Origin of the sequence: Neisseria sp. HMSC056A03 (assembly GCF_001815685.1) — a bacterium.
In the GTDB taxonomy this organism is placed as follows: domain Bacteria; phylum Pseudomonadota; class Gammaproteobacteria; order Burkholderiales; family Neisseriaceae; genus Neisseria; species Neisseria subflava.
The window spans coordinates 14,489-57,446 of sequence record NZ_KV821641.1 but is presented as its reverse complement, the minus strand read 5'-3'; the positions used below and the strand labels follow the sequence as shown (position 1 = coordinate 57,446).

The 42,958-nt window shown below is 48.0% G+C and carries 37 protein-coding genes; 14 read left to right on the top strand and 23 right to left on the bottom strand.

Annotation, left to right across the window (positions count from 1 at the left end; all coding sequences use genetic code 11):
- Positions 1-39: 39 nt before the first annotated feature.
- The 6 genes from dtd to HMPREF3052_RS07175 form a co-directional block, all read right to left on the bottom strand.
- Positions 40-501 (bottom strand): D-aminoacyl-tRNA deacylase, encoded by a 462-nt coding sequence (dtd, locus tag HMPREF3052_RS07200; protein WP_049329571.1) that lies wholly within the window; start codon positions 499-501, stop codon positions 40-42.
- Positions 502-597: 96 nt separating this feature from the next.
- Positions 598-1,362 carry a peptidyl-prolyl cis-trans isomerase gene (locus HMPREF3052_RS07195; RefSeq protein ID WP_070749339.1) on the bottom strand — a complete coding sequence of 255 codons (765 nt, stop codon included), beginning with the start codon at positions 1,360-1,362 and terminating at the stop codon, positions 598-600.
- Positions 1,363-1,406: 44 nt separating this feature from the next.
- On the bottom strand, positions 1,407-2,279 hold the full coding sequence (locus HMPREF3052_RS07190) for a peptidylprolyl isomerase (RefSeq protein ID WP_070749338.1): 873 nt from the start codon (positions 2,277-2,279) through the stop codon (positions 1,407-1,409).
- 69 nt (positions 2,280-2,348) lie between these two features.
- Positions 2,349-2,621 (bottom strand): BolA family protein, encoded by a 273-nt coding sequence (locus HMPREF3052_RS07185; RefSeq protein WP_049329542.1) that lies wholly within the window; start codon positions 2,619-2,621, stop codon positions 2,349-2,351.
- Positions 2,618-2,908, bottom strand: coding sequence for a YciI family protein (locus HMPREF3052_RS07180; RefSeq protein WP_070749337.1), 291 nt, complete (start codon positions 2,906-2,908; stop codon positions 2,618-2,620). Before HMPREF3052_RS07180 ends, HMPREF3052_RS07185 begins: the two co-directional genes overlap by 4 nt.
- Positions 2,908-3,441, bottom strand: coding sequence for a septation protein A (locus HMPREF3052_RS07175; protein ID WP_049350972.1), 534 nt, complete (start codon positions 3,439-3,441; stop codon positions 2,908-2,910). The genes HMPREF3052_RS07180 and HMPREF3052_RS07175 overlap by 1 nt, the downstream gene beginning before the upstream one ends.
- Before the next feature lie 353 nt (positions 3,442-3,794).
- On the opposite strand from HMPREF3052_RS07175, the gene HMPREF3052_RS07170 reads away from it, so the two are divergent.
- The 10 genes from HMPREF3052_RS07170 (at position 3,795) to HMPREF3052_RS07125 (ending at position 18,050) form a co-directional block, all read left to right on the top strand.
- Positions 3,795-5,780, top strand: coding sequence for a motility hub landmark protein FimV (locus HMPREF3052_RS07170; RefSeq protein ID WP_083318804.1), 1,986 nt, complete (start codon positions 3,795-3,797; stop codon positions 5,778-5,780).
- Positions 5,781-6,005: 225 nt separating this feature from the next.
- On the top strand, positions 6,006-6,851 hold the full coding sequence (truA, locus tag HMPREF3052_RS07165; protein WP_070749335.1) for a tRNA pseudouridine(38-40) synthase TruA: 846 nt from the start codon (positions 6,006-6,008) through the stop codon (positions 6,849-6,851).
- 313 nt (positions 6,852-7,164) lie between these two features.
- Positions 7,165-8,238, top strand: coding sequence for a trimeric porin PorB (gene porB / locus HMPREF3052_RS07160; RefSeq protein WP_070749334.1), 1,074 nt, complete (start codon positions 7,165-7,167; stop codon positions 8,236-8,238).
- Positions 8,239-8,653: 415 nt separating this feature from the next.
- The gene (locus HMPREF3052_RS07155; RefSeq protein ID WP_210399512.1) at positions 8,654-11,002 is read left to right on the top strand and encodes a NosR/NirI family protein; all 2,349 of its coding nucleotides are present in this window, start codon (positions 8,654-8,656) and stop codon (positions 11,000-11,002) included.
- A 106-nt stretch (positions 11,003-11,108) separates the two neighbouring features.
- A complete protein-coding gene (gene nosZ, locus HMPREF3052_RS07150; RefSeq protein ID WP_049350970.1) occupies positions 11,109-13,076 on the top strand; it encodes a TAT-dependent nitrous-oxide reductase in 1,968 nt (655 codons plus the stop codon).
- Positions 13,077-13,268: 192 nt separating this feature from the next.
- Positions 13,269-14,636 (top strand): nitrous oxide reductase family maturation protein NosD, encoded by a 1,368-nt coding sequence (locus HMPREF3052_RS07145; protein ID WP_070749333.1) that lies wholly within the window; start codon positions 13,269-13,271, stop codon positions 14,634-14,636.
- A 59-nt stretch (positions 14,637-14,695) separates the two neighbouring features.
- Positions 14,696-15,589 carry an ABC transporter ATP-binding protein gene (locus HMPREF3052_RS07140; protein WP_003684436.1) on the top strand — a complete coding sequence of 298 codons (894 nt, stop codon included), beginning with the start codon at positions 14,696-14,698 and terminating at the stop codon, positions 15,587-15,589.
- The gene (locus tag HMPREF3052_RS07135; protein WP_070749332.1) at positions 15,586-16,416 is read left to right on the top strand and encodes an ABC transporter permease; all 831 of its coding nucleotides are present in this window, start codon (positions 15,586-15,588) and stop codon (positions 16,414-16,416) included. Before HMPREF3052_RS07140 ends, HMPREF3052_RS07135 begins: the two co-directional genes overlap by 4 nt.
- Positions 16,413-16,907 carry a nitrous oxide reductase accessory protein NosL gene (locus HMPREF3052_RS07130; RefSeq protein ID WP_070749331.1) on the top strand — a complete coding sequence of 165 codons (495 nt, stop codon included), beginning with the start codon at positions 16,413-16,415 and terminating at the stop codon, positions 16,905-16,907. The genes HMPREF3052_RS07135 and HMPREF3052_RS07130 overlap by 4 nt, the downstream gene beginning before the upstream one ends.
- Positions 16,908-17,024: 117 nt before the next feature.
- Positions 17,025-18,050, top strand: a complete 1,026-nt coding sequence (locus HMPREF3052_RS07125; RefSeq protein WP_070749330.1) for an FAD:protein FMN transferase — start codon at positions 17,025-17,027, stop codon at positions 18,048-18,050.
- 588 nt (positions 18,051-18,638) lie between these two features.
- Here the strand turns inward: HMPREF3052_RS07125 and HMPREF3052_RS07115 are convergent.
- The 5 genes from HMPREF3052_RS07115 to ybeY form a co-directional block, all read right to left on the bottom strand.
- Positions 18,639-19,550 (bottom strand): MetQ/NlpA family ABC transporter substrate-binding protein, encoded by a 912-nt coding sequence (locus HMPREF3052_RS07115; protein WP_070749328.1) that lies wholly within the window; start codon positions 19,548-19,550, stop codon positions 18,639-18,641.
- Positions 19,551-19,751: 201 nt separating this feature from the next.
- Positions 19,752-20,438 (bottom strand): methionine ABC transporter permease, encoded by a 687-nt coding sequence (locus HMPREF3052_RS07110; RefSeq protein WP_049329551.1) that lies wholly within the window; start codon positions 20,436-20,438, stop codon positions 19,752-19,754.
- Position 20,439: 1 nt separating this feature from the next.
- The gene (locus HMPREF3052_RS07105) at positions 20,440-21,177 is read right to left on the bottom strand and encodes a methionine ABC transporter ATP-binding protein (protein ID WP_049350966.1); all 738 of its coding nucleotides are present in this window, start codon (positions 21,175-21,177) and stop codon (positions 20,440-20,442) included.
- Complete coding sequence (locus HMPREF3052_RS07100; protein WP_049329553.1) at positions 21,174-22,016, bottom strand: HlyC/CorC family transporter; 843 nt, start codon at positions 22,014-22,016, stop codon at positions 21,174-21,176. The genes HMPREF3052_RS07105 and HMPREF3052_RS07100 overlap by 4 nt, the downstream gene beginning before the upstream one ends.
- A gap of 1 nt (position 22,017) precedes the next feature.
- Positions 22,018-22,533 carry an rRNA maturation RNase YbeY gene (ybeY, locus tag HMPREF3052_RS07095; RefSeq protein WP_049350965.1) on the bottom strand — a complete coding sequence of 172 codons (516 nt, stop codon included), beginning with the start codon at positions 22,531-22,533 and terminating at the stop codon, positions 22,018-22,020.
- 78 nt (positions 22,534-22,611) lie between these two features.
- On the opposite strand from ybeY, the gene HMPREF3052_RS11640 reads away from it, so the two are divergent.
- Positions 22,612-22,749: a hypothetical protein gene (locus HMPREF3052_RS11640; RefSeq protein ID WP_210399511.1), complete on the top strand. Its 138-nt coding sequence runs from the start codon at positions 22,612-22,614 to the stop codon at positions 22,747-22,749.
- A gap of 79 nt (positions 22,750-22,828) precedes the next feature.
- Here the strand turns inward: HMPREF3052_RS11640 and HMPREF3052_RS07090 are convergent, their stop codons facing one another.
- A complete protein-coding gene (locus HMPREF3052_RS07090) occupies positions 22,829-24,109 on the bottom strand; it encodes a YadA family autotransporter adhesin (RefSeq protein ID WP_283126966.1) in 1,281 nt (426 codons plus the stop codon).
- 256 nt (positions 24,110-24,365) lie between these two features.
- Between HMPREF3052_RS07090 and hemC the strand changes: the two genes are divergently transcribed.
- Positions 24,366-25,301 carry a hydroxymethylbilane synthase gene (hemC, locus tag HMPREF3052_RS07085; RefSeq protein WP_141756622.1) on the top strand — a complete coding sequence of 312 codons (936 nt, stop codon included), beginning with the start codon at positions 24,366-24,368 and terminating at the stop codon, positions 25,299-25,301.
- A 63-nt stretch (positions 25,302-25,364) separates the two neighbouring features.
- Here the strand turns inward: hemC and yegQ are convergent, their stop codons facing one another.
- Positions 25,365-26,720, bottom strand: coding sequence for a prephenate-dependent tRNA uridine(34) hydroxylase TrhP (yegQ, locus tag HMPREF3052_RS07080; RefSeq protein WP_070749325.1), 1,356 nt, complete (start codon positions 26,718-26,720; stop codon positions 25,365-25,367).
- A 327-nt stretch (positions 26,721-27,047) separates the two neighbouring features.
- Here yegQ and HMPREF3052_RS07075 point away from each other — a divergent pair, with 327 nt between their 5' ends.
- Complete coding sequence (locus HMPREF3052_RS07075) at positions 27,048-27,794, top strand: amino acid ABC transporter permease (protein ID WP_070749324.1); 747 nt, start codon at positions 27,048-27,050, stop codon at positions 27,792-27,794.
- A gap of 77 nt (positions 27,795-27,871) precedes the next feature.
- Here the strand turns inward: HMPREF3052_RS07075 and nagZ are convergent, their stop codons facing one another.
- The 10 genes from nagZ to HMPREF3052_RS07025 form a co-directional block, all read right to left on the bottom strand.
- The gene (gene nagZ / locus HMPREF3052_RS07070; RefSeq protein WP_070749323.1) at positions 27,872-28,957 is read right to left on the bottom strand and encodes a beta-N-acetylhexosaminidase; all 1,086 of its coding nucleotides are present in this window, start codon (positions 28,955-28,957) and stop codon (positions 27,872-27,874) included.
- Positions 28,958-29,054: 97 nt separating this feature from the next.
- Positions 29,055-30,575: a Na+/H+ antiporter NhaC family protein gene (locus HMPREF3052_RS07065; RefSeq protein WP_070749322.1), complete on the bottom strand. Its 1,521-nt coding sequence runs from the start codon at positions 30,573-30,575 to the stop codon at positions 29,055-29,057.
- A gap of 133 nt (positions 30,576-30,708) precedes the next feature.
- Positions 30,709-32,208 (bottom strand): DegQ family serine endoprotease, encoded by a 1,500-nt coding sequence (locus HMPREF3052_RS07060; RefSeq protein ID WP_070749321.1) that lies wholly within the window; start codon positions 32,206-32,208, stop codon positions 30,709-30,711.
- 245 nt (positions 32,209-32,453) lie between these two features.
- The gene (gene hemA, locus HMPREF3052_RS07055; protein ID WP_070749320.1) at positions 32,454-33,707 is read right to left on the bottom strand and encodes a glutamyl-tRNA reductase; all 1,254 of its coding nucleotides are present in this window, start codon (positions 33,705-33,707) and stop codon (positions 32,454-32,456) included.
- 148 nt (positions 33,708-33,855) lie between these two features.
- Positions 33,856-34,719, bottom strand: coding sequence for an RNA polymerase sigma factor RpoH (gene rpoH / locus HMPREF3052_RS07050; RefSeq protein ID WP_004519690.1), 864 nt, complete (start codon positions 34,717-34,719; stop codon positions 33,856-33,858).
- 280 nt (positions 34,720-34,999) lie between these two features.
- Positions 35,000-36,547, bottom strand: coding sequence for an apolipoprotein N-acyltransferase (lnt, locus tag HMPREF3052_RS07045; protein ID WP_070749319.1), 1,548 nt, complete (start codon positions 36,545-36,547; stop codon positions 35,000-35,002).
- A gap of 55 nt (positions 36,548-36,602) precedes the next feature.
- Positions 36,603-37,469, bottom strand: coding sequence for a DUF808 domain-containing protein (locus HMPREF3052_RS07040; RefSeq protein ID WP_070749318.1), 867 nt, complete (start codon positions 37,467-37,469; stop codon positions 36,603-36,605).
- 111 nt (positions 37,470-37,580) lie between these two features.
- Entirely contained in the window at positions 37,581-38,963 is a 1,383-nt protein-coding gene (locus tag HMPREF3052_RS07035; RefSeq protein ID WP_070749317.1) for an efflux transporter outer membrane subunit, read from the bottom strand.
- Between the two features lie 62 nt (positions 38,964-39,025).
- Positions 39,026-40,963 carry a MacB family efflux pump subunit gene (locus HMPREF3052_RS07030; RefSeq protein ID WP_070749316.1) on the bottom strand — a complete coding sequence of 646 codons (1,938 nt, stop codon included), beginning with the start codon at positions 40,961-40,963 and terminating at the stop codon, positions 39,026-39,028.
- A gap of 81 nt (positions 40,964-41,044) precedes the next feature.
- Positions 41,045-42,226: an efflux RND transporter periplasmic adaptor subunit gene (locus HMPREF3052_RS07025; RefSeq protein ID WP_070749315.1), complete on the bottom strand. Its 1,182-nt coding sequence runs from the start codon at positions 42,224-42,226 to the stop codon at positions 41,045-41,047.
- A gap of 288 nt (positions 42,227-42,514) precedes the next feature.
- On the opposite strand from HMPREF3052_RS07025, the gene HMPREF3052_RS07020 reads away from it, so the two are divergent.
- Positions 42,515-42,919 (top strand): type IV pilin protein, encoded by a 405-nt coding sequence (locus tag HMPREF3052_RS07020; protein WP_070749314.1) that lies wholly within the window; start codon positions 42,515-42,517, stop codon positions 42,917-42,919.
- The last annotated feature ends 39 nt before the right edge of the window (positions 42,920-42,958 follow it).

The following is a 42,958-nucleotide window of genomic DNA, read 5'->3' as shown; positions in this document are numbered from 1 at the left end:
GCCGTCTGAAATATTTCAGACGGCCTTTTTCGATGGAATTTAGAATGTTTTTTGCGAATCAAGCAATAAGGTAACCGGCCCATCATTGCAAAGGGAAACCTGCATATGGGTTTGGAATCTGCCGGTTTCGACAGTCAATCCATGTTCGCGTAGAAGTTGTGCGGTGTATTGATAAAGTTTATCCGCTAGTTCTGCGGGTGCGGCATTGGAGAAAGATGGGCGGCGGCCGCTGCGCGCATCGGCGTAAAGGGTAAACTGGGAAACCAGTAATATCGAGCCGCCGACATCTTTGAGCGATAAATTTAATTTTCCGTTTTCGTCTTCAAAGATACGTAGGTTGGCGGTTTTATCCGCAATGTATTTGGCGTCCGCTTCTGTATCGGTGTGGGTAACGCCGAGCAATATCATAAATCCGTTGTTGATTTCGCCGCAGGTTTCACAGGAGTTTTCGGACAAAACGTCAACTTTGGCTTGGGTAACTTTTTGGATAACAGCGCGCATAATCTTGTGTGAATAAAAGGAGTTGTAAAAAAGGGCGTAAGATACGCCCTCTGAGTTCAAATATAGTTTCAGACGGCCTGAAACCATTGAATTAATTTACGGATTAATGCCGTTTTCTTTCAAGATACGTTCGATCTGATTCTCGACTTTTTGTCGTTTGACAGCTTGGGCAATCTGATTGCGTACCAGTTCGAAAGGTTCGGCATTAGGATTACGCTCTACGGCGCTGAGTTTAAACAGATAAAAACGGTTTCCCATCTGAATCGGCTCATGCGTTACATCACCTCGGTTCATGTCGGCAAAAGCGGTAGCCAGTTGAGGCGAAAGCTGCTGCGGAGAGATGAAGCCGTCGAACTCTTGTTCGGGGTTGGGATAGCGTTTCATCAGCTCTTCAAATGACAAGCCTTTGAGCAGCAGTTCTTGCGCTGCGCGGACTTCTTCAGCTGAAGCAAAGCTGACTTGTTGCAGCTTGATGATGCGTGTTTGCTGGTCGTAGAAACGGCGCAATTCGGCATCGTCAACCACAGTTTGGCGTTCTAAATAAGCAGCGTATTGGTTGGCATAAAACTCAGCTTCAACGTTTTTAAACTGATTCTGTACTTCTGCATCTTTATCCAAACCAGCCTTGATGGCTTCATTTTTCAAAATTTCCAAAGTCTGCAAACGTGTAACCACATCTTTGCGGATTGCCTGACCATCGGGTTTGGCAGTCTGGTTGGGATGTTGATCGGCTTGTCTTAATACTTCGGCGACCATGCTGTCGATACGTGCAGGATCGATTTCAGGTGCTTTGGCGGTTGCCAAGCCGACGGTTGATAGGGTGAGGATAGCCAAAACGGCAGTTTTGGGCTTGATGTTCATGTGAGTTCCTTATTGCCCGCCGTTATCACGGCGGGCACGTTATATTATTTGTTGACTTTGATGCTGGCTTTTTTCAGCAATGATTGAATGGCCGCATCAACACGGGCTGCCTGTAAGTCGCTGCCAATCTCGTTTTTAGCGGCTTCGTAAGAAGGTACGGTAACGTTACGACGGTCATTGACATAGAAAACGGCGTACAAATTACCGTTTTGCAGTGGCGTTTTAGTGTGTGCACCTTTTTTCAGGTCTTTGACAGCAGCGTAAAGCGGAGGCGCTGATTCTTGCAAATCTTTAAGCGGGATATAAGCTTTAGGGATGCCGCCGGCTTTTTTGGCCGCTTCGTCAATTGAGTATTGGTTCAATACCGAAACAAAGCTTTTTTTCGCATCCAAATCGGCAATGGCTTTTTGGGCATTGCTGCTGCTGTCGGTCACGATTTCGCCCAGTTGGACTTCCTGAGTACCTTTATAGAAGTTGCTGAAGTCGTTGTAAGCGGCTTTGACATCTTTTTCTTGAACAGGATATTGACGGACGATATGCGCCGCGAAAGCTTGGCCTAGCAAATCATTTTCGAAAACTGCCCATTCGGTTTTGAAGGTGGCTTTTTTATCTGCGCCTTGCTTGGCGGCATCTGCACGCGCTTGCTCCAATGCAGCTTTGAATTCAGCGCTTTGATCCAGTTTTAATTTTTTGGCTTCTTGGGTAACAACAGTGCTGATAATTTGGCGTTCAGTCAGCATTTGACGCAATTCAGGAGTGTCTTGAACGTTCGGGTTGCTGGCGCGTACGGAAGCAACTTGGTCATCGATAACGCTGCTGTCGATGGCTTGACCGTTGACGGTTACCAAAGTTTGGGCAAACAGTGTGCCGGAAGTCAGGGCAAGCATCAAGGCTGAAGCAAAGTAGGTTTTTTTCATCGTATTTCTCTTTTAAATTAATGATTGGAAATAAATTAATGATTAGAAATCAAAGTTTAAGTAGTAATCTTAATGGAAGTATTCGTCCGGCGTGGCCGCTTTGATACTGAGTGCATGAATCAGGCCGTCTGAAAACAAGTCCTGTAAAAGCTGCTTAATCATACGTTGCCGCTGGAGGCGGCCAATGTTTTCAAATGCGTTGCTGACCACCACTATGGCGTAATGCCCGCCGCCTTTATTACCGGCATGGCCGGCATGCAGATGGCTTTCATCTTCAAAATCGAAGAACTCAGGCTCAAGCGTTCGCAGGCGTTCCTCGATAATTTGACGAATATTGCTCATTTGAACACGGCTTTAAAGGGTTTAATCAATACTTCTGCGTATACGCCGGCATCGACGTAAGGGTCTTGTTCTGCCCATTCTTGTGCAGCGTCCAAAGATTCAAATTGAGCCACAATTAGGCTGCCGGAAACACGTTCCGGATTATCTGGTAGAGGATTGGGGCCGGCAGTCAGCAGAAGGCCTTGCGCTTTCAATTCTTCTAAGCGTGCCAAATGAGCAGGGCGGGCCGCCATGCGTGCTTCGTGGACATCTTCGGCATCAGTGGCCAAAAGCATGAAATATTCCATTATTGATCCTCCTTAGGCTGGAAACGCATCAGATACATACCCTGTGCGATGGAAAAAATGATTGTGAAGCCCAATGTGCCGAACAGTTTGTAATTGACCCATTGGTCTGGAAAATACGTAAAGACAAAGAGGTTGGCCGCACCCATAAAAATTAGGAAGCCAATCCATGCATAAGTCAGGCGTGTCCATACAAAATCAGGGAGCTGCATTTCTTTGCCCATGACGGCTTTAAGCCCGTTTTTACCGGCCAGGTGGCTGAACAGCATGACGATCGCGCCGATCCAAAACAGAACGGTTGGTTTCCACATGATAAAGCGGTTGTCTTTCAGCAGAATCGTTGCACCGCCAAAAAAGACAATCAAAATCAGGCTGACCCATTGCATGGTGTCCAGCTTGCGGTGTTTCCAAAAGGTCAGCGCAGCTTGGGCAATACCGACGATAACCGCAACAGTTGTTGCGGCAATCATGTCTTTGGTGATGATGTATGTGATGAAAAATAAGAATACGGCGAATAAGTCGCTCAAAATCTTCATATATTAATGATGAAACTAATTGAGTAAATGCTAATCATACAGGGAGATGTGTTTTTTTGCACGTTTCACCATGACTTTAATATCGCACATATTTATATGAAATATTTGTTTTGGGTTGGCGAAATTTGTAAAAAAGAAACACAAGCATGCAAAAGTAATAGATTTGCTAAGGAATTTTAGGCTGAATAGCCTCTATTGCTTGGCAGGAATGGGTTAAAAATATATCATGACGTAATATCTAGTAAATATATGGTTAAATGCGTGCACATTGGTTAGTACCATAATTTCCGAACAGGGGATCAGTTTTGAAAAAACATCACAATATTAAATTAATTACAGCTTCTATTGCTTTAATGACATCGCTCAGTGCCTCTGCAGGTTTGGGCGGCTTGAATGTTCAATCTCATTTGGGTGAGCCTTTTACAGGCAGTATCACTGTAACTGGCGAGGAAGCTCAGGCTCTGCTTAATGGCGGTAAGGCCACTATTTCAAATGGCAATTTGCGCGCAGCGGTACGCAAATCAGGCGATAAGGCAGTCGTTACCATCCGCTCTTCTAAAGCCATCAAAGATCCTGTTTTGGTTTTCCAAGTAGGTGTCGGCGCGCAATCGCGTGAGTACACCGCTATTATCGATCCGGCCGGATATGATTCTAAAGATGCTGCATCTGTTCGTATCCGTCCGGCCACTGAATCTCAATCTTCCGAGCCGACACGCAATGCCCGACAGCCTGCAACTAAAAACAATAAAGCAGCAGGTAATCAGACAGCTCGAGCGCGTAAGGATGTACAGCGTAAGGCTGAGAAAAAACAAGTTCAGACGGCCTCTGCTAAAAACGATACGGCTGCACGTTCAGGCAGACAGCATTTGGTGCGTACGGGTGAAACCCTGATTGCCATCGCGTCCAGCATCCGTCCGCAAGGTATGACCCTGGATCAAACCATTCAGGCTTTGGTAAATGCCAACCCGGATGTGTTTATCGATAACAATGCCAACCGTATGTTGGCAGGTAAAGTACTGAATATTCCAAACCGTAGCGAATTGCAACGCTTGGCTGCGTCTGCTCCTGCTAAAACCAATACAGCGACAGAGAAAGGCAATGAAGCCGTCAATGCAACAGAAGCTAAAACAGAAAAACCTGTTGTTCAGCCTGAGGCTCAAACTGAAGCCCAGGTTAAAGATGCTGGTGTAAATACACAGCAACAGGAAGAAGTGAAACAAGCTTCAGCTGAACAAGCAGAACAAGCAGCATCTACAGGGGTCAATGAAAACACCGCATCGACTGTTCCTGCATCTGATGGTCAAGAAGCTATGGCTTCTGATGCTCAAGAGAATGTAGTGGCTTCTGAGCCTGTTGCAACCACGGATTCTGTCGCGGAGCAAACAGAAAGCGAATCAGACGGCAATTTATGGAAATGGTTATTGGCAGGCGGTGCAGCCCTTATTGCTGCTTGGTTGTTGTTGAAAGCTGCCGGTAAACGTAATGACGAGCTGGAAGAAGCACCTGTAAGCCGTAAGGATGAAGAGAAGGTTGTACAGAAAAATGTTGCTGCTTCAGCTGCTGCGGTTGCTGCAACTAAAGTAACGCCGTCTGAAAAAACTCAAGACGGTCTGTTTATCGAAGATGATTTCGAAGATGATGTGGTTATCAATGAAGTAGAAGAATCTTCCAATATCGATGATGTCAAACTTGATTTGGGTAAGATTGACAATAGTCAGGCAGGTATTCTTTCAGGTGCAGTAACGCATGATGTTGAGACAGAGCAACGCCGCCATGCTGATTGGGATAGTATCGAATCAACAGAAAGCGTGTACGAGCCTGAACCAGAAAATCCGTATCAGCCAGTATCGGTTGTTATGCCGGAACGTAAAGAAGAGCAGGTAAATACATTTGCTGAGTTTGATTTGGCGGCAGAGAAAAAAGTCTCCGAGTCAAGAAATGAAGAGCCACTCGAGTTTACGGTAGAAACCCCTGAAGTTTCAGACAGCCATGTGCTGCCATTCGATGTCAAGCAAGATCAAGACTTGCAAATTCAAGAAATCAAAGAAGAAGTAGAGAAAGAAGAAGCTGCTTCTGAGTTTGTGATTGAAGAAGGTGCATTGGAATGGGGAGCTGAAGATGTTTCAGTGGCTGCCGATAAAAGCAATAGTGAAAGAGGCTTTGTTTCAGAATCAGTCGGCATGACTGCACCGCTTGAAGCCAAATATGATTTGGCAAAGATGTATATCGAAATCGGTGATCCTGAAGCGGCTCGAGAAACATTGCAAGGGCTGATTGAAGAGGCTGAAGGCGATATTCTGCATAAAGCCCAAAAATTGATGAAAGAACTTGGCGCATAAGTGCCAGTCAAATGAAGATGCCGTTTCAGACGGCATCTTTTTTATGGTAAATTAAAAAGCAAGATTTTGTCTGAGTCTATGATTGGTTGGGTAAGATTTCAGCTTTATATGATGGTTGAAGATAAAGGCCGTCTGAAATACATGAGAGGCGTGTGTTGATCACGCCTTTTTAATATTGGTTACCTGAGTGTAGGCAACAATATCAATTTACAAGAAGTATAAGAAATGACTGAACAAGCAAATACAACAGGGCATCTGATGCAGCGTTGGGCTTTGACCCTCTCTTATGACGGTAGCCGTTTTTATGGTTGGCAAAAACAGGCTGGAGATTTGCCGACTGTTCAGACGGCCTTAGAGCAGGCCTTGTCTTCAATAGCAGGGGAGCAAATTAATACTATTGTTGCGGGAAGGACGGATACAGGTGTGCATGCAACTGCTCAGGTAGTGCATTTTGATACATCAGTAAGTCGTCCTGAGCAAGCATGGGTGCGGGGTGTCAATACGCATTTGCCTGATGGTGTTGCTGTGTTGGTTGCGCAAAAAGTTGCACCTTATTTTCATGCCCGATTTGATGCTTATGGCCGCCATTATCGTTATTTATTGGAATCCTCACCGGTTCGTTCTCCATTATTGGTTGGCAGAGTAGGGTGGACGCATTTGAAATTAAATTTAAATCTGATGAGGCAGGCTGCTGCCTTATTGGAGGGTGAGCATGACTTTTCCAGTTTTCGAGCGGCTGAATGTCAGGCGAAATCTCCTATAAAAACACTATATAGGACAAGTATTAGTGGAACTTCTCGCTATCTGTGCCTTGATTTGCATGGGAATGCATTCTTGCATCATATGGTGCGCAATATTATGGGTGCATTGGTGTATGTGGGAAGTGGCAGAATCAGTGTGGATGAGTTTGAGTCGGTCTTTCATGCCAAAAGTAGATTGAAGGCTCCGCCAACTTTTATGTCTGATGGTCTGTATTTAACAGGTGTTGACTATCCTGATGAGTTTGGAGTGACACAGCTATCTTTGCCCGAGTGGATGAGCGTTCTAGGTAATGATTTTCAGACGGCCTAACTGCGGATTGTTGGTATAAAAGCAACAAAATAGCGTGATTGATGTGTAAATTAATAAAGTGTTGTAAAAATGCAAATATTGGTTTTAAATAAATTTATCATTGATTTTAAATAATAAATTTCTACTTTTGGGGTTGTCTCTACCTTTATTTGGTTTCTGCGGTAGTGGGGGGGAGTTGAATAAAGTTTGTTTTTTTAGAGAGGAGCAATTATAGTAACAGTCATGGAATCGCTGATTCCAGCGATAAAGTAAGCCTAAGCGGATTATCCGGTCTGCTTAAGTTATTTCTTCACAATAGAAAAGGAATACAGCAATGAAAAAATCTCTGATTGCTCTGACTTTGGCAGCTCTGCCTGTTGCAGCTATGGCTGATGTGACTCTGTACGGTCAAATCAAAGCTGGTGTAGAAATTTCTCAAACTAAAGAGAAAGTTGCAGGTCAAACTACTAAATCTAAAACCGCTACTGAGATTGCTGACTTCGGCTCTCGTATCGGTTTCAAAGGTCACGAACACTTGGGTAGCAACCTGAATGCTATTTGGCAAGTTGAACAAAACACTTCTATTGCCGGTGGTAACTCTGGTTTTGCTAACCGTGAATCTTTCATCGGTTTAGAAGGTGGCTTCGGTAAAGTTCGTTTCGGTAACTTGGATACTGCTCTGAACGAAAGCAGCGACAGCTTCGACCCTTGGGAGTCTAGTGATGCTAACGCAGATGCTCTGCAATTGGGTAAAATCAAACGTGTAGATTCTCGTAAAGTATCTGTACGTTACGACACCCCTGTATTTGGTGGTTTCAGCGCAAGCGTACAATACCAACCTCGTGACAATGCTAACCCTAGCGATAAATACGATCACGCTGTGAAAAGCCGTGCATCTTACGACTTGGGCTTGAACTATGAAAATTCTGGCTTCTTCGGTCGCTACGCTGGTTCTTTCGCTAAACATGCTGTCTTGGATGCTGGCTACTTGGATACATTCAACGGCAACACTACCTTGACTGCTGGTACTTACAAAGATCACCAAGCTCACCGTCTGACTGCTGGTTACGATGCTAACAATCTGATGGTTGCTGTTGTAGGTCAATACGAAGGCTTCAAAGAAGATGTCGCAAATGCTAAGAAAAACGAACGTGTTGAAGTTGGTGCAACTGCGGCTTACCGCTTCGGTAACGTAACTCCTCGTGTTTCTTACGCTCACGGTTTCAAAGCTAAAGAAAAAGGCGTGAAACAAGAGAACAGCGTTTACAACCAAGTTATCGTTGGTGCTGACTACGACTTCTCTAAACGTACTTCTGCCCTGTTGTCAGCCGGTTGGTTGAAAGAAGGCAAAGGCGACAACACATACGAGAAAACTGCTGGTACTGTTGGCCTGCGTCACAAATTCTAATCTGACTTAAGATTAGTCTGAAAAAGAGCCTGTTTTATACAGGCTCTTTTTGTTTTTGCAAGAAATGTATTTTGTCATTGCAGGGGCAGGTTAAAGTATCTTCGATATTCGTTTTCAGACGGCCTATGGAAATTTAAGTCAGGTTATATTCTATTTAATATATGCTAAATGAAATTTTAGAAATCATTTTGAGAATTATTATGAATAAGTTAACAATATAAAGATGGTCATTGGATTAAGTTGATTTTCCTATATTTCATGTCTACTAATAAAAGATTTATTTTTATAGTTCTAAAGTATTATTAGCATGTAGAATTTGGTTTTAAGATTTGTAAATTTGATTTTAATCAAATTATTGCCGATAGATGATTCATATAATATCAGTATTTAGAGTATCGATATATCGGGAATAGCCATGTCCTGTCTTGAAATAAAGTGCTTAAGTGGCATTTGGAAACGAATCCTTGTGCTTTTTGCTGTGTTTTCTATGATGATAGTAAGCCTGCCTGCTTACGCGGAGCGCTTGCCTGATTTCTTGGCAAAAATTCAGCCTTCTGAAATTTTTCCTGGTGCTGATCGCTACGGCAAACCTGAAGGTAAGCCTTTGGTTGCTCGTGTATATAAAGGCGAAGAGCAGCTTGGTTTGGTTTATATCACGACTGATGTGGTCAATACGCGTGGTTATTCGAGTAAGCCGATTGATACGATGATCGCATTGGCCAATGATGGCACTATTGCGGGAGCAAAATTGGTTGAACATCATGAACCAATTATGCTAATTGGTATTCCGCAATCCCGTGTCGATAAATTCATTGATAAATATATTGGCTTAAATTTTATTAAAAATCCTCCGCAGCCTGGCGTGGCTCCCGCGGATATCATCAGCGGTGCGACTGTAACGTTGATGGTGATTAACGACAGTATTCAGCGTTCTGTCAAATCGGTTATTCATCAATATCATTTGGGTACTGATAAAGCGACTCAAGCCGGTGCTGCTGCCGCTTCTGGTGAGCAGGCTGCAAATGAGCCTGCGGTTCAAACCCGTCCCCGTCGTGCTGTGAATCCTGATAAACAAGACATTCAGTCTTGGAATGCGTTGTTAGAACAAAAAGCTGTTGGTCATCTGCATATTTCTGTTGATGATATCAACAAATTATTTGAAAAAGGCGGTAAAGCCGGTGTTGCAGATCATGCAGAGCAGGGTGATGGTAACGATACATTCGTTGATTTATATGTCGCTTTGGTCAGCCAACCTTCTATCGGTAAAAGCCTTTTAGGTGAGGCAGGTTGGAATAATCTGCAAAAACGTTTGCAACCAGGTCAACAGGCAATTATGGTTGCCGGTGAAGGCCGATACTCTTGGAAGGGCTCAGGCTATGTGCGTGGCGGTATCTTTGACCGTATCGAAATGATTCAGGGCGATACCAGCTTCCGTTTTACCGATGCACAACATGAGCGTGTGGTTGCTTTGGCAGCGGAAGGTGCGCCTGCATTTAAAGAGGTTTCTTGGTTTACTATCCCTGAAGGTGTGGAATTTGATGCTGCCGAGCCATGGCGTTTACAACTGATGATTCAACGTGTGTTGAGCGTTAACGATAAAGCTTTCGTAACTGCAGATTTGGATTACGAATTGCCAAAAGGCTACTATGTCGATGATCCAAAAGCACCACCTGTTGAAATCAGTGCGCCGGTTGAGCAAGTTGCGGCTGTAGCTTCAGCTCCTGAAAGTACGGGTATTGCCGAAGATGCGACTGCTGGTGATGATGGTGTTTCCAACCAACTTTGGAAACAGGTTTGGAAAGCTAAACAAGGTCAAATTATTGTTGTCGGTATTGCTTTGACAATTCTCCTGTTGGTATTCCTATTCCAAGACTGGATTGTACGTTACGAAAAATGGTATGACCGTTTCCGCCTATGCTTCTTGACATTTACCTTGGTTTATATTGGTTGGTATGCGCAAGCACAATTATCGGTTGTCAATACGCTGACCTTGTTCTCCGCAATTTTGACTGAGTTCCACTGGGAATTTTTCCTGATGGATCCGCTGGTGTTCATTCTGTGGCTCTTTACAGCGGCGACCATGCTGTTGTGGAACAGGGGTACGTTCTGCGGCTGGCTGTGTCCTTTCGGTTCATTGCAGGAGTTGACCAATCGTGTTGCTAAAAAACTGGGCGTAAAACAAATTACTGTGCCACATTTGTTGCATACGCGCCTGACAGCCATTAAATACGTTATCTTCTTCGGTTTGCTGGCTATTTCCCTGTACGATTTGGGTACTGCTGAAAAATTTGCAGAAGTTGAACCTTTCAAAACCGCAATTATTCTGAAGTTTATGCGCGAATGGTGGTTTGTATTGTTTGCTGCAGCTTTGCTGATTGCCGGTTTGTTTATCGAACGTTTCTTCTGTCGTTATCTGTGTCCTTTGGGTGCGGGTATCGCATTGCCGGGTCGCTTCCGTGTGTTTGACTGGCTGCGCCGCTATAAAATGTGTGGCAACCCTTGTCAGATTTGTACACATGAATGTCCGGTTCAGGCCATTGCACCAGAAGGCGATATTCATCCGAACGAATGTATCCAATGCCTGCATTGCCAGGTAATGTATCACCACGATACACGTTGTCCTCAAGTAGTGGCAACGAATAAGAAAAAACAAAAACAAGCGGCGGCAAAATCTGAGCAGTACGATGCGGCAGCAACGAAAAATGCTCAAGAACAAGTTGTTCAGTTTGTTAAAAAAGAATCGGCAATTAGTGTTGATAAGTAGTTATTTATAAAAAAGAGGGCTGTATCGGCAGCCCGACTTAGAAATTTTTTCATCGGTAGGCCGTCTGAAAAAAATCGGCCGCCGGATTTTATCCAAGGAGTGTCGTATGTCAGACGAAAAATTAGAACAAAACGGCTTAAGCCGTCGTTCATTCTTAGGTACTGCCGCTGCTTCCGGTGCAGGTATTGCCGGTGCCGGTTTGTTGGGCTTGGCCGGTTGCTCTAACGGTGAGGGTGACAAAGCTGCCGCTTCTGGCGCAGCTCCTGCTGAAAAAGCAGCTGCTCATTCTGCCGAGCCGGGCAAAATGACTTCCGAAGTGGGTCCAGGTGAACTTGACCAATACTACGGTTTCCTCTCAGGCGGTCAATCAGGCGAAATGCGCTTGATCGGTTTGCCGTCTATGCGCGAACTGATGCGTATCCCTGTATTCAATATGGACAGCGCTACCGGTTGGGGTCGTACTAATGAGAGCTTGAAAGTCCTCAACGGAAATATTACCGAAGAAACCCGTAAATTCTTGCAAGACAGCGGTTTGCGTTGCTACCCTAACGGCGACTTGCACCACCCACACTTGTCTTTCACCGACCAAACTTACGATGGCCGTTATGCTTACGCCAACGATAAAGCAAACACCCGTGTTTGCCGTATCCGCTTGGATGTGATGAAAACCGATAAAATCATTGATATTCCTAATGCTTCAGGTATCCACGGCCTGCGTCCGCAACGTTATCCGAAAACCGGTTACGTTTTTGCCAACGGCGAGCATATCGTTCCTGTTGACGGCGTAGGCAAATGGGATGATCCTAAAACTTGGAATGCCGTTTATACCGCAATTGACGGCGAAACCATGGAGATCGCATGGCAAGTTTTGGTAGACGGTAACTTGGACAACGGCGATGCCGACTACCAAGGTAAATACTCTTTCTCTACCTGCTATAACTCTGAGCGCGCTCTGACTGTACAAGGTGCTTCTTCTAACGAGCAAGACTGGTGTGTAGTATTTAACCTGGCTGCTATCGAAGAAGGCATCAAAAAAGGCGACTTCAAAGAAGTTAACGGCGTGAAAATGTTGGACGGCCGTGCAGAAGCCAACTCTCCATACACCCGCTACATCCCTGTGCCTAACTCTCCTCACGGCTGTAACGCAAGCCCTGACGGCAAATACATCATGCTCAACGGTAAACTGTCTCCAACCGTTACCGTATTGGATGTCAGCAAACTGGACGATTTGTTTGCAGGCAAAATCAAAGAGCGCGATGTTGTCGTAGCTGAGCCTCAACTGGGTCTTGGCCCTTTACACACTGCATTTGACGGTCGCGGCAATGCTTATACAACATTGTTTATCGACAGCCAAATGGTGAAATGGAACATCGACGATGCGATTAAAGCCTACAAAGGCGAGAAAATCGATCCGATCAAACAAAAACTGGACGTTCACTATCAACCTGGTCACAACCACACTACCATGGGCGAAACCAAAGAAGCCGACGGTAAATGGTTGGTGTCTTTGAACAAATTCTCCAAAGACCGTTTCCTGAACGCAGGCCCTCTGAAACCTGAGTGTGACCAATTGATCGACATCTCCGGCGACGAAATGCGTCTGGTTCACGACAACCCGACTTTTGCAGAACCGCACGACTTCTGTCTGGTTTCCGCTTCCAAAGTGAACCCAAGCAAAACTTGGGACCGCAAAGACCCATGGTTCTGGAAAGATGCTTTGGAACAAGCGCAAAAAGACGGCGTTGAGTTGGAAAAAGCTGCTAAAGTCGTACGCGAAGGCAACAAAGTACGCGTGTACATGACTGCCGTTGCGCCTGCATTCAGTATCCCTCAATTTGAAGTGAACCAAGGCGACGAAGTGACCGTATACGTGACCAACGTTGAGACTATTGAGGACTTGACTCACGGCTTCACTTTGGAAGGCTACGGTATCGCTATGGAGATTAGCCCGCAAGCGACATCTTCTGTAACCTTCAAAGCAGTCCGTCCAGGCGTACACTGGTACTACTGCCAATGGTTCTGCCACGCATTGCACATGGAAATGTCAGGCCAAATGATTGTTAAACCAAAATAATTTTGGTTTGATGATTTAATCCTTCAGGCCGTCTGAAAAGACATTCTTTCAGACGGCCTTTATAGCAAAGCTGTTTGTCAGCCAGTATGGCAATGAGATATAAGCCATCATCAGACAGCTTTGCTATAACATCAAAATACCTGTTTCTGCATATGTTTATCATGTAGAAAACAGGCCGTCTGAAATTGAGATATGATTATGACGCATACACCATCCCATCGTTCCAAATGGCAACGTGCCGCATTCGTATTGCTGTTGGGCAGTATGGTTCAGACGGCCTTTGCCGCAGTCATTAACGTATCTGCACAAGACAATCTCAATGATGCTTTAGCGCGCTCCCAAGCCGGCGATACGCTCAAGCTTGCCTCCGGTACATACAAGACCAAACTCTATATCGACAAACCGATTACCATTGAAGGGCCGACTGACCGCTCCGCCAAGATTATTGGCGACAGGAGCGGACGTACCATTGCCGTTCATGCGCCTGACGTGACTCTGCGTAATCTGACTGTTTCCAATTCAGGCTTGAGCCTGCCGGCCATGGATGCGGGTATTTATCTTGAGGAAACGGCTCCGCGCGCATTGATTGAACACAATAATGTCTTGGACAACTCTGTCGGCGTGTACATCCATGGAGCGGCAGAATCGATGGTGCGCGAAAATAAGATTGTCGGGGAAGCTACATTGCGCGTGAATGAGCGCGGTAATGGCGTAACGGTTTGGAATGCGCCGGGTGCGCAAGTAGTCGACAACGATATTTCCAAAGGCCGTGACGGTATTTTCTCCAATACCAGTACAAACAATACCTATAAAGGCAATCGTTTCAGCGATTTGCGTTTTGCAGTGCATTATATGTACACCAACGACAGCGAGGTTAGCAACAACATCTCCGTTGGCAACAATATGGGCTATGTGTTGATGTTCTCAGAGCGTCTTAAAGTGTATGGCAATATCGCCGTGGGCAGCCGTGACCAAGGTATCATGCTCAATTACGTCAACTATTCCGATATTAACGACAACATTATCAATAAAGCCGGTAAATGCGTATTCGCCTATAACGCCAACTTCAATAAAATTTTTGACAACCATTTTGAAAACTGTCAAATCGGTATTCACTTTACCGCGGCCATTGAAGGCACAAGCCTGTTCAATAATTCGTTTATCAACAACGAAAGCCAAGTCAAATACGTCAGCACCCGTTTCCTTGATTGGGGAGAGGGCGGACGAGGCAATTATTGGAGCGACAACAGCGCATTCGATCTTGATGGCGATGGTTTTGGCGACAACGCCTATCGACCGAACGGCATCATCGATCAAATCATTTGGCGCGCTCCCGTGTCCCGTTTGCTGATGAACAGTCCTGCCGTCAGTATTGTCAAATGGGCGCAATCACAGTTCCCCGCTATTTTGCCGGGCGGCGTCATCGACAGTAAGCCATTGATGAAACCGATCAGCAACAAAACAAGTACCAAATACGAAGCCATGAAGGATGAGCTGTTGCACGAAGCCAATACGCGCCAATCCAATTGGAGTAATGCCGAAAACGGATCTTTGAATTAAACATGTTTTCAGACGGCCTTTTGAATGAGGCCGTCTGAAACGGCACAAAGGAATTATTCATGACCAACCACGTCGAATTAAGAAACGTGACTAAACAATTCGGCAGTCAAAAAGCCGTCAACCAAGTCGATTTAGTCCTCAAAGCAGGCGAAAGCGTCGGCATGGCAGGGCATAACGGTGCAGGCAAATCCACCATCATGAAGCTGATACTCGGCCTGATTACGCCGACCGAAGGCGAAGTCATGTTGCTGGGCGAGCGTACCGGCAGCAAGGCAGGCGCACTGCTTCGCAGTCAAATCGGCTACCTGCCTGAAACCGTCGCGCTTCATCCTTCATTGACCGGCATTGAAACCATGGATTTCTATGCCAAGCTGAAAAAACAGCCCTTGAGTAAAAACCGTGAGTTGTTGGAACGCGTCGGTATTTCTCAAGCGGCACGCCGCCGTGTCGGCACTTACTCCAAAGGTATGCGCCAGCGTCTCGCTTTGGCACAAGCCTTGTTGGGCGAGCCTAAAGTCTTATTGTTTGACGAACCGACCACAGGCCTTGACCCGGCTTCACGCCAAATGTTTTACGAAGTCGTGCGCGAGCTGAATGGACGCGGTGCAACCGTATTGCTCAGCACGCACGCGCTTGCCGAACTCGATGGCCACGCCGACCGCATTATCGTCATGAAAAATGGCGTGAAAGTTGCCGATGGCAGCATGGATGAGCTGCATGTCCAAAGTGGTTTGCCGTTGACCGTCAATGTCCGTTTGAAAGAAGCGCGCCCGTTGAGCGAGCGTTGGCAGCCGCTTTCAGACGGCCTGTCGTATAAAGCGCAATGTAAAGCCGAAGAGCGCATGGGACTTTTGAGCGAATTGGGTGATTTGGGCAACCTTGCCTATATCGATATCCATACTCCGACACTCGACGACATGTACGCACAATTCTTAAAAAGGGAGGACGTATGAACCCCGTTTGGATTATCACCGGAAAAGAAGTCCGCGACAGCCTGCGCAACCGCTGGGTACTCGCCGCCTCCGTCCTGCTCGCTGCCCTCGCCCTCTCATTGGGCTTCCTCGGCAGCTCGCCCACAGGCTCGGTTAAAGTCGATCCGTTGACCGTTACCGTTGTCAGCCTCTCCAGCCTGTCCATCTTCCTGATCCCGCTCATCGCCATGCTCCTCTCCTACGATTCCCTCATCGGCGAAATCGAACGCGGCACTATGGCGCTGCTGTTGAGCTACCCCGTTTCCCGCAACCAAATCCTTGCCGGAAAATTCATCGGACACCTCATCATCCTCGCCCTTGCCACCACCGCAGGCTACGGAATCGCTGGCATCACGCTCCAACTCGCCAACGGCAGCTTCGACATCGCCGCATGGAAACCCTTCGCCCTCCTGATTGCCGCCAGCGTCATTTTGGGCGCGGCATTCCTGTCCATGGGCTACCTCATCAGCGCGAAAGTTAAAGAACGCGGTACCGCCGCCGGTATCGCCATCGGCGTATGGCTGTTTTTTGTGGTGATTTTCGATATGGCGCTTTTGGGTATTTTGGTTGCCGATACTGAACAAGTCATTACTGCACCTGTTGTAGAAACCATTCTCTTGTTCAATCCTTCCGACATTTACCGTCTGCTCAACCTGACCGGCTATGAAAACACCGCCATGTACGCAGGTATGGCCGGTTTGAGCGATCAAATCAGCCTGACTATGCCGGTTTTGCTGACGGCGCAGGTATTATGGGTTATCATTCCCTTGGTCTTAGCCGCCTGGATTTTCGGAAAGAGACAAATATGAGAAAAATATTATTTACAGCATTCACCATCCTTGCTTTATCTGCTTGTAGCAAACAGGAAAATACTCCTCCGCCTGCGCCCCAACAAATCAGCGACAGCGCAGTCGGTCATTACTGCAGCATGAATTTGACCGAACACAACGGTCCTAAAGCGCAAATCTTCTTGAACGGCAAACCTGACAAACCGGTTTGGTTTTCCACCATCAAGCAGATGTTCGGCTACACCAAGCTGCCTGAAGAGCCTAAAGGCATTAATGCCATCTATGTTACCGATATGGGCAAAGTCAAAGATTGGGAAAAACCCAATGCCGACGCCGAATGGATAGATGCGAAAAAAGCCTATTATGTTATCGAAAGCAGCTTTATCGGCGGTATGGGGGCGGAAGACGCGCTTCCGTTTGCCGACAAGGCTCAGGCTGAAAAATTCGCCAAAGAAAAAGGCGGCAGGGTAGTTGGTTTTGCAGAGATGCCCGACGAATACATTTTTAAATAAAACAACCAATAAAGGCCGTCTGAAACAGTTTCAGACGGCCTTTGCGTTGGAAGCTGCCGATTGATGATTTCATGAATGCGGCTTTCAATGTAAAGATAAAAATCCAAGGAATACTTTATGTCCACCCCTTTAACGCGCCGCCGTTTCCTTGCCATAGCCGCCACACTTGCCGCCGGTGTCGGCATTCCCTTTGCCATCAGCCGCAAAACCAATCAGCAGACTCATTCGGCCAGCCCGAATCAAGAAGAGCAGCCAGTTATTTGGAGAGGCATTGCATTGGGTTCGGGCGCGGAATTGCGGTTGTTCGGCGTTGAGCGCAAGCAGGCGGAGATATTGGTCAACAAAGTATTGGCGGAAGTTTCACGATTGGAAAAAATCTTTAGCCTGTATCGGGACGACAGCCTGATCAGCCGTTTAAATCGAGAAGGCCGTCTGAAAAATCCGCCATCCGATTTTTTGCAGCTGCTCAGCATCAGCCGAGATATTCATCAGCTGACACAGGGTGCATTTGATCCCAGTATTCAGCCATTGTGGAATCTGTATGCCGACCATTTTAGGCGAAACCCTAAAACCGAAACGCCGCCATCCGAACGCAGTATCAAAGACACGCTCAAATTAGTGGATTTCAACAAAGTTGATTTTGATACCAAAGAAATCCGTTTTGCCCAAAAAGGCATGGGCTTGTCGCTCAACGGCATTGCGCAGGGCTATATCACTGATAAAGTAGTCGAGTTATTAAAGCAGCAAGGCGTTACCCAAGCATTGATTGATATGGGGGAGATTTACGGCTTTGATAATGCCAACCAGCGCGAGTGGAATGTCAGCATTCGCAATCCCGATCAAGAAGACCAAATCTTGACCACGATTGCCATGAAAAACCAAGCCTTTGCCACATCGGGCGGCTATGGCACGGTAATGGACGAAGCTGGCAAATTTACCCATCTTTTTGATCCGCGAACAGGCGGAAGCCAACCGCGTTATAAAAGCATGAGCGTCATGGCGGAGAGTGCGGCGGTTGCCGATGCCTTTTCTACCGCATTCTCCATTATGGATGAGGCGGCCATCCGTACTGCGGCTCAAGTTAAAAAGGCACAGGTTTGGCTGGTGATGCCGAATAATGAATTGAAGAAAATTGGAGGCTGAGGGAAGGGCGGCCTTGCCTGTGATTTTGACTATGTGTATAGGCAGGGAAGGCTTGATTGCTGAAAAAATGGAGGATAAAAAAGAAGGGCTGCCCAAGAGGGCAACCCTGAAACTCTTGCAGCTGGGAGTAATTAGCAAGAGATTACGACACTTAAAACAAAAATTCACTCATTTCAAAGCACGAAGCTTTAATATCCAAGCAAAACGGTATTTCGACCGCTCAAACCCCTTCGATACGGAGAAACACAACATATATGGGGAAATCCGACAAAGTGGTTTGAAGCAATTCAGATGAACGGTCTGTAATGCAGATAACCGGATGTCTTTAGATGAAAGGTATAATATCAGGATAAGCGGAACATTACTAGTGAATATTATAAAAAAGTAGAATAATTCATTTAGTGATTGATTCTATTGAATAAAAACATGATTTCTTATTGAACTTTTTTACAACATATTGATTTGGTTTAAAAAGGGAATTATGTAAGTATTTGGCGTTAATCAAAAAACTTGTTTCAAGCTTTGGGAATAGATAATCAATAGAAAAAGGCCGTCTGAATGTTCAGACGGCCTTTTTCAAAAAGTTACTTATTTGGTTGCAGAAGCAGTAGAAGCAGCTTCGGCTTGAGCGCCTGCAGCTGCGTTTTCACCCCATGCAGCAGGATATTTGTAACCGGCAAAGCGTTTTTGTGAGTAGGCTTTGAACTCGTCAGAGTTGTAGGCTTCGGCTACATCTTTCAGCCATTGGCTGTCTTTGTCGGCAGTGCGGACGGCAGACCAGTTAACGTAGGCAAAGCTTGGCTCTTGGAACAGGGCTTCAGTCAGTTTCATGCCGCTGCTCATGGCGTAGTTGCCGTTAACGATGGCAAAGTCAACGTCGGCACGGCTGCGTGGCAGTTGGGCGGCTTCAAGCTCTACGATTTGGATGTTTTTCGGATTTTCGGCAATATCGTTTTTAGAAGCAGTCAGCGGATTAACGTCGGCTTTCAGTTTAATCCAGCCCAATTCGTTCAACATAACCAATGCACGGGCAAAGTTAGATGGGTCGTTAGGTGCAGAAACGCTGGCACCGTCTTTCACTTCGTCCAAAGATTTCAGTTTGCCAGGGTACAGGCCCAAAGGTGCAGTCGGTACTTGGAAGGCTTCAACGATGTCCAGTTTGTGTTCTTTTTTGAAGTCGTCCAGATAAGGTTTGTGTTGGAAGATGTTGATGTCCAATTCGCCTTCAGCCAAAGCAAGGTTGGGGCGGACATAGTCGGTGAACTCGATCAGTTTGACTTTATAGCCTTTTTTCTCCAAAGCCGGTTGGATTTGGTCTTTTACCATATCGCCGAAGTCGCCGACGGTTGTACCGAAGACGATTTCTTTTTTCTCTGCGCCGTTGTCGGCAGAGGAAGCGGCAGAAGCAGCAGGCGCGCTGTCTTTTTGACCGCCGCAGGCAGCCAGTACGATGGCGAGCGCAGCGGCTGAAAGGGTTTTGAAGAATGTGTTGATTTGCATATTTTGCTCCTGATGGATGATAAAACGGTTTCAGACGGCCTCAAGCTGCCGCCGTCAAAATAAAGAGGGATTGTAAATCTATTTTGGAACTATGAGGATGTTTTTTGTAAACTTATTTGGAATATATATATCCTAATATGTTCTAAATAGATAACGGGCCGTCTGAAAAATAGTAAGTCCATTTCAGACGGCCTGGTTTGTTTAACGTTTATCCAGTTTGCGTGCCAATCTGTTGCCGATACCTTGAATCAGGATAACGAGTAAAACCAGGATGGCGACGATGAAGATGATGACTTCCATTTGATAGCGGTAGTAGCCGTAACGGATGGCAAGGTCGCCCAAACCGCCGCCGCCAATCATACCTGCTGCCGCGCTGTACGACAGAAGGCCGATAGCCAGTACGGTAATGCTGGAAACCATACCTGCACGCGCCTCATTTAAAAGCACTTTACAGATGATGCTCATGGTCGAAGCACCCATTGCGGAGGCCGCTTCAATCACGCCTCTGGGCACTTCGCGCAGGTTTTGCTCGACCAGACGGGCGAAGTAGAACAGGCCGGATACGCTCAATACCAATGAGGCGGCAACCGGGCCGATGGTCGTGCCGATGATGGCGCGTGTAACAGGAATCATGGCAATCATCAGGATGACGAAAGGGAATGCACGCATCAGGTTGACCAGGTTGTCTAAAAATAAATTCAGCTGTTTGTTGTAGTGCAACTGATGACTTGACGTCACAAACAGCAATACGCCCAAAATCGTACCGAAGATAACGGCGAAAGTAGTCGATAGACCGACCATAATAAAGGTTTCGCCCAAGGCTTGGATAATTTCGCCCTTCATGCTGACGATGGTCTCAACAGCACTTTCAAATGTCAAATTTGCCATATTAGTCCTCTCGAATCAGCTCTTGCCCGATTTCGGATTGGGCATGGATTTGGTTGCCGTGTACTTCAACGATTTCCAGCAGACGGCCTTTGTCCAAGAGGGCGGCACGGTCGCACAGGCGGCGGATAACGCTCATTTCGTGGGTAACGATGACGATGGTTACGTTGAAACGTCGGTTGATGTCTTCCAAACACTTCAAAACGCTGCGCGTAGTGGCGGGGTCGAGGGCGGAAGTGGGTTCGTCGGCGAGGATGACTTGAGGTTGCGGCGCCAGCGCGCGGGCAATGCCGACACGTTGTTTTTGACCGCCGGAAAGTTGGGACGGGTAATGGTTGGCACGGTCTTGCAAGTCGACGATTTCCAAACATTCTTCAACACGCGCTTGGATTTTTTTAGACGGCCATTTGGCAATTTCTAAAGGAAAAGCGACGTTTTCGGCAACGGTACGGTTGCTCAATAGGTTGAACTGTTGGAACACCATGCCGATGTTTTGTCGGGCGTGGCGCAGTTGCGTGGCGTTGAGCGCGGTCAGTTCTTGGCCGCACACGCTGACGGTACCTGTATCCGGACGTTCCAATAAGTTAATCAGACGCAACAAGGTGGATTTGCCTGCACCGGAGTAGCCCATCAGGCCAAAGATTTCACCCTGTTTGATTTTGAGGCTGGTCGGCTCGACGGCGACAAAGTCTTTTTTGTCGCGTGTTTGATAGTGTTTGGAAACGTGATCCAGAATAATCATGGTTTATCCGTGTTTTCTTTAATTCGTGTGGCCATCAGGGTGTGCAGACGGCGGTTGTCGGCGCGTGCAACAGTAAATTGCAGGCTGCCGATGATGACTTTTTCGCCGCGTACGGGCAGATGCCCCAACTCTTGAATGACCAGGCCGCCGATGGTGTCGGCTTCTTCGCTGCTGTATTCCGTACCGAAGAAGGTGTTGATGTCTTCGATTTCGGTAGCCGCGTGGATGCGCCAGCGTTCGGAAGAAACGGCATGGATGTTGTCGGCGCTGTCGTCTTCGTCAAACTCGTCTTCGATTTCGCCGACGATTTGCTCGATGATGTCTTCAAAGGTGACCAAGCCGGATGTGCCGCCGTATTCGTCGATGACAATCGCCATGTGGTTACGCTGTTCGCGGAACTCTTTTAAAAGGGCGGTCAAAGATTTGCCTTCGGGAACGAAAACGGCAGGGCGCAAGACGGATTGCAGGTGGAACTGCTCGGGGTTGAACATATATTTGAGTAGGTCTTTGGCGTGCAAAATACCCAAAACTTCGTCTTTGTCTTCGCCGATGACGGGGAAACGCGAATGGGCGGTTTCGATGACGTAGGCCGTGATGCGCTCGATGCTGTCGTTCTCTTTCAATACGTTCATGCGGCTGCGCGTAATCATCGCATCGCGCACTTCCAGCTCGGCAAAGTCCAATACTTTTTCCAGCCGGGTCAGTGTCTCGGCGTCAAAAACTTCCTGCTCGTGTGCTTGGCGCAGCAGGGTCAATACGTCTTCGGCGGAGTCGGGCTCGCCGGCAAGTCGGGAGATTAGGCGTTCGAAAAATTTGGGTTTCGACTGCGTACCGTCCATTTTAATATTCGTCCTCTTGGTAGGGGTTGGGGAAGCCTGCCGCCAGCATCAGGCGGATTTCTTCGGCTTCCATTATTTCGGCTTCATCGTCTTCGATGTGGTCGTAGCCCATCAGGTGTAAAGTACCGTGTATGGTCAGGTGGGCAAAATGCTGCTCGGGTGTTTTGCCTTGTTCGGCGGCTTCTTTCAAAACCACTTGCGGACAAATCACCAAATCGCCATACAGGCCGTCTGAAAACTGGTCGGGCAGGATTTCGCCTTCGTTGAGCGCGAAACTCAAGACATTGGTGGCGTAATCTTTGCCACGGTAGTCGCGGTTGTAAGCGCGGGCTTCTTCTTCGTCCAGAAGAATCAGGCTGATGTCTGCGCGGCGGTATTCGTTTTTCAAGGCAGACCACGCCCAGCGGTAAAAATCGCGTTCGCTCGGAAGGTTGACGGCGGTTGAGGCGTTTTCAAAGTTCAGATGAAAACGTTGCCGCTGTAAGGATAAAAAAGGATATTGTTTGGCGCGTTTCATGTTGTCCGGAAAATTGGGTTTTTAGGCGTAAATATAACATATTCACCCCCATGCCGTCTGAAAAACCGCCCAAAAAAAGTGTATCACAACACCACCAAACCATTAGTGGATTACTACCAAGCAGAAGCCAAAGCGGGCAACACGCAATATTTCCGCTTAGACGGCACGCAAAAAGTGGAAGATGTCAGTAAAGAATTAGACAAAATCTTAGCTTAATTCCTCATCGCAACAAAAAAGCCATTCTATTTCAGAATGGCTTTTTTTATGCTCCGATTAACTCGGGATTAACGGTTTATTACCATTGGTAAAACGCACCGGCACCCACACCGTAGTTACCACGACTGTTGGTAGAAACGCTGGCTTTAAACACCCAGTTTTCATTAGGGGTAACACCGGACACACCAAGAGAAACCGCAGATTGACCACCATAGAAACCGGTACCCACGCCCACACCGATAGCACCGGCTTTGGTGGATTGAGGAACAGAAGCGTGAGCAATCGCACTCGCAACACCGCCTCTCAAGTCTTTATTTAAGAGGTTTACATTGCCACGCAATTCATTGATGGAATCGTTATTATCCGCTAATTGAGTGTTAATCGCCGCAATATTATTCGCGTTAGTCTGAATGTTAGCTGTATTAGTCGCAATATTACCCGTGTTAGTTGCAATATTGGTTTTGTTGGTTGCGATATCGGCTTTATTAGTTGCAATATCGGTTTTGTTTTTCTCAACTTTACCGTCTAAAGATTTCAATTGAGCCACGTTCACTGCATCAGTATCTTTTGTACCCGCAGCAACGCTGGTGATTTGACGGGTGATATTGTTGTCAACGTCACCAACAGAAACCGCAGCATGTGAAGCTTTCCAAGCTGCACTTGTCTCAGTTGTAGCAGCTTGAGTTGACGGATCATATCCTACAGCCTCTTTATTAACAGTTGCTTTAGAGTATGAACCTAATGCAACGCCATTTTCTACATCAGCGCCTGAAAATGCACCGACAGATACAGCATAATTTTTAGTTGCTCCAGTATCCGGTATAGACGCTAAACCAATACTCACAGATCCAAAGCCTGTAGCCTTAGCATTTGAACCTACAGCAACAGAATAAGCGCCTGTTGCTTGGGTAGATACCCCAACCGCAGTTGTAGCAATACCTGTAGCATTAGCTTTATTCCCCAAAGCAGAAGCATTAGCGCCATCAGCTACTGCACCATAACCTAGTGCAGTAGCACCATTGCCTTTTGCCTCCGTGTCAGTACCAATAGCTGTCGCACCACCAATGTTTTGAGCTTTACTTGTAGTATCCTTATTAGCCTTAGCATTATCACCAACTGCAACATCTTTTGAAACACCAGCAGCCGCATTTTTACCAATAGCAATGGAATCGTCTGATTTTGCCCCATCATTATTGTAGTTGCCTTGTGTTGTACCAAGAGCCCCAGGAGCAACACTAATAAAGTGTTCTGGCGCGGCCGCGTTGGCAACTGTAGACACACCCAATGCAGAAAGAAGTACGACCGCTGCCGTAGATAATTTCATGCTTGTATTTTTATTTAACTTACTTACATTTTTCATAATAGGTACCATAAAGTTAAAAAATAGACTAGTTATCATCAATGATAAGAAATACACCCTTGCACTTCGCTTAAGATTTTAGCATAAAAATTAAACTTTTTTACTCCATTTGATATTTTATGCATATTAAATTTATGCTTCTCATTGCAATTAAAAGAAGTAAAAATGGCACAAAAAGAAGACAGTCTTTTCAATAGCGCTCATTTTCAGAATTATGATAGACTTCATGCCGTTTTCCATCTTTCAGGCAACCATTATGAACCCGAAAAAACTCGTTATCGCCAGTCGCGAAAGCCTGCTTGCCATGTGGCAGGCAAAACATATCCAAGGCCGTCTGAAAGCCCTGTATCCCGATTGCGAAGTCGAGATTTTGGGCATGACCACGCGCGGCGACCAGATTTTGGACAGAACTTTGTCAAAAGTCGGCGGTAAAGGCTTGTTTGTCAAAGAGTTGGAACAGGCTTTGTATAACGGCCGGGCCGACTTGGCCGTGCATTCGATTAAAGACGTACCGATGGATTTGCCTGAAGGTTTTGCGCTTGCGGCAATCGGCGAACGCGCCAATCCGTTTGACGCGTTTGTGTCCAACCAATACGCACGTTTGGAAGAAATGCCCAAAGGCGCCGTCGTCGGCACATCCAGCCTGCGCCGCGAAGCCCAGTTGCGTGCGCGCTATCCGCATTTGGTTATCAAACCTTTGCGCGGCAATGTGCAAACTCGGTTGTCCAAACTTGATAACGGCGAATACGACGCGATTATCCTAGCTGCCGCCGGTTTGCAGCGTCTGGAATTGGACGAACGCATCCGCATGATTTTGACAGAATCCGACAGCCTGCCTGCCGCCGGACAAGGCGCATTGGGTATTGAAATTGCAGCGCATCGCGAAGATTTGTACGAAGTCTTAAAGCCTTTGAACCACGATACCACGCACGCCTGCGTTACTGCCGAACGCGCTTTGGCGCGCGCTCTGGGCGGAAGCTGCCAAGTGCCGCTGGCCGCATATTGCACTGAAGAAAACGGCTTGCTGACCTTGCGCGGCTTGGTTGGTCATCCTGACGGTTCGGTCATTTTGCAAGCGGACGCGCAAGCCCCTGCCGAATACGCCGATGCCTTGGGTCGCGCTGTCGCCAAAAAACTGGCAGATGATGGTGCGGAAGAGTTGATTGCCGCCGTATTGCAAGAACAGGCTTAAAACAGCATAGATAATTTAAAAAGGCCGTCTGAAACTTTCAGACGGCCTTTGTTTTATTGATGCTTAAGGATTCATAATCCGCGCAATCAAAGCTTTTTCTTTGCCCTGCATATTAGGGATTTTGACCTGAATGCCGTTGCCTGGGGCAACATCGACAGGCTGGCCTTTGCGGGTCATTTGTTCCAGTTTGATGGTTTGGTTGCCGCTCGGGTGGATGATTTCGAGTGAATCGCCGATGGCAAAGCGGTTTTTGACTTCGATGGTTGCCCAGCCGTTTTCATCAATTTCGGTAACGTGGCCGACATATTGGCTTTGTTTGGCAATCGAATGACCACTGAGGTAGTTTTGGTAATCTTGAGTTTGGTGGCGCTCGAGGAAGCCGCTGGTGTAGCCACGGTTGGCAAGACCTTCGAGTTCGCTCAACAGACTGTAATCAAACGGACGGCCTGCAACGGCATCATCAATCGCTTTGCGGTAGGACTGGGCCACGCGTGCAACATAATAAAGCGATTTGGTGCGGCCTTCGACTTTGAGGCTGTCCACGCCGATTTTGGCCAGTTTCTCAACCACTTCAATGCCGCGAAGGTCTTTGGAGTTCATGATGTAGGTGCCGTGTTCGTCTTCCATAATCGGCATCATTTCGCCCGGGCGGTTGGACTCTTCAATCAGGAAAACTTTGTCGGCATATGGATGGCGTTTTTGACCGTTGATGCCTTCAAAGTTTTGGTTGGCTTCTTCTTGGGCTTTTTCAAAGTTGAAACCTTGCAGAAGCTGGGCATCGCCTGCATCGCTTTCAGTGGCGTTGTGAACCTTGTAATCCCAACGGCAGGAGTTGGTGCAGGTTCCTTGGTTGGGGTCACGGTGGTTGAAATAGCCGGAGAGCAGGCAGCGGCCGGAGTAGGCGATACACAATGCGCCGTGGATGAAGACTTCAAGTTCAATGTCGGGGCATTCTTGGCGGATTTCGGCGATTTCTTCCATGCTCAATTCGCGCGACAGGATGATGCGTTCGACACCGATGTTTTGCCAGAATTTCACGCCCCAGTAGTTGGTGGTGTTTGCCTGAACGGACAGGTGAATCGGCATTTCCGGCCATTTTTCGCGCACAGTCATGATCAAACCCGGATCCGCCATAATCAGCGCGTCGGGTTTCATGGCAATCAAGGGTTCCATATCGGAAACGAAGGTTTTGAGTTTGGAGTTGTGCGGCAGCGTATTGACAGTCAGGAAGAATTTTTTGTTGCGCTCGTGCGCTTCTTTAATGCCTTGCTCGAGAACGTCGAGTTTGGCAAATTCGTTATTGCGGGCGCGCAGGGAGTAACGCGGGCTGCCGGCGTAAACGGCATCTGCGCCGTAATCGTAGGCGGCGCGCATGCGTTCGAGGCCGCCTGCCGGTAATAAGAGTTCGGGTGCTTTCATGTTTTATGCTTTTTAAAATGTTTTCAGACGGCCTTTAAGGGAAGAGGGAAGGCCGTCTGAAAGATGTTTGAAGAATGGGCGGATTATCCGCTGTTTTTGTGTTTCGGTCAATTTTGTGTCGGGTTTGCGCTTTGTTTTTTATACGGAAAATGTCCTATATGAGCAAAGGTGAAAAGGGGCTGCAATTCATTGGAAATGTAAAAAAAGCAGGGTTGGGCGGAATAATTTAACAAAAAACCGTTCAAACAATGTATTTTCTTGTAAAATATCAAGCTTCATTTTAAAAAATATTCGGATTAGTTACCGATTTTGACCGACGGAAGGGTTATGGATTTTCGTTTTGACATTATTTATGAATACCGCTGGATGTTTTTATACGGCGTGTTGACAACGCTGGGACTGACGGTGGTTGCAACGGCAGGTGGCTCGGTTTTGGGTTTGCTGCTGGCATTGGCGCGTTTGATCAATCCGGAAAAAGCCGGTGCACCGATGCGTGCCTTGGCTTGGGTGTTGCGTAAGATTTCCTTTTGGTATGTGACGCTGTTTCGCGGTACGCCATTGTTTGTACAAATTGTGATTTGGGCTTATGTTTGGTTCCCATTTTTCGTTCACCCGGCCGACGGTGTGCTGATTAGCGGCGAAGCAGCTGTTGATCTGCGCCGTTCTTATGGTGCGTTGATTGCCGGTTCTTTGGCTTTGATTGCGAACTCGGGTGCGTATATTTGTGAGATTTTCCGTGCCGGTATCCAGTCGATTGATAAAGGCCAAATGGAAGCTGCGCGTTCTTTGGGTCTGACCTATACTCAGGCGATGCGTTATGTGATTTTGCCGCAAGCTTTGCGCCGTATGTTGCCGCCATTGGCCAGTGAGTTTATTACGTTGTTGAAAGACAGTTCATTGCTTTCCGTCATCGGCGTGGCAGAGTTGGCTTATGTACAAAGCACGATTACCGGCCGCTATTCTGTCTATGAAGAGCCGCTTTATACAATCGCGCTGATTTATTTGGTGCTGACAAGCTTTTTGGGTTGGGTATTCCTGCGCTTGGAAAGCCGTTACAATCCGCAACACCGCTAATCGGTTTGAATCAAAAAAAGGAAGACTTTTTCAGTCTTCCTTTTTTATTTACCGTCAATGTTTCAGACGGCCTTGAATCAGAATGCTTCGCCGACTTTGATACCGCCTGCGATGTCTTTTGGCGTTGCCAGTTTGGTAGTTGCCTGTTGGGCAGCTTGGAATTCTTCGGTTGCCATGATGTCGGCAGCTTCTTGTACAGTCAATGTGTTGGCCATGTATTGCCAACGTGCTGCCAAATCGGCGTTTGCCGGTGCGTGGAAACCGTCTCGCAATTCATCTACCAAATCGGGACGGTTGCATACCAGTACAATATCGCAGCCTGCTTCAAAAGAAAGGCGTGCGCGTTCTTTAATACCGCCGACACCGCATGCGCCTTCCATGGTCAGGTCGTCTGAAAAGATAACGCCGTTAAATCCGATTTCTTGGCGCAGGATTTGTTTCAGCCATTTTTCGGAGAAACCGGCAGGTTGGTTGTCGGTTTGCGGGTACACGACGTGGGCAGGCATCACTGCCGCCATGCCAGCTTGGCTCAATGCGCGGAAGGGGATAAGGTCGGCAGCTTCTAGCGCTTCGCGGCTGCGTTCGTCACAAGGCAGGACGTGATGGCTGTCGCCTTCGACAAAGCCGTGGCCGGGGAAGTGTTTGCCGCAAGATTTCATGCCGCCTTTGTTCAGTCCTTTTTGCAGGGCAAGGGCAAGCTGGGTAACGATGTTGGCGTCGCGGTGGAAACTGCGGTTGCCGATGACGGCGCATTGCCCCCAGTCCAAATCCAAAACAGGCGTGAAGGATAGGTCAATACCGCAGGCGGAGAGTTCGGTTGCTAAAACCCAGCCGACTTGTTCTGCTTGGGCGCAGGCGGCTTCTCTGCCTTCGTTGTCCCAAATTTCGCCCAATACGTTCATGGCCGGTAGGCGGGTGAAACCGTCAATAAAACGTTGAACCCGTCCGCCTTCGTGGTCGACGGCAATGATGAGTTCAGGTGTACGGACGGCTTTGATTTCTTGAACCAAAGCTTTGAGCTGGGAAACGTTTTCAAAGTTGCGGCGGAACAAAATAACGCCACCGACGGCAGGGTCGAGCAGGCGTTGTTTTTCTTCTTCGGTCAGATGATAGGCGGCAACATCGGCCATGACTGGGCCGCGTGGAAGATGAGGCGTATTCATTGTTTTGTCCTGAATAATGTATATATTGGATAATCGTTATGTTCAGACGGCCTGAGAGTGTAGGAATATCTCAGGCCGTCTGAATATTGGTTTTGAATTAGGCAGTTGCTTTTTTCTTGTCTTTCAAGATAAAAATCAATATAACCATCACGATGCCGGTTACCACAAAACCTAAAGGTGCAGAGCCGGTCATGCCCAGTGCGAGGTAGCCTGAGGCGGCAGACGCGGCTACGGTCAGCGCGTAAGGGAATTGCGAGGTAACGTGATCGATGTGGTTACAGTGTGCGCCGGTAGAAGAGAGGATGGTGGTGTCGGAAATCGGCGAGCAGTGGTCGCCAAATACGGCACCGGCCATTACGGCAGACATGCAAGGGATAATCAGCGAAGGTTCGACTTTGACGGCCATGGCGGCGGCAATCGGCAACATGATGCCGAATGTGCCCCAGCTTGTGCCGGTAGCGAAGGCCATCACGCCTGCGAGCATAAACAAAATCACGGGCAGGAAGCCTGCGTGGATATTGCCTGCCACCAACGTGGAGAGGTATTCACCAGTGTGCATCTCGCTGACAACGGTGCTGATGATCCATGCCAAAATCAAGATGGTAATGGCGCCGCGCATAGAGATGATGCCCTGCCAAATGGCTTTAGGGTAGTCGCTGGTTTTGATGGTGCCGATGGTGCAGAGGATGACGGCCAATACGCCGCAAGTGCCGCCGAACACGAGGGAAGTGTTCACGTCGGTATTTTCAAACGCGCTGAGCAAAGAGAAGGTTTCAGAAGCTTGCGTACCAGTGTAAATCATGGCGGAAACAGTGGCGACAATCAGTACCAAAACCGGCACAATCAGTGCAAATACACGGCCGTTGGGATGGCCTGTTTCAACGGTTTCATCATGAATTTCGTTCAAAGCGGCGCGTTCCAAACGGGCCATAGAGCCGATGTCGAAGGAGAACCAGGCAACGACAAACACCATAATCAATGCGAAGACGGCGTAGTAATTCATCAGGCTCATGGCCACGAATGCGCCCATCGGTGTGTAGTCTGTAATGTTGTAAGTTACCAAAAGGCCTGCCAAAGTAGCGATAATCGATGCGCCCCAGCTGGATACCGGCATCAAAACGCACATCGGCGCGGCAGTGGAGTCTAGGATATAAGCCAGTTTGGCGCGGGAAACTTTGAATTTGTCGGTTACAGGGCGGGCAATCGCACCAACGGCAAGGCTGTGGAAATAGTCGTCAATAAAGGTAACGAATACCAGACAGGCAGTCAGCAGCTTCGCACCGCGACGGCCTTTGATGTGCTGTTTTGCCCAATCGGCAAATGCTTGGTTGCTGCCGGAATGTGTCAGCAGGGAAGTGAAAATCCCCAAAAGCACCAAAAAGAGCAGGATTTTGGGTTTGCCCAAAGACCAATTGCCATCCGCCCACGTTAGGCTGACAGCCATGTCTTTTAAGTGAACCAAAGCATCGAGTGGATTACCGCCTACCAGCAGGAAGGAGCCGACGATAATGCCGACACCCAGGGACAGCAACACACGGCGTGTGGCAATGGCCAGGGCGAGCGCAATGGCTGCCGGGACGATAGATAAAATAGAATTTGAATAATTAATGAGTTGCATAATTATATTGTATATAAGCGGTGAAATATTTTCAGACGGCCTAAATTGGAAGGCGGATAACAAAATACCCACCGCCTTTGACAGATGGGTATTTTATCATCTAACACATCATCATGCCGTCTGAAAAATCGGACTACTGCAGATTTAGTGCGAGGAACAAAGTATTGCCATCGCGTTGTACCAAAAGCGGTACGTTTTTGCCTGAGCTTTCCAATGCGCTACGGAAAGTGGATTCGTCATTGACGCTGATTTGGCTGACGGCAATGATTTCGTCGCCGCGTTTGAGGCCGGCACGTTCGGCCGCTCCGCTAACGCGCAGAACGATTAAGCGTTGTTTGCCGTCTGCGTTTTCAACCTGCAGGGTAACGCCTGCGTTTTCAACGGTAAATCCGTTATGGCTGCCTTCATGTTGTGGGTGTTCGGCTTCTTTTGCAGAAGTTTCCGTTTGCTCGGCTGCGCTGCCAAGTTTGACTTTGACATCGGTTTGTTTGCCGCCGCGCCAAATGCTCAAAGTCACTTCTTTGCCCGGCATAATCGAGCCGACCATAACAGGCAAATCGCTGGAAGCGCGGACTTCTTCGCCGTTAACTTTGCGCACGATGTCACCAACCTGCAAACCGGCTTGTTGTGCTGCGCTGTTCGGCATGATTTTGGCAATCAGTGCGCCACTTGCTTTGTCCAAACCGAAAGATTTGGCCAAATCATAAGAAACTTCTTGAATAACCACGCCTAATTGACCGCGTTGGACTTTGCCGTTGGCTTTTAATTGTTCGGCCACATTCATGGCAACATCAATCGGAATGGCAAATGAAATGCCCATGAAACCGCCGCTGCGGCTGTAAATTTGCGAATTGATGCCGACTACTTGGCCGCGGAGGTTGAATAATGGGCCGCCTGAGTTACCGGGGTTGATGGCAACGTCGGTTTGGATAAACGGCGTGTAGTTTTCATTCGGCAGGCTGCGGCCTTTTGCGGAGACGATGCCGGAGGTTACGCTGTTGTCAAAGCCGAAAGGCGCGCCGATGGCGGCTACCCATTCGCCCGGTTTCAAATCTTTCGGATTGCCGATTTTGACAACCGGCAAGTCTTCTTGCGGCTCAATTTTTAAGAGGGCAACGTCGGATTGGGCATCTGAGCCGACCAGTTTGGCTGTGTATTCGCGTTTGTCGTTGAGCAGGACTTTGATATTGCCCATGCCGGCAACCACGTGGGTATTGGTCAGGATATAGCCGTCTTTGCTGATGATGAAGCCGGAACCGAAATTCAAAGCGTCGCTTTCAGTATCTTCCTGCGGCATGTCGGGCATATTGGGAACAAGGCGCTTGAAGAACTCGTAAAATGGATCGTTGTCGGGGAATTGACTCAGGTCCATGCTGTGGTCGTCATCCGGTGTCGCAGTGCGTTTTGCCGGTGTCGCTTGAATATTGACGACTGCCTGTCCTTCGTTTTGCACCAGTTGGGCGAAGTCGGGCAGCAACATACCGACTTTTCCGTCATCGGTATTGGTTTCTATGCGTTGGACGAGTTCTTTGTTTTCGTCTTTACCGAAAAAGGTGCTGACTTTGTCGCAACCTGAAAGAAGGGAAGCTGAGAGGACAGCAAGGGCCAGATATGTGTTTGTTTTAATATTCACGAAAGTTCCTTTTGCCGGTGCCTATTGTATTGTCGGCATGCGTTTGAGCCGGCAGGCAGTTTTATTGTTTGAATGCTGTTTAAATGTATAAGGTAGGATTTTTACACTTTAACGGTTTTTTTTCAAGCATTTCATTTTAAATGAAAAAATAATGATTGGGATTTTATTGTTTTAAGGCCGTCTGAAAACTTTGGGATATGACCTGTCGGTCGGTTCGCTTCTTTCAGACGACCTTTACATTGTGGTCAGTCGTGTTGATCCAAATGGTAGATCTGCGCCACGGCATCGATTAATTCGCTGTTGTCCGAGCCGGCTTTATTGAGCGTGCGTGTCGGAGAGTGGAGCAGTTTATTGGTCAACTGAATGGAGAGGCGTTCGAGGACATCCTCGGCCGACACGCCTTTTGCCAGTTGCTTCATGGCATTTTCCAATACTTGGCGGCGCGCACGTTCGCCTTCGTCGCGCAAGGCGCGGATAAGTGGAACGCTTTGACGGTTTTTCTGTAGGCGGATAAATTCGCTGACTTTTTCTTCCACCATGCTTTCAGCCGCTGCCGCTGCCTTTTTGCGCGCGTCTTTACCGCTTTGGACAATGTCCATCATGTCGTCTACGGTATAGAGATATGCGTCTTCCAATTCGCCGACTTCGGCTTCGATATCGCGCGGAACGGCCAAATCCAGCAGGAAAACAGGCATGTTGTGGCGTTTTTTCAATGCGCGCTCGACCATGCCTTTGCCGACGAGTGGGAGTTGGCTGGCAGTGGAAGAAACAACCACGTCGTAATCGTGAAGAATATCGGGTAATTCGTTCAGCAGGCAGGCTTCGGCGTTGACACCGAGTTTGTCGCACAATTCCTGCGCGCGCTGGTGTGTACGGTTAGCAACGGTAATGAGCTTGGGATTTTTGGCGGCAAAATAAGTGGCCACCAGCTCAATCATTTCGCCTGCACCGATAAAGAGGACGTTCAGATCGGAAATGGAAGGGAAGATTTGCTCTGCCATTTTGACCGATGCAGAAGCCATGGAGACGGAGTTTTCGCCGACAGCAGTGTCGGTACGCACTTCTTTGGCAACGGCAAAGGTTTTTTGAAACAGGGCGTTTAAGTGGGTGTTGATGCTTTCCTGTTCTTGCGCAACGCGGACGGCATCTTTGATTTGACCGAGAATTTGCGGTTCGCCCAAGACCATGGAGTCCAAACCGCAGGCGACGCGGAAGGCGTGGCGGACGGTTTCATTGTTATCCAAGGTATAGAGGTAAGGGCGGATTTCTTCGACAGGCAGATCATGATATTGCGCCAACCAGTCGATGATTTTTTCAGTTTCACCGACGCAGTAGAGCTCGGTTCGGTTGCAGGTAGAAAGAATGACTGCTTCTTCCGCCGCCTCACTGCGCGCGAGGTTGGACACGGCATCCGGCAAATTTGCAGCTGCAAATGCCAGTTTTTCGCGTATGCTCAAGGGCGCGGTTTGGTGATTGAGTCCGACGACGGTAAGTTGCATGGTTATGGTATGACTGGGTAGTGTGTGTGGTGGGTATTATAGCTTAAGTGGGCTTTAAAATGAATGTGTTGGGGGAGAAGATACAATAAGGTTTGCCATCGAAAAGGCCGTCTGAAAAGATTCAGACGGCCTTTTTATAATGAAAGGCTTAAACGGCTTCTGCTTCTTCTGCCAAGAAACCGCGCAGTTTTTGCATGGCTTTGGCTTCGATTTGGCGGATGCGTTCGGCAGATACGCCGTATTCTGCTGCTAATTCGTGCAGGGTCAAACCGCCGTCGTCTTGTAACCAGCGGCTTTCAACGATGCGGCGGCTGCGGTCGTCCAATTGCGCCAAGGCATTTTGCAGACCTTCGGTTTGCAGGGCGTAGTGGGCCTGTTTGGACAACTGGCGGCTAGGCTCTGCATCGTGGTCGGCCAACCAGTCGATAGGGGCGAAGTTGTCCTCGTCATCGTTGTTTTCTGCCATAATGCCGATGTCGTGACCGGTCATGCGTTGTTCCATTTCCAAGACTTCGGACAATTTGACGCCCAAATCGTCAGCGATTTCTTGCGCTTCTTTTGGAGACAAGGCATTCAGATTTTTACGCATGCTGCGCAGGTTGAAGAACAGTTTGCGTTGCGGTTTGGTGGTGGCAACGCGGACCAAACGCCAGTTGCGCAAAATGAATTCGTGGATTTCGGCTTTAATCCAATGCACGGCAAACGAAAACAGGCGCGCGCCGCGGCTTGGTTCATAGCGTTTGACGGCTTTCATCAGGCCGATATTGCCTTCTTGAATCAGGTCGGCTTGGTTGAGGCCGTAGCCGTCGTAGCCACGTGCGATGGATACGACGACGCGAAGATGGGACAGAATAAGCTGTTTGGCGGCGTTGAGATCGCCTTTTTGCTGACGTTCGGCCAGTTGTGTTTCTTCTTCGGCGGTAAGCATGGGAATGCTGTTGACAGTATGAATGTATTGCTCGAGGCTACCGTTGCCGCTGTGGATAACGGGTAATGCAAAAGCTTTATTCATAAAGGATGCTCTCCTTGATTGGGCCGTCTGAAAACGGCTTTTTGTTTATTGTGTGACAAGCAGTATAACATTGCCTGTGGTTTGTTTTGTTATGGGTTGGATTTTTTCTGTAAATTAACGATAGATTCAATAGTTTTTACTGCTTAAATTGCAAGGGTTGATTGTCTTAGAAAATTTGAGTGATTTGCTAGGTTTTGGATAAGTATATTACAAACATTTCTGTATGTAAATAGTTTTGATAATAAAAAAGAACTTGTATAACAAGGTCTTAAAAATTTTTTTATTCTAGTTTCTTCCGGCCAATCAGGATAAGGAATACGCTGATAACGGCCAAAATGCTGATGAGCCATGTGGAGCCGCCTGCTTTCATATAAGGCGTTTCGCCGATATAGCCTTTGACGTGGCCTTCGAGGACGGTTTCTGTATCCGGTTGGGCTTCGGCAACAATCGTACCTTTAGGGGAAATAATGGCGGTCGCGCCGGTATTGGTGGCGCGAACCATGTAGCGGCCCAGTTCCATTGCACGCGCTTGGGACTGTTGAAGCTGCTGGTACATGGCATTGGATTTGCCATACCACGCCATATTGCTGATGTTGGCAAGCAAGGTGGAGCGTTTCGCCGTTGCAATGAGTTCGTCGCCGAAACCGTCTTCATAACAGATATTGAAGGCTACTTTTTGATCTTTCATCACCAAAGGTGCTTGGTTGTCGCCGCCTTTTTGAAAGTCGGCCAAAGGCATATCCATCATTTTATAGAGACGCTCGGTAATGGTGGGCAAGGGCTTGTATTCGCCAAATGGAACGAGGTGGTTCTTGGCGTAGTAGGGGATGACATCGGAAGTGCTGTTGTGATATTCGCTCAAATTGATGACTGCATTTTCGTAGCCGTTGCCGTCGGGCGTATATTGGCTGATGCCGATGGCCAATGCGCTGCCGTTGCTTTGCGCCTGTTCGGCGAATTGTTCCAAGATGCCTTCGGGCAGGTCTTGACGCATCAGCGGCAGGGCGGTTTCAGGCAGGATGACGATGTCGGCACTGGTCTTGCTGATTTGTTCGTAGTATTTCTGAATGGTCGGAATGATTTGTTCTTCCTTCCATTTCAGATTTTGCTCGATGTTGCCTTGAATCAGGGCAACCGTGCTGGTGCTGCCGTCGGGGCGGGTGTATTCGGTTTGTTGGGAAATGTAGCCGACGGAGCAGAGCACAACGATAAGGAATAAGGGCAACAGGCGGTGTTTCAGACGGCCATGGTTGTCAATCAGCAACACCAGCCATGCGCTGAGGAAAGCGGTTGCCAGCGTAACCATATGAATGCCGCCCAAAGGCGCGAAGCCTGCCAACGGGCTGTCTTTGATGATTTGGGAATAGCCGATTGCGCCCCAGCCGAATCCGGTCAGGAAACGTTCGCGGGCAAATTCTGCCAGCGTCCATAAAATCGGCAGCAGGAGGCCGGTTTTGGCCCAGCGCGACAGGTTGCATTTTCTCCACACCCAAAAACAGATGGCCGGATAAAGCGCGAGAAACGCCGGCAGCAGGAAGGTGAGGGGGATGGCGTATGAATCCGGCAAACCCGAAACGTCATGCAAGGCAGTGTGTATCCAATAAAATTGCGCCGTATAACCGATTAATCCGAACAGATAGGCAGTCATGACGGCAAAGCGCGGACGCAATTCAATCAAGCGTATCAGCGCGCCAAACAACAGCGGCATCAGCCAGAAATGATAATACGGGGCGAAAGTGAACGGTGTTGCGGCGGCAATCAAGATGACCAGCGGCCAGTAAAGCAGCGGATGTTGCCAATATTGTTCGAGTTTACGGAAAATATTCATGCTTTAAATGGTATTGAGGTCGTCTGAAAAGTTTTCAGACGGCAGGGAAACAAAATCAGTCTTTTTGAAACAATTTCATTGCAGGCAGGACGATTGCGCAAGCCAATGCGCCGGCGGCTACTCCGACCACCAGATTGGCGATATGTTCCATTATGCCGCTGTCCCAATGCTGCGCATGGAGGAAATCGTGCAAAAAGCCAAGGTTGTGGGCGATTAGTCCGCCGCCGACCAAGAACATCGCCAGCGTGCCGACAATGCTCAAGCCGCGCATAAACCAAGGCATAAATGAAATCAAACCGCGTCCGATGCCTTGTACGGCGGCGCTTTTTTGGCGCATCAACATCATACCGAGGTCGTCAAGTTTGACGATGATGCCGACCAAACCATAGACCAACACAGTCATGCCGACACCGATGGCGGCCATCACCAAAGAACGCGTCATCAGGTCATATTTTTCAACAACGCCCAGCGCGATAATGATGATTTCGGCGGAGAGGATGAAATCTGTGCGGACCGCGCCTTTAACTTTTGTTTTTTCGTCTGTGACTTCAGGTTCGGCATCGTGTCCGTCTTCGTGTTCATTGCGGTGCAGAAATTTGTGCAACAGTTTTTCCACGCCTTCAAAACACAAATACACACCGCCGATCATCAGCAACGGTGTAATCAGTGCAGGCAGGAAAGCGGAAAGAGACAGCGCAAGTGGCACCAGAATCAGCTTGTTGACCAGAGAGCCTTTTGCCACCGCCCAAATAATCGGCAATTCGCGCTCGGCAGATACGCCGGTTACTTGATTGGCGTTGAGCGCCAAATCGTCACCGACCACGCCGGCGGTTTTTTTGGCGGCGACTTTGGTCATCATCGCTACGTCGTCCAAAACGGCGGTAATGTCGTCCAAAAGCGTAAAGAGAGAGGCGAAGGCCATAATGTTGTCCGGATAAAATCAAATAAACGCGCGATTATATATGAAAATTCAGTTGCTTGAATGGTTTCAGACGGCCGTTGACGGAAATTAACCAAAGGCCGTCTGAAAATGCTATTTCGGCGTATAACGTCCCGCCATGGCTTTATACGCCATATTTTCGTATTTCAAGGCTTCATAGCGTTGGTTCAGTAGATTTTGGGCCGAGCTGTATTCCGTATTCAAAGCCTCCAGCCAGTCTTTAAGCTCGTTTTTGCCGTGTTGGTAGCGCACTTGGTAGTAGCGGCTGTTTTTCTTGTCCAAGGCGTAACGCTGCTCTTGGTTGTTGAGCGCGGCTTGGGCGTTTTGGTAGGCGAGGTAGTTGGTGTTGACTTCGTTCAGCGCGGTGGTCAGGGCTTTTTCAAAGTCGAGTTTGGCGCTTTCGAAATTGGCTTGGGCGGTTTTGTCTTTCCATTTCATGGTCTGCCAGTTGAGGAATGGCAGGTTGATGGTGGCGGAGCCGCCCAAGAGCGGGATATTGAACGTGCTTTTGGCTTTTTCAGACGACGTGCTCAAGCTCGCGCCCAATGTAATCGAGGGATACCAACTGCGTTTTTGCGCTTCGACGGATTGGAGCGAGGATTGCAGGCGGTATTCGGCGGCGCGCAGGTCGGGGCGGTTGGCCAAAACGGTAATCGGTACGTCCAAGTTCACGCCTTTGACAGGCAGCAGGCGGAATTGTGCCGGATCGGCGGCCATGTTTTCAGACAGCCTTAAATTCAACAAATTACGCAAAACCTGTTTTTGCGTATCCAAATTGTTTTGCAAAGACAATAGGCTGTTTTCCGCGCTCAGCAATGACTGTTTGGCTTGGGTCGGCTGGCTTGAGTCGGCCCGGCCGTAGCGGAACTTGGCATTCGCAATGCGGTTGATTTCCTGATATTGCTTCAGCGATTTTTGCGCCAACTCGATGGCTTCGTTCAGATAGGCGATATTGAAATACGCATCGGCGACATTATTAATCAAAGTCAGGCGTGTGTTAGCCATGTCTTCATGCGTGGCTTGGTATTCCCATACCTGTGCATCGGCAGTGGCACTGAGTTTGCGCCACAAATCCAATTCGTAGCTCAAACCAAGCTGGCTGCTGAAGGTATTGCCGTGGCTGCCGGTTTTCAGGTTTTTAGAAGCGTTCGCGCCCAACGAGCCGCTGAACGAAGGTACCAAATCCGCACCCAAAATATTGGCTTGATACAAAGCTTTGTTGACGCTGATGGCGGCTTGTTTCAAATCGACATTGTTCGCCAGTGCCTGCTCCATTAGCGCATTAAGCTGCTGGCTTTGGTAGATTTCCCACCAGTTGCCGTTTACATCGTAGCGTTCGGCAGTTTCCGCCGCGCTCATGACTTGGCCGGTTGCTTCCAGTGTCAGGTTCGGATTGGCTTTAGGTGCAGCGCACGCACTTAGGACAAGGGCAACAGCCAATGATAAGGCTGCTTGGGAAAAAGGTTTCGTCTTCATAAAAATCTTTCGGGTAAAAGCATTTCAGACGGCCCTAAGATAATAGGCCGTCTGAAACATAATCAATCCTGAGCCAGCGCATCAATCGGGTTGAGCTTGGAAGCCTTGTTAGCAGGCATAAAGCCGAACGCGACGCCGATGGCGGTGGAGCAGACCACCGCGCCGATGACGGAAGTCATGGAAATGCTCATCGGGAAGTTGGTGACAAAGTAGTTGAACACCAAGCTGATGCTTGCGGACAACAATACGCCTGACAGGCCGCCGATGATACAGATTAAGACGGCCTCAATCAGGAACTGTTGCAAAATATTGTTGCGGCGTGCGCCGATTGCCATGCGGACGCCGATTTCTTTGGTGCGCTCGGTAACGGAGACCAGCATGATGTTCATCACGCCGATACCGCCGACCACCAAAGAGATGACCGCGATGGAAGAAATCAGCAGCGTCATGGTGCCGGTTGTGCTTTCAACCATTTCTTTGATGCTGTCGCTGTTGTTCATAAAGAAATCTTCTGTACCGTGGCGTGCTTTCAGCAGCTCGGTCAGGCTTTTTTCGGCAACTTGCGTGTTGGCATCGTCTTTGATTTTGACAACGATGGAGTTGGTATGGCTCTCGCCGGTAATTTGGTGCATGACCGTTGTATAAGGCGACCAAAGCATCAGCGAGTCGGAATTGCCGAACGAGTTGTCATCCTTTTTCATAATGCCGATGACAGTTAGCGGGCGTTTTTTGAAAAGGATGGTTTTGCCTAAAGGATTGACGCCTTCGCCGAAGAGTTTGGTTTTGGTGTTTTGGTCGATAACGACGACTTGTGCATCGGTTTTTACATCGTCATCATCAAACAGACGGCCTTCTTCCAATTTCAAACCGCGCACATCGAAATATTGTTCGCCCACGCCGTAAAGCGAGGCGGTCAGGTCGGTGTTGCGGTAGGTCAAGGTGCCGTTGGAGTTGGTTTGAGGGGTAGCAGAGGCGACGTAGCTTTGTTGGCTGATGGCTTTTGCGTCATTAATCGTCAGCGTTTTGATTCGTCCGCTGCGGCGGTCGCCAAAACCACGGCCGGGGAAGATACTGATGGTGTTTGTACCCATCGAGTTGATGTCTTCTAAGATTTTTTGTTGCGAGCCATTACCCAGTGCCACTACCGATACCACCGAAGCGATACCGATGATAATCCCCAGCATGGTCAGCAGCGAACGCATTTTGTGCGCCATAATCGCCTGCACCGACATTTTGAAGGCTTCCATAAATTGATCGTAATAAAACGACCAAGAAGCTTTTTCTTTAATCCGTTCTACTTTGCTTGGCGGAATATCGGGATTTTTAGACGTATCCGAAATAATCTGACCGTCGCGGATTTCGATGACGCGGTTTGCGTTTGCCGCAATGCCCGGATCGTGGGTGACCATAATCACGGTATGCCCGTCTTCGTGCAGCTTATGGATGATTTCCATCACGTTTTTACCGCTGGCGGTATCCAATGCGCCGGTCGGCTCGTCGGCAAAGATGATTTCGCCGCCGTTCATCAACGCGCGGGCAATCGAAACGCGTTGTTGCTGACCGCCGGAAAGTTCGCTGGGTTTGTTGCCTTCTTTATTTTGTAAACCCAAATCGCCCAACAGTTTTTCCGCACGTTCCGCACGCTCTTTACTGTCCATGCCCATATATACGGCAGGCAGGGCGACGTTGTCTCGGGCAGTCAGCGAGCTTAACAGGTTGTAACGCTGGAAAATAAAGCCGAAACGCTCACGGCGCAAAGCCGCCAGCTCATCCGGCTGCATTTGCGATGTTTCGATGCCGTCGATTTGATAAGAGCCGGAAGTGGCGGTATCCAGACAGCCCAAGATATTCATCAGTGTCGACTTACCCGAGCCGGATTGGCCGATAATCGCCACAAAGTCGCCTTTCTCAATAGAGAGGCTGACATCTTTCAATACGTGCACACGGTTTTCACCGTTACCGAAAAAACGGTTGATATTCTTACATTCGATTAAACTCATAATCTTTCCGGGCGAAAAATAGAAACATAGGAACTAAGGCCGTCTGAAACACAGCCAAATCTTTCAGACGGCCTTAATCAATCAGCGAGGAGGGCCGCCACCCATCATCGCGCGTTCGCTGCTCTTATTCTTTTCATCTGCGCTCATTTCAGAAATGATCACTTTTTCGCCTTCTTTCAAGCCGCTTTTGATTTCGGTATTCATGCTGTCTTTCAAGCCGACAGTCACTTCACGCTCAACAGCTTTATTGTCTGTACCCAAAACGCTGACAAATGATTTGCCGTTATGTTTTTTCACAGTCAGTGTCGGTACCAGTAAGACATTCTTCACGCCGTTGATTTCAATCGTATTTTGAGTGGTCATGCCGATGGAGAGCTTGCCGTCATTATTCGGCACCAGGGCGCGGGCATAGTAGTAGATTGCATTGGAAGTCGTGTCCGTGCTGCTGGTGTAGTTGCCCAAAGACATGGTGGTCAGGCCGGGGTCGACGCTGTCCAATTTCGCTTTAATCGGGGTGTCCGGCTCGGACAAAATGGTGAACGAAATATCCTGACCGGCTTTAACTTTCGTGATGTCGCCTTCGGCAATCTGCATTTTGTTGAGCATGGTTTCCAAGTTAGCCAGTTGGATGATGGTTGGCGTAGATTGCGCCGCATTGACGGATTGGCCTTCTTCAACAGGAATGGCGACTACAGTGCCGTCCATGGTGGCGGTAATCCGTGTATGGCCCAGTTCGGATTCGGCCGTATTGATGGAGATTTTTGATTGTTTGATGGAGGCTTTCAGTTCGGCAACATTCGCTTTGGCTGCGGCTAAAGAGTCTTGTGCAGATTCCAAGTCTTCTTTGGAAGTTGCCTGTTCTTTCCATAAGGCAAGTTCGCGTTTATATTTTTTCTCTGCACTGGAAAGCGCGATTTCGGCAGAAACCAATTTTGCCTGATAGGTTTCCAGTTTGGATTTTTCGGTATTTAAGGTATTGATCTGATTGGTTGAGTCGATTTCCGCAATCAGATCGCCTTTTTTCACTTGTTGGCCCAGTTTCACATACAGTTTTTTAATCTGGCCTGAAGCCTCCGCGCCTACGGATACCAAATTGGAAGGTGAGATTTCGCCGGTTGCCGACACGGTTTGACGGATATCGCCGCGTTTGACCACTTCTGTAATAAAAGAAGACTGAGGCTCAGGCTTCATCAAAGACCAGCCGCCGAAAGCCGCTGCTACCACAACAGCCGTACCGGCCGCCCACTTGAAAACTTTAGACATATAAAAGGAACCAATTCAATAAAATAACGTCGCAGACAAGCAACAGATGTATTGATAGAAATAAAAAACAACTGGATTTTACTGTAAAGACCAAGTCAGACCAAGAGACGGTCGGCTCAAATTGAAGTTTAACTTATTGAAATAAAAAATAAAGGGCAGTAAACATTTTTCAGAACTTGCACCTCATTTACATAAATTCCCAAACTCCCACCGAATTTGAACATTTAAGCCGCAAGAAAACTACTATAATATCCACGTCTTATTCTAATTATTTACGACATAACTACAATGAAACACCAACAAGGCTTCACGCTTATCGAGCTGCTGATAGTCGTTGTGATTGCAGCCATTCTTGCTACCATCGCATATCCGTCTTATCAAAACTACATCCGCCAAACGCGCCTTGCCGCCGTCCGCACGCAGATGCTTCATAACGCCCAACAGCTCGAACGCTACTACACTCAAAAAAGTACATTTGTAGGGTTTTCTGATAAAAATTTACAGCAGAATCAATATTTTAATATTGGTTTTGAAGGTGAACCTTCCGATTCAGGTTATATTTTGAAGGCAGAGCCTAACAAAGAAACCAACGCAAATGAAACCTGTACCGTTTATTACAACGACAGCGGTATCATCTGGGCAAGCAGCGACAAGCAAAACTGTCCCGGTTATGAAATGCCAAAATCAGAATAAATCGAAAGATAAAAGGCCGTCTGAATTTCAGACGGCCTT

What these genes read in the sequence shown, in the direction of transcription:
- dtd (WP_049329571.1), bottom strand. Translation starts at nt 501, where the DNA reads ATGCGCGCTGTTATCCAAAAAGTTACCCAAGCCAAAGTTGACGTTTTG.
- HMPREF3052_RS07195 (WP_070749339.1), bottom strand. Translation starts at nt 1,362, where the DNA reads ATGAACATCAAGCCCAAAACTGCCGTTTTGGCTATCCTCACCCTATCA.
- HMPREF3052_RS07190 (WP_070749338.1), bottom strand. Translation starts at nt 2,279, where the DNA reads ATGAAAAAAACCTACTTTGCTTCAGCCTTGATGCTTGCCCTGACTTCC.
- HMPREF3052_RS07185 (WP_049329542.1), bottom strand. Translation starts at nt 2,621, where the DNA reads ATGAGCAATATTCGTCAAATTATCGAGGAACGCCTGCGAACGCTTGAG.
- HMPREF3052_RS07180 (WP_070749337.1), bottom strand. Translation starts at nt 2,908, where the DNA reads ATGGAATATTTCATGCTTTTGGCCACTGATGCCGAAGATGTCCACGAA.
- HMPREF3052_RS07175 (WP_049350972.1), bottom strand. Translation starts at nt 3,441, where the DNA reads ATGAAGATTTTGAGCGACTTATTCGCCGTATTCTTATTTTTCATCACA.
- HMPREF3052_RS07170 (WP_083318804.1), top strand. Translation starts at nt 3,795, where the DNA reads ATGACATCGCTCAGTGCCTCTGCAGGTTTGGGCGGCTTGAATGTTCAA.
- truA (WP_070749335.1), top strand. Translation starts at nt 6,006, where the DNA reads ATGACTGAACAAGCAAATACAACAGGGCATCTGATGCAGCGTTGGGCT.
- porB (WP_070749334.1), top strand. Translation starts at nt 7,165, where the DNA reads ATGAAAAAATCTCTGATTGCTCTGACTTTGGCAGCTCTGCCTGTTGCA.
- HMPREF3052_RS07155 (WP_210399512.1), top strand. Translation starts at nt 8,654, where the DNA reads ATGTCCTGTCTTGAAATAAAGTGCTTAAGTGGCATTTGGAAACGAATC.
- nosZ (WP_049350970.1), top strand. Translation starts at nt 11,109, where the DNA reads ATGTCAGACGAAAAATTAGAACAAAACGGCTTAAGCCGTCGTTCATTC.
- HMPREF3052_RS07145 (WP_070749333.1), top strand. Translation starts at nt 13,269, where the DNA reads ATGATTATGACGCATACACCATCCCATCGTTCCAAATGGCAACGTGCC.
- HMPREF3052_RS07140 (WP_003684436.1), top strand. Translation starts at nt 14,696, where the DNA reads ATGACCAACCACGTCGAATTAAGAAACGTGACTAAACAATTCGGCAGT.
- HMPREF3052_RS07135 (WP_070749332.1), top strand. Translation starts at nt 15,586, where the DNA reads ATGAACCCCGTTTGGATTATCACCGGAAAAGAAGTCCGCGACAGCCTG.
- HMPREF3052_RS07130 (WP_070749331.1), top strand. Translation starts at nt 16,413, where the DNA reads ATGAGAAAAATATTATTTACAGCATTCACCATCCTTGCTTTATCTGCT.
- HMPREF3052_RS07125 (WP_070749330.1), top strand. Translation starts at nt 17,025, where the DNA reads ATGTCCACCCCTTTAACGCGCCGCCGTTTCCTTGCCATAGCCGCCACA.
- HMPREF3052_RS07115 (WP_070749328.1), bottom strand. Translation starts at nt 19,550, where the DNA reads ATGCAAATCAACACATTCTTCAAAACCCTTTCAGCCGCTGCGCTCGCC.
- HMPREF3052_RS07110 (WP_049329551.1), bottom strand. Translation starts at nt 20,438, where the DNA reads ATGGCAAATTTGACATTTGAAAGTGCTGTTGAGACCATCGTCAGCATG.
- HMPREF3052_RS07105 (WP_049350966.1), bottom strand. Translation starts at nt 21,177, where the DNA reads ATGATTATTCTGGATCACGTTTCCAAACACTATCAAACACGCGACAAA.
- HMPREF3052_RS07100 (WP_049329553.1), bottom strand. Translation starts at nt 22,016, where the DNA reads ATGGACGGTACGCAGTCGAAACCCAAATTTTTCGAACGCCTAATCTCC.
- ybeY (WP_049350965.1), bottom strand. Translation starts at nt 22,533, where the DNA reads ATGAAACGCGCCAAACAATATCCTTTTTTATCCTTACAGCGGCAACGT.
- HMPREF3052_RS07090 (WP_283126966.1), bottom strand. Translation starts at nt 24,109, where the DNA reads ATGAAAAATGTAAGTAAGTTAAATAAAAATACAAGCATGAAATTATCT.
- hemC (WP_141756622.1), top strand. Translation starts at nt 24,366, where the DNA reads ATGAACCCGAAAAAACTCGTTATCGCCAGTCGCGAAAGCCTGCTTGCC.
- yegQ (WP_070749325.1), bottom strand. Translation starts at nt 26,720, where the DNA reads ATGAAAGCACCCGAACTCTTATTACCGGCAGGCGGCCTCGAACGCATG.
- HMPREF3052_RS07075 (WP_070749324.1), top strand. Translation starts at nt 27,048, where the DNA reads ATGGATTTTCGTTTTGACATTATTTATGAATACCGCTGGATGTTTTTA.
- nagZ (WP_070749323.1), bottom strand. Translation starts at nt 28,957, where the DNA reads ATGAATACGCCTCATCTTCCACGCGGCCCAGTCATGGCCGATGTTGCC.
- HMPREF3052_RS07065 (WP_070749322.1), bottom strand. Translation starts at nt 30,575, where the DNA reads ATGCAACTCATTAATTATTCAAATTCTATTTTATCTATCGTCCCGGCA.
- hemA (WP_070749320.1), bottom strand. Translation starts at nt 33,707, where the DNA reads ATGCAACTTACCGTCGTCGGACTCAATCACCAAACCGCGCCCTTGAGC.
- rpoH (WP_004519690.1), bottom strand. Translation starts at nt 34,719, where the DNA reads ATGAATAAAGCTTTTGCATTACCCGTTATCCACAGCGGCAACGGTAGC.
- lnt (WP_070749319.1), bottom strand. Translation starts at nt 36,547, where the DNA reads ATGAATATTTTCCGTAAACTCGAACAATATTGGCAACATCCGCTGCTT.
- HMPREF3052_RS07040 (WP_070749318.1), bottom strand. Translation starts at nt 37,469, where the DNA reads ATGGCCTTCGCCTCTCTCTTTACGCTTTTGGACGACATTACCGCCGTT.
- HMPREF3052_RS07035 (WP_070749317.1), bottom strand. Translation starts at nt 38,963, where the DNA reads ATGAAGACGAAACCTTTTTCCCAAGCAGCCTTATCATTGGCTGTTGCC.
- HMPREF3052_RS07030 (WP_070749316.1), bottom strand. Translation starts at nt 40,963, where the DNA reads ATGAGTTTAATCGAATGTAAGAATATCAACCGTTTTTTCGGTAACGGT.
- HMPREF3052_RS07025 (WP_070749315.1), bottom strand. Translation starts at nt 42,226, where the DNA reads ATGTCTAAAGTTTTCAAGTGGGCGGCCGGTACGGCTGTTGTGGTAGCA.
- HMPREF3052_RS07020 (WP_070749314.1), top strand. Translation starts at nt 42,515, where the DNA reads ATGAAACACCAACAAGGCTTCACGCTTATCGAGCTGCTGATAGTCGTT.